Annotated in this window: 48 protein-coding genes and 1 tRNA gene (1 of these 49 only partly in view); 27 read left to right on the top strand and 22 right to left on the bottom strand. The window is 69.6% G+C overall.

What is annotated here, in order from left to right; translation table 11 throughout:
- From ACFWQC_RS14710 to ACFWQC_RS14690, 5 genes are all read left to right on the top strand, one after another.
- A protein-coding gene (locus ACFWQC_RS14710) for an SGNH/GDSL hydrolase family protein (RefSeq protein ID WP_378678991.1) crosses the window boundary here: on the top strand, positions 1 to 758 show its 3' portion. 25 nt of this gene lie to the left of the window's left edge; 758 of the gene's 783 nt are visible here — the last part of the coding sequence; its start codon lies beyond the left edge, outside the window; its stop codon occupies positions 756 to 758.
- A gap of 50 nt (positions 759 to 808) precedes the next feature.
- A tRNA-Gly gene (locus ACFWQC_RS14705) sits at positions 809 to 884 on the top strand.
- A gap of 158 nt (positions 885 to 1,042) precedes the next feature.
- The gene (locus ACFWQC_RS14700; protein WP_378678988.1) at positions 1,043 to 2,419 is read left to right on the top strand and encodes an adenylosuccinate lyase family protein; all 1,377 of its coding nucleotides are present in this window, start codon (positions 1,043 to 1,045) and stop codon (positions 2,417 to 2,419) included.
- A gap of 34 nt (positions 2,420 to 2,453) precedes the next feature.
- Positions 2,454 to 3,086 carry a DUF2461 domain-containing protein gene (locus ACFWQC_RS14695; RefSeq protein ID WP_378678986.1) on the top strand — a complete coding sequence of 211 codons (633 nt, stop codon included), beginning with the start codon at positions 2,454 to 2,456 and terminating at the stop codon, positions 3,084 to 3,086.
- A gap of 159 nt (positions 3,087 to 3,245) precedes the next feature.
- Positions 3,246 to 4,274, top strand: coding sequence for a calcium-binding protein (locus ACFWQC_RS14690; RefSeq protein WP_378678983.1), 1,029 nt, complete (start codon positions 3,246 to 3,248; stop codon positions 4,272 to 4,274).
- A 71-nt stretch (positions 4,275 to 4,345) separates the two neighbouring features.
- Here the strand turns inward: ACFWQC_RS14690 and ACFWQC_RS14685 are convergent, their stop codons facing one another.
- Positions 4,346 to 4,801, bottom strand: coding sequence for a nuclear transport factor 2 family protein (locus ACFWQC_RS14685; protein ID WP_378678980.1), 456 nt, complete (start codon positions 4,799 to 4,801; stop codon positions 4,346 to 4,348).
- 198 nt (positions 4,802 to 4,999) lie between these two features.
- Here ACFWQC_RS14685 and ACFWQC_RS14680 point away from each other — a divergent pair, with 198 nt between their 5' ends.
- The 3 genes from ACFWQC_RS14680 (at position 5,000) to ACFWQC_RS14670 (ending at position 8,626) form a co-directional block, all read left to right on the top strand.
- The gene (locus tag ACFWQC_RS14680) at positions 5,000 to 6,853 is read left to right on the top strand and encodes an acyl-CoA dehydrogenase (RefSeq protein WP_378678977.1); all 1,854 of its coding nucleotides are present in this window, start codon (positions 5,000 to 5,002) and stop codon (positions 6,851 to 6,853) included.
- Positions 6,854 to 6,952: 99 nt separating this feature from the next.
- Positions 6,953 to 8,179, top strand: coding sequence for an MFS transporter (locus ACFWQC_RS14675; RefSeq protein WP_378678974.1), 1,227 nt, complete (start codon positions 6,953 to 6,955; stop codon positions 8,177 to 8,179).
- 90 nt (positions 8,180 to 8,269) lie between these two features.
- Positions 8,270 to 8,626 carry a hypothetical protein gene (locus ACFWQC_RS14670; protein WP_378678971.1) on the top strand — a complete coding sequence of 119 codons (357 nt, stop codon included), beginning with the start codon at positions 8,270 to 8,272 and terminating at the stop codon, positions 8,624 to 8,626.
- A gap of 5 nt (positions 8,627 to 8,631) precedes the next feature.
- Here the strand turns inward: ACFWQC_RS14670 and ACFWQC_RS14665 are convergent, their stop codons facing one another.
- Complete coding sequence (locus tag ACFWQC_RS14665; protein WP_378678968.1) at positions 8,632 to 9,534, bottom strand: LysR family transcriptional regulator ArgP; 903 nt, start codon at positions 9,532 to 9,534, stop codon at positions 8,632 to 8,634.
- 74 nt (positions 9,535 to 9,608) lie between these two features.
- Here ACFWQC_RS14665 and ACFWQC_RS14660 point away from each other — a divergent pair, with 74 nt between their 5' ends.
- The 3 genes from ACFWQC_RS14660 (at position 9,609) to ACFWQC_RS14650 (ending at position 12,146) form a co-directional block, all read left to right on the top strand.
- A complete protein-coding gene (locus tag ACFWQC_RS14660) occupies positions 9,609 to 10,217 on the top strand; it encodes a LysE/ArgO family amino acid transporter (protein WP_378678965.1) in 609 nt (202 codons plus the stop codon).
- A gap of 75 nt (positions 10,218 to 10,292) precedes the next feature.
- Entirely contained in the window at positions 10,293 to 11,234 is a 942-nt protein-coding gene (locus ACFWQC_RS14655) for an oxidoreductase (RefSeq protein WP_378678962.1), read from the top strand.
- A 78-nt stretch (positions 11,235 to 11,312) separates the two neighbouring features.
- A complete protein-coding gene (locus tag ACFWQC_RS14650) occupies positions 11,313 to 12,146 on the top strand; it encodes a hypothetical protein (RefSeq protein ID WP_378678959.1) in 834 nt (277 codons plus the stop codon).
- On the opposite strand, the gene ACFWQC_RS14645 is transcribed toward ACFWQC_RS14650, so the two are convergent.
- Complete coding sequence (locus ACFWQC_RS14645; protein WP_378678956.1) at positions 12,128 to 12,919, bottom strand: crotonase/enoyl-CoA hydratase family protein; 792 nt, start codon at positions 12,917 to 12,919, stop codon at positions 12,128 to 12,130. The two genes, ACFWQC_RS14650 and ACFWQC_RS14645, sit on opposite strands and share 19 nt — an antisense overlap.
- 38 nt (positions 12,920 to 12,957) lie before the next feature.
- Here ACFWQC_RS14645 and pgm point away from each other — a divergent pair, with 38 nt between their 5' ends.
- Positions 12,958 to 14,607, top strand: coding sequence for a phosphoglucomutase (alpha-D-glucose-1,6-bisphosphate-dependent) (gene pgm / locus ACFWQC_RS14640; RefSeq protein WP_378678953.1), 1,650 nt, complete (start codon positions 12,958 to 12,960; stop codon positions 14,605 to 14,607).
- A gap of 58 nt (positions 14,608 to 14,665) precedes the next feature.
- Here the strand turns inward: pgm and ACFWQC_RS14635 are convergent, their stop codons facing one another.
- Complete coding sequence (locus tag ACFWQC_RS14635; protein WP_378678950.1) at positions 14,666 to 15,130, bottom strand: carboxymuconolactone decarboxylase family protein; 465 nt, start codon at positions 15,128 to 15,130, stop codon at positions 14,666 to 14,668.
- Between the two features lie 145 nt (positions 15,131 to 15,275).
- On the opposite strand from ACFWQC_RS14635, the gene ACFWQC_RS14630 reads away from it, so the two are divergent.
- Entirely contained in the window at positions 15,276 to 16,187 is a 912-nt protein-coding gene (locus ACFWQC_RS14630) for a sigma-70 family RNA polymerase sigma factor (protein ID WP_378678948.1), read from the top strand.
- On the opposite strand, the gene ACFWQC_RS14625 is transcribed toward ACFWQC_RS14630, so the two are convergent.
- Positions 16,184 to 16,447, bottom strand: a complete 264-nt coding sequence (locus ACFWQC_RS14625) for a WhiB family transcriptional regulator (protein WP_292649912.1) — start codon at positions 16,445 to 16,447, stop codon at positions 16,184 to 16,186. The genes ACFWQC_RS14630 and ACFWQC_RS14625 overlap by 4 nt on opposite strands.
- A 201-nt stretch (positions 16,448 to 16,648) precedes the next feature.
- Here ACFWQC_RS14625 and ACFWQC_RS14620 point away from each other — a divergent pair, with 201 nt between their 5' ends.
- Positions 16,649 to 19,717: a M4 family metallopeptidase gene (locus tag ACFWQC_RS14620; RefSeq protein ID WP_378678944.1), complete on the top strand. Its 3,069-nt coding sequence runs from the start codon at positions 16,649 to 16,651 to the stop codon at positions 19,715 to 19,717.
- Between the two features lie 71 nt (positions 19,718 to 19,788).
- Positions 19,789 to 20,502 carry a Type 1 glutamine amidotransferase-like domain-containing protein gene (locus ACFWQC_RS14615; protein ID WP_378678941.1) on the top strand — a complete coding sequence of 238 codons (714 nt, stop codon included), beginning with the start codon at positions 19,789 to 19,791 and terminating at the stop codon, positions 20,500 to 20,502.
- Between the two features lie 93 nt (positions 20,503 to 20,595).
- Here the strand turns inward: ACFWQC_RS14615 and ACFWQC_RS14610 are convergent, their stop codons facing one another.
- From ACFWQC_RS14610 to ACFWQC_RS14600, 3 genes are all read right to left on the bottom strand, one after another.
- Positions 20,596 to 21,147, bottom strand: coding sequence for a hypothetical protein (locus ACFWQC_RS14610; RefSeq protein WP_378678938.1), 552 nt, complete (start codon positions 21,145 to 21,147; stop codon positions 20,596 to 20,598).
- Positions 21,148 to 21,343: 196 nt separating this feature from the next.
- The gene (locus tag ACFWQC_RS14605) at positions 21,344 to 22,597 is read right to left on the bottom strand and encodes a fatty acid desaturase family protein (RefSeq protein WP_378678935.1); all 1,254 of its coding nucleotides are present in this window, start codon (positions 22,595 to 22,597) and stop codon (positions 21,344 to 21,346) included.
- Positions 22,598 to 22,643: 46 nt separating this feature from the next.
- Entirely contained in the window at positions 22,644 to 23,804 is a 1,161-nt protein-coding gene (locus ACFWQC_RS14600) for a ferredoxin reductase (RefSeq protein WP_378678932.1), read from the bottom strand.
- 71 nt (positions 23,805 to 23,875) lie between these two features.
- Between ACFWQC_RS14600 and ACFWQC_RS14595 the strand changes: the two genes are divergently transcribed.
- Positions 23,876 to 25,057 carry a PucR family transcriptional regulator gene (locus ACFWQC_RS14595; RefSeq protein WP_378678929.1) on the top strand — a complete coding sequence of 394 codons (1,182 nt, stop codon included), beginning with the start codon at positions 23,876 to 23,878 and terminating at the stop codon, positions 25,055 to 25,057.
- On the opposite strand, the gene ACFWQC_RS14590 is transcribed toward ACFWQC_RS14595, so the two are convergent.
- From ACFWQC_RS14590 to ACFWQC_RS14575, 4 genes are all read right to left on the bottom strand, one after another.
- Positions 25,038 to 25,457 (bottom strand): type II toxin-antitoxin system VapC family toxin, encoded by a 420-nt coding sequence (locus ACFWQC_RS14590; protein WP_378678926.1) that lies wholly within the window; start codon positions 25,455 to 25,457, stop codon positions 25,038 to 25,040. The genes ACFWQC_RS14595 and ACFWQC_RS14590 overlap by 20 nt on opposite strands.
- Positions 25,457 to 25,726 carry a type II toxin-antitoxin system Phd/YefM family antitoxin gene (locus ACFWQC_RS14585; protein ID WP_378678923.1) on the bottom strand — a complete coding sequence of 90 codons (270 nt, stop codon included), beginning with the start codon at positions 25,724 to 25,726 and terminating at the stop codon, positions 25,457 to 25,459. Before ACFWQC_RS14585 ends, ACFWQC_RS14590 begins: the two co-directional genes overlap by 1 nt.
- Positions 25,727 to 25,789: 63 nt before the next feature.
- The gene (locus tag ACFWQC_RS14580) at positions 25,790 to 26,191 is read right to left on the bottom strand and encodes a VOC family protein (protein WP_378678920.1); all 402 of its coding nucleotides are present in this window, start codon (positions 26,189 to 26,191) and stop codon (positions 25,790 to 25,792) included.
- Between the two features lies 1 nt (position 26,192).
- Positions 26,193 to 26,723 carry a DinB family protein gene (locus ACFWQC_RS14575; RefSeq protein ID WP_378678917.1) on the bottom strand — a complete coding sequence of 177 codons (531 nt, stop codon included), beginning with the start codon at positions 26,721 to 26,723 and terminating at the stop codon, positions 26,193 to 26,195.
- A 299-nt stretch (positions 26,724 to 27,022) separates the two neighbouring features.
- On the opposite strand from ACFWQC_RS14575, the gene ACFWQC_RS14570 reads away from it, so the two are divergent.
- Together ACFWQC_RS14570 and ACFWQC_RS14565 are read left to right on the top strand one after the other, a co-directional pair.
- On the top strand, positions 27,023 to 28,441 hold the full coding sequence (locus ACFWQC_RS14570) for an FAD-dependent oxidoreductase (protein ID WP_378678914.1): 1,419 nt from the start codon (positions 27,023 to 27,025) through the stop codon (positions 28,439 to 28,441).
- A gap of 33 nt (positions 28,442 to 28,474) precedes the next feature.
- Complete coding sequence (locus ACFWQC_RS14565; RefSeq protein WP_378678911.1) at positions 28,475 to 28,840, top strand: PPOX class F420-dependent oxidoreductase; 366 nt, start codon at positions 28,475 to 28,477, stop codon at positions 28,838 to 28,840.
- Between the two features lies 1 nt (position 28,841).
- Here the strand turns inward: ACFWQC_RS14565 and ACFWQC_RS14560 are convergent, their stop codons facing one another.
- The 4 genes from ACFWQC_RS14560 to ACFWQC_RS14545 form a co-directional block, all read right to left on the bottom strand.
- On the bottom strand, positions 28,842 to 31,085 hold the full coding sequence (locus tag ACFWQC_RS14560) for a DUF3488 and transglutaminase-like domain-containing protein (protein WP_378678908.1): 2,244 nt from the start codon (positions 31,083 to 31,085) through the stop codon (positions 28,842 to 28,844).
- Positions 31,082 to 32,266 (bottom strand): DUF58 domain-containing protein, encoded by a 1,185-nt coding sequence (locus tag ACFWQC_RS14555; protein ID WP_378678905.1) that lies wholly within the window; start codon positions 32,264 to 32,266, stop codon positions 31,082 to 31,084. The genes ACFWQC_RS14560 and ACFWQC_RS14555 overlap by 4 nt, the downstream gene beginning before the upstream one ends.
- Before the next feature lie 140 nt (positions 32,267 to 32,406).
- Positions 32,407 to 33,375 carry an AAA family ATPase gene (locus ACFWQC_RS14550; protein WP_378678902.1) on the bottom strand — a complete coding sequence of 323 codons (969 nt, stop codon included), beginning with the start codon at positions 33,373 to 33,375 and terminating at the stop codon, positions 32,407 to 32,409.
- Positions 33,376 to 33,385: 10 nt separating this feature from the next.
- Positions 33,386 to 39,571 carry an Ig-like domain-containing protein gene (locus ACFWQC_RS14545; RefSeq protein ID WP_378678899.1) on the bottom strand — a complete coding sequence of 2,062 codons (6,186 nt, stop codon included), beginning with the start codon at positions 39,569 to 39,571 and terminating at the stop codon, positions 33,386 to 33,388.
- A gap of 357 nt (positions 39,572 to 39,928) precedes the next feature.
- Here ACFWQC_RS14545 and ACFWQC_RS14540 point away from each other — a divergent pair, with 357 nt between their 5' ends.
- The 4 genes from ACFWQC_RS14540 (at position 39,929) to galT (ending at position 44,847) form a co-directional block, all read left to right on the top strand.
- Positions 39,929 to 40,756: a PP2C family protein-serine/threonine phosphatase gene (locus ACFWQC_RS14540; RefSeq protein WP_378678896.1), complete on the top strand. Its 828-nt coding sequence runs from the start codon at positions 39,929 to 39,931 to the stop codon at positions 40,754 to 40,756.
- Positions 40,749 to 42,080: an FHA domain-containing protein gene (locus tag ACFWQC_RS14535; RefSeq protein ID WP_378678893.1), complete on the top strand. Its 1,332-nt coding sequence runs from the start codon at positions 40,749 to 40,751 to the stop codon at positions 42,078 to 42,080. Before ACFWQC_RS14540 ends, ACFWQC_RS14535 begins: the two co-directional genes overlap by 8 nt.
- A 79-nt stretch (positions 42,081 to 42,159) precedes the next feature.
- On the top strand, positions 42,160 to 43,728 hold the full coding sequence (locus ACFWQC_RS14530; protein ID WP_378678890.1) for a serine/threonine-protein kinase: 1,569 nt from the start codon (positions 42,160 to 42,162) through the stop codon (positions 43,726 to 43,728).
- Positions 43,729 to 43,752: 24 nt separating this feature from the next.
- Complete coding sequence (galT, locus tag ACFWQC_RS14525; RefSeq protein ID WP_378678887.1) at positions 43,753 to 44,847, top strand: galactose-1-phosphate uridylyltransferase; 1,095 nt, start codon at positions 43,753 to 43,755, stop codon at positions 44,845 to 44,847.
- 9 nt (positions 44,848 to 44,856) lie between these two features.
- Here galT and nagB read toward each other — a convergent pair whose 3' ends face one another.
- The 6 genes from nagB to ACFWQC_RS14495 all read right to left on the bottom strand — a co-directional run bounded on the left by nagB (position 44,857) and on the right by ACFWQC_RS14495 (position 51,153).
- Entirely contained in the window at positions 44,857 to 45,654 is a 798-nt protein-coding gene (nagB, locus tag ACFWQC_RS14520) for a glucosamine-6-phosphate deaminase (RefSeq protein ID WP_378678884.1), read from the bottom strand.
- Position 45,655: 1 nt separating this feature from the next.
- Entirely contained in the window at positions 45,656 to 46,561 is a 906-nt protein-coding gene (locus tag ACFWQC_RS14515) for an ROK family protein (protein ID WP_378678881.1), read from the bottom strand.
- On the bottom strand, positions 46,558 to 48,003 hold the full coding sequence (locus tag ACFWQC_RS14510) for a glycoside hydrolase family 3 N-terminal domain-containing protein (RefSeq protein WP_378678878.1): 1,446 nt from the start codon (positions 48,001 to 48,003) through the stop codon (positions 46,558 to 46,560). The genes ACFWQC_RS14515 and ACFWQC_RS14510 overlap by 4 nt, the downstream gene beginning before the upstream one ends.
- Positions 48,003 to 49,121, bottom strand: a complete 1,119-nt coding sequence (locus ACFWQC_RS14505) for an ROK family protein (RefSeq protein WP_378678875.1) — start codon at positions 49,119 to 49,121, stop codon at positions 48,003 to 48,005. The genes ACFWQC_RS14510 and ACFWQC_RS14505 overlap by 1 nt, the downstream gene beginning before the upstream one ends.
- Before the next feature lie 90 nt (positions 49,122 to 49,211).
- Positions 49,212 to 49,667: an HNH endonuclease gene (locus tag ACFWQC_RS14500; RefSeq protein WP_378678872.1), complete on the bottom strand. Its 456-nt coding sequence runs from the start codon at positions 49,665 to 49,667 to the stop codon at positions 49,212 to 49,214.
- Positions 49,668 to 50,028: 361 nt separating this feature from the next.
- Positions 50,029 to 51,153, bottom strand: coding sequence for an LLM class flavin-dependent oxidoreductase (locus ACFWQC_RS14495; protein ID WP_378678869.1), 1,125 nt, complete (start codon positions 51,151 to 51,153; stop codon positions 50,029 to 50,031).
- 119 nt (positions 51,154 to 51,272) lie between these two features.
- Here ACFWQC_RS14495 and ACFWQC_RS14490 point away from each other — a divergent pair, with 119 nt between their 5' ends.
- The 5 genes from ACFWQC_RS14490 (at position 51,273) to ACFWQC_RS14470 (ending at position 57,192) form a co-directional block, all read left to right on the top strand.
- Entirely contained in the window at positions 51,273 to 52,805 is a 1,533-nt protein-coding gene (locus ACFWQC_RS14490; protein ID WP_378678866.1) for a carboxyl transferase domain-containing protein, read from the top strand.
- 98 nt (positions 52,806 to 52,903) lie between these two features.
- Complete coding sequence (locus ACFWQC_RS14485; RefSeq protein WP_378678863.1) at positions 52,904 to 53,809, top strand: hypothetical protein; 906 nt, start codon at positions 52,904 to 52,906, stop codon at positions 53,807 to 53,809.
- A gap of 47 nt (positions 53,810 to 53,856) precedes the next feature.
- The gene (locus ACFWQC_RS14480) at positions 53,857 to 54,528 is read left to right on the top strand and encodes a TetR family transcriptional regulator (protein WP_378678861.1); all 672 of its coding nucleotides are present in this window, start codon (positions 53,857 to 53,859) and stop codon (positions 54,526 to 54,528) included.
- A 55-nt stretch (positions 54,529 to 54,583) separates the two neighbouring features.
- The gene (locus ACFWQC_RS14475) at positions 54,584 to 55,537 is read left to right on the top strand and encodes an ATP-binding cassette domain-containing protein (RefSeq protein ID WP_378678858.1); all 954 of its coding nucleotides are present in this window, start codon (positions 54,584 to 54,586) and stop codon (positions 55,535 to 55,537) included.
- Entirely contained in the window at positions 55,534 to 57,192 is a 1,659-nt protein-coding gene (locus ACFWQC_RS14470; protein ID WP_378678855.1) for an ABC transporter permease, read from the top strand. The genes ACFWQC_RS14475 and ACFWQC_RS14470 overlap by 4 nt, the downstream gene beginning before the upstream one ends.
- Positions 57,193 to 57,252 lie beyond the last annotated feature (60 nt).

Genomic DNA, 57,252 nt, shown 5'->3' with positions numbered 1-57,252 from the left:
GCGGCTATCGCCGGTACGTCGCGCTCGGCGACTCCTTCACCGAAGGCGTCGGCGACACCGACGCACGTCGCCCGAACGGCGTACGCGGCTGGGCCGATCGGGTCGCCGAGGTGATGGCCGAGCGGACCCCCGAGTTCAGCTACGCCAACCTCGCCGTCCGCGGCCGCGGGATCGACCGGATCGTCAAGGAGCAGGTCGCAGCGGCGATCGCGCTCGAGCCGGACGTGGTGACGATCTACGGCGGATCGGTCGACCTGATGTGGCCGCACGTCGACATCGACGCCCTGCTCGTGACCTACGAGTCGGCGATCGGCGAGCTCGTCGAGACCGGCGCGAAGGTGGTGGTCTTCACCGCCTATGGCGCGCGAGCGTCCACCGTCGGGCGACTCCTCCGCGGACGCTTCGCGGTCTACAACGAGGCCGTGCGCGAGATCGCGCAGCGGCGCGGGGCCACGCTGGTCGACTTCTGGCGGATGAGCGAGTACGACGACGCGGGCTACTGGGACGGCCACGGCTTCCTGGGAGCCCCGGGCCACCAGCTGATGGCGATCAAGGTCCTCGACACCCTCGGCGTACGCCACCACCTGCCCACCCCGAAACCGCTGGTCGTCATCGAGGAAGCGAGCGTGGGTGGCCCGATCCGCGAGGTCCGGCGACTCGCTGCTCGAGCACTCCCCTGGGCCGTACGCCGCATGCTCCGCGGCCCCGCCGGCGACGGGCTGTCGGCCCGCTATCCCCAGATGACACGACTTTCCTGAACCGGTTTCACACCTGGCTGGGTGTGTGGGGTAACATCCTGGTCGCACCTGCGGACGTAGCTCAGTTGGTAGAGCGCAACCTTCCCAAGGTTGATGTCGCGAGTTCGAATCTCGTCGTCCGCTCCAATGATTCCGGCCGTGCCTTTCGGCACGGCCAGTTTCAGTTCACTTGCACGATCCAAGTGACGCAGCACACGATCGCGGGTGTTTGCTACTTGCGTCCATTAAGATTGGGTTTCTGTTTTCCAATCATTGTGTGAACGACACGTAAAGGATCACTCGACATGCCCGCGGGCTCGAGCAGCCGATTCACCGACGGACGAGTCCCCGACCACGGCATCGGAGATCTCTTCACCTACGAGGCACGCCTGCAGGCGCGACTCGACGTCGAGGCGGCCCTCGCCGGCGCCGAAGCGGCCGTGAAGGTGATCCCCGCCGAGGCCGGCGAGGCGATCGCCGAGGCCGCCGATCTGGACAAGCTCGACCTGGACCGGATCGAGAAGGCCACCGCCGAGCACAGCCACCCGCTGACCCCGCTGGTCGAGGAGCTCTGCCGGGTCGTCGGCGCGAAGCACGGCGGCTGGGTCCACTGGGGCGCCACCACGCAGAACATCACCCAGACCGCGGACCTGATCCTGCTGCGCCAGGCACACGACAAGATCCTCGATCTGCTCGGCGACCTGCTGCGCTCGCTGTCGAAGGTCGCCGAGGCCGGCGCCGAGGTGCCGATGCCGGGGCGCACACACTCCCAGCACGCGGTCCCGATCACCTTCGGTTTCAAGGTCGCCATCTGGATCGATGAGATCGCCGCCCACGTCGACCGGCTCCGCTCGGTCGAGGACCGGGTCTTCCGGCTGCTCATGGGCGGCGCCGCCGGCACCATGGCCTCCTTCGGCTCCCACGCCCGCGCCATCGAGACCGAGACGGCCTCCCGGCTCGACATGGGCTCGATGCCGGTCCCCTCGCGCGCGATCAACGACGGCATGGTCGAGTGGGTCTCGATCCTGGGGATGCTCGGTGGCACCGCCGGCAAGATCGGCAAGGACGTCTACTCGATGATGCAGCCCGAGTTCGGGGAGGCCTTCGAGCCGATCCCCGAGGGCACCATCGGCTCCTCGACGATGCCCCACAAGCGCAACCCGCAGCTGACGTTGGACGTGATCACCGCCGCCACCCAGCTGCGCGGGCTCGTCGCCCCGGCGATGGAGTCGATGCTCCACGACCACGAGGCCAACGGCGCGATGACCGGCATCCTCGAGGACGCGGTCGCGCAGGCCTCGCGGCTCGCCGGCGATGTCCTGGCCCGGCTCGTGGTCATCTTCACCGGGCTGACCTTCGACGAAGACCGGATGCGCGCCAACCTGGCCCTCTCCGGCGGGCTGATCGGCTCCGAGTCGCTGATGCTCGAGCTCGGCGAGCGCATCGGCCGCCAGGTCGCCCACGACGTCGTCTTCGAGCTCGCCCAGCGCTCCGCGGTCGACGACATCGACTTCGCCTCGCTCCTCGCCGATTCGCCCGAGGTCTCGGAGCACTTCACCCGCAGCGAGATCGCCGACCTGCTCGACCCGTGCCGCCACCTCGGCGAGTCCGCCAACATCGCCCGCGCCATGGCCGAGCACGCCCGCCGGGTGGCCGACGGCATCCAGATCCCCGCCGTCTGATCCGGCGTCGCGCGGACGTCGATAGGCTGCGTACGTGGCTTTCGAAGGTTTCCCCGTTGCAGCGCTCGACTTCTACGACGACCTCGAGGTCGACAACACCAAGTCGTTCTGGGAAGCCCACAAGCACATCTACAAGGAGTCGGTGCACGCGCCGATGAAGGCGCTCACCGACGAGCTCGCCGAGGAGTTCGGCAGCGCCAAGATCTTCCGGCCCTACCGCGACGTACGTTTCTCAAAGGACAAGCTCCCCTACAAGACCCACCAGGGAGCCTTCGTGGCGGTGGCGCCGCAGACCGGCTACCACGTCGAGGTCTCGCCCCGCGGCATCCGCACCGGTGGCGGCTGCTACTGGTTCGAGCCGCCCCGCCTGGCCGCCTTCCGCGACGCCATCGTCCACGACCACTACGGCGCTGACCTGGAGAAACGCCTCGCAGTCGCAGAGAAGAAGGGCTACGAGGTCACCGGCGACCGCCTCAAGACCGCCCCGCGCGGCTTCGACAAGGACCACCCCAAGATCGAGCTCCTCCGCCACAAGTCGATCCACCTCGGCCGCACCATCGGCTTCGAGCCGATCATCCACACCCCCGACCTCGTCGGCGAGGTGAAGAAGGACTGGCGAGCCGTGCGTCCCCTGGTCGAGTGGATCGCCGAGCACGCGGTGGCGTGAGCGCGGGCCGGGACCTGGAGCGGAGCACCTTCCCGCTATGGCGGGAATGTGGCAGCTGAACAGCGCTCTCGCGGTCACCGAACCCCACCTTGGTGGGAATGTGCACGAACCGGCGAATTGCCCGCGCGCGAATACGCCATACCCACTACGGTGTGCGCCGTGCGTACCTCTATCCCCCTCGTCGGCGCCGCATCGCTCCTGATCATCCCGGCGATTCTTGTGACCGCCGGCCCCGGCACCGCAGCCTCGACCTGCGGCGGCTCCACGGTCACCATCGACATGAACCGGGGCCAGCAGCCCCAGACCTCCTCCTTCGAGGACGTCATCCTCGGCACGCCGGGCAATGACACCATCCACGCCGACTCCAACGACGTCGTCTGCGGCGGCGAGGGCGACGACAAGATCAGGGCGGCGTACTACGTCTTCGGGCAGGGCGGCAACGATGAGATCTGGTCCCGCCAGGCCGACGGCGGATCGGGCAACGACCGGATCCACGGCACGTCCGGAGGAGACGATCTCCGCGGAGGCTCCGGTTCGGACGTCATCTGGGGGCTCGGCAGCAATGACCGAATCCATGGCCATTACGCCCCAGGCATCTCCTCGGCCAGCGGGACCGACGCCGGGGACACGCTTTACGGTGGCGACGGCAACGACCTCATCGAGGGCCAGGGAGGCAACGACCGCGTCTATGGCGAAGGCGGATCCGACAACGTCTTCGGCTCGGCCGGGAGCGATGCCGTGTCCGGAGGTCTCGGCAACGATTACGTCCACGGCGACAGCGGCGACGACCGACTCTACGGCGGCAGCGGCAGCGATGGCGTCTACAGCGGCAGCGGCGCCGACCAGGCGTACGGCGGGACCGGGCCCGACAGCATCAGCGGCCAGTCGGGCAACGACGGTCTCTACGGTGGCAGCGGGCCGGACTGGATCAAGGGTTACGGCGGCAGCGACTACGTGGTCGGCGGCATCGGACGCGACTCGATCGCGGGTGGTGAAGGGCGCGACCGCATCTTCGGCGGGGACGACCGGGATCAGCTTGTCGGCGGCGCCGACGCCGATGTCGTCAGAGGCCAGTCCGGAAAGGACCGTTGCGCGCCCGAGCCCGGGGCCGGCGCCACGTACTCCTGCGTGACCATCGGCGGTCTGCAGTCGTACCCGCCGGTGGGCACCGCCTATCCGACGATCTGATCAATCCTGCGAGTGGGCGAAAGTGGCAGGTTCTGGACTGGATCGGCTACCGCTTTCGCCCACTCGTACGCTCAGCCCGCCGCGGTAAAGCTCGCCATCGTGCGCTCGGGCTCCCAGAAGGCCTTCATGGACTTGATGCGGCCCTCGTCGTTGACGGTGTAGACCATGATCAGGTCGGTGGTGGTGTAGCTGCCGTCGGGGAAGCTCGTCTTGATGCGGCCGATGTTGGCGCAGGTGTTGCCCTCGGGGTTGGCGAAGGAGTCGTTGATCTCGAACTCGAAGGTGTGGACCGAGGCGATGGCCTTCTCCCAGAAGGCCTTGAGCCCCTCGTGACCGTGGTGGCCCTTGCCCTCGGGGTCGAACATCGACGGCCCGACAGGGTCCTCGAGCACGCAGTCCTCGGCGTAGATCGTCAGCCACTCGTCGAGATCGCCCTTGGCGACGGCGGCATAGGAGCGCTGCCCGGCCGTACGTGCGGGGTGTTCGTCGTCAGGGGCGTTCCAGGTGATGGCGTCGGAGGAGATCATGCGGCAGATCGTACGCCGAAACTGAAACGTGTTCTACCGTCCAGTGCTAGCAAATGTGAGCAAGACCCCTACTCATGAGTAGACCCGGGCTTGCCACCCCTTGAGAGCCAGCCTATTCTTAATGTTACCCGCCAGTAGTGCGTGCCGACCGGCGCTCCCGCAACTGGTAAATCCGACAAAGGTTATGAAGGTGGATCAGTGAGCCACTACAAGAGCAATCTCCGCGACATCGAGTTCAACCTGTTCGAGGTCTTCGGCACCGACAAGGTGCTCGGCACCGGTCCCTTCGCGGACCTGGACGTCGACACCGCGAAGGAGATCCTCGCGGAGGTCGAGCGCCTCTCGCGCGAGGATCTCGCCGAGTCGTTCGTCGAGGCCGACCGCAACCCGCCGGTCTTCGACCCCAAGACGAACACCGCGCCGGTCCCGGCCGCGTTCAAGAAGTCGTACGACGCGTGGATGGAGTCGGGCTTCTGGAGCCTGCACACTCCCGAGGAGATCGGCGGCCAGGTGGCCCCGAACTCGCTCGTGTGGGCGACCGCCGAGATGCTGCTCGGTGCCAACCCGGCGATCTGGATGTACGCCGCCGGCCCGTTCTTCTCGAAGGTCGTCTACGAGAACGGCAACGACCGCGACAAGCAGATCGCCAAGATCATGGTCGAGCGCCTCTGGGGCTCCACGATGGTGCTGACCGAGCCCGACGCAGGCTCCGACGTCGGCGCCGGCAAGACCTTCGCCACGCCCAACGAGGACGGCTCCTGGAACATCACCGGCGTCAAGCGCTTCATCACCAGCGCCGAGTCGGACCTGCAGGAGAACATCATGCACCTCGTCCTCGCCCGCCCGAAGGGCGTCGAGGGCGTCGGCGGCCCGGGCACCAAGGGCCTCTCCCTCTTCCTCGTGCCGAAGTACCACTTCGACCACGAGACCGGTGAGCTCACCGGCGAGCGCAACGGTGCGTACGTCACCAACGTCGAGCACAAGATGGGCATCAAGGTGTCCAACACCTGCGAGCTCACCTTCGGTGACCCGCAGGTCGGCGGCGGCGAGGCCGCCAAGGGCTGGCTGCTCGGCGAGGTTCACGACGGCATCCGCCAGATGTTCGACGTCATCGAGAACGCTCGGATGATGGTCGGCACCAAGGCGATCGCGACCCTCTCGACCGGCTACCTGAACGCTCTCGAGTATGCCAAGACCCGCGTCCAGGGCGCCGACCTCGTCGCTGCCGCGAAGACGGACCCGCGCGTCACGATCACCCACCACCCCGACGTACGCCGCTCGCTGCTGGTGCAGAAGTCGTTCGCCGAGGGCATGCGCGCGCTGGTCTACTACACGACCGCGTGGCAGGAGAAGGTCGTCCTCACCGAGGACGGCTCCGACGAGAACAAGCTGGCCGCTGCGGTCAACGACCTGCTGCTGCCGATCGTCAAGGGCTACGGCTCCGAGCGCGCCTGGGTGCTGCTCGGCACCGAGTCGCTCCAGACCTTCGGTGGGTCGGGCTTCCTCCAGGAGTACCCGATCGAGCAGTACGTCCGCGACGCCAAGATCGACTCGATCTACGAGGGCACCACCGCGATCCAGGGCCAGGACTTCTTCTTCCGCAAGATCGTGAAGAACCAGGGCGCCGCGCTCGGCCAGATCGCCGGCGAGATCCAGGCCTTCCTCGACAACGAGGGCTCCGCCGAGCTCAAGGAGTCGCGTGCTCTGCTCGGGACCGCGCTCGAGGATGTCAACGCGATCGTCGGGCACATGTTCAACGACCTGATGGCCTCCCAGGAGGAGATCACCAACATCTACAAGGTCGCCCAGAACACCTCGCGCCTGCTGCTCGCCGTCGGCGACGTCGTGGTCGCGTGGCTGCTGCTGCGCCAGGCCGAGATCGCCCTCGCCGCCCTCGCGGGTGACCCGGGCAAGGACACGGACTTCTACACCGGCAAGGTCGCCGCCGCGAAGTTCTTCGCCTCCTACAACCTGCCGAAGCTCACCGCTGAGCGGGCGATCGCCGAGGCGATCGACAACTCGATCATGGATCTGCCCGAGTCCGCCTTCTGAGGCTGATCCGCTCGTACGCTACGGCCCGCCCGGTCCTCCGGGCGGGCCGCGGTGCGTCTGGCGGAATGAGTCGGGCACGCTCGGTGGTTGATGAGTCACGTGACCTCTGTGACCGAGACCCGGCTGCTGCGTACGAACTCCGCGCATCACACTCGCGGGTTCTGGTCGGTGGCGTTCCTGTTCGCGGTGACGATGGGCTTCGCGGCCGCGCCGGCGCCGCTCTACGTCTTCTACGTCGAGGAGCAGGGCTGGAGCTCGTTCGTGATCACGGTGGTGTTCGCGACGTACGGCGCGGGGGTGGCGATCTCGCTCTTCCTCGCCGGTCACCTCTCGGACCGGTTCGGGCGGCGGCGGGTGGTGGCGCCGGCGGTGCTGCTCAACGTGCTCTCCGCGCTGATCTTCCTCTCGACCCATGAGCTGGGCTGGCTGCTGCTGGCGCGGCTGCTGTCCGGGCTGGGTGTCGGGATGCTGACCGCGACCGCGACGGCCCATCTCGCCGAGCTGCACCGGCGCAGCCGGCCGGAGGCTCCGGCGACCCGGGCCGAGGTGGTCGCGACCGCGGCCAACATCGGCGGGCTGGGGCTGGGCCCGCTGGTCGCGGGCGCGCTTGCCGAGTGGGCGCCGCGACCGCTCTACACGCCGTACGCGGTCTTCGCGTTCCTCATGGTGCTCGGGCTGCTCGCGGTCGTGGCGGCGCCGGAGACGGTCGACACCGACCAGCCGGGGTGGACCTACCGGCCGCAGCGGGTGCGGGTGCCGGCCGACGCGCGCGGCGCCTACTTCGCCGCGGGGATGGCGAGCTTCGTGGCGTTCGCGATGTTCGGCTTCTTCACCTCGCTGGTGCCGTCGTTCCTCGCCGAGGATCTGGGCATGCGCTCGCACGCCGTCGCGGGCATGGTCGGGTTCTCCATCTTCGGGGCCGCGGCGCTCTTCCAGGTGCTGGCCGGGCGCTGGCCTCGCCATCGGCTGTACGCCACGGGGCTGGTCGCGCTGACCGCCGGACTGCTCCTGGTCGTCGGCGCCCTGCTGTCCGGCACGTTCTGGGTGCTGGTCGTCGGGGCCGTCGTCACCGGGGCCGGGTCGGGGATGTCGTTCAAGGCCGCGGTCGCCACCGTGATCTCGGTGGCGCCGGCGAACAGCCGTGGCGAGGCGCTGGCCGGGCTCTTCCTGATGGCCTATCTCGGGATCACGGTGCCGGTGGTGCTGCTGGGGATCCTGGTGCAGTTCGTCGCGACCGAACCCGCCATGCTCGCCTTCGGCGCGCTCCTGCTGGTGTTGCTCGGGGTCGCGGCTCGCGGGGTGGCGGGGGCGCGGCGTACGGCCTGATCTGCGGCAGGCCGTGATGCGGGGGACGGTATGGGGGCCTGAACCGGCTGGGTAGCGTGGCGCGCCACCCCCAACCTCTGGAGTTCTGCCATGACCATCGGCCTAGGGATCATCCTGCTGGTCCTCGGACTCATCCTGCTCACCAGCGCCGTGGATCTGCCCGACGAGCTCGCCAATGCGATCGCCAGCGAGCCGCTGGGCTGGATCTTCGTGATCGCCGGCGGCCTCGCGATCGTGATCGGCGTGCTGCTGTCGGTGAACCGGTCCCAGCACACCACCGCCGTCGAGCACCGCCAGTACGAGCCCGGCCCCTACGGCGGCGGCCCCCAGGGTGCTTACCCTCCTGGCCCTCCGCCGCAGGGCAACTACCCGCCGGCCGGCCAGCCCGTGCACGGCGCCCCTCACGGTCAGCAGTTCGGCTCCGGGCACCCCGGCGGCCGGGGCTGACCCGGTCAGCGACGGCGCGTCGGGCGTAGCTGGTCGCGGGCGGCGCGGCGTACGGCTTCGCTCAGGTCGTCGAGCGCGATCGAGTCGAGGCGCCAGCGCTGCCAGAAGAGCTGGATGTCGATCGGCTTCGCGCCCGGGAGCGGGACCGTCGCGCCTGACTCGAGGTCGGCCTCGGCCTGGGCGTCGAGGAGCATCCCCCAGCCGAGGCCGCGCCTGATGGCCTCGTGGAAGTCGTGGCTGCTCGGGACTCGGTGGACGACCGGCGGCCGGGTCGCGCCGTGTGCGGCCAGCACCTCGTCCTGGAGATGGTCCTTCTCGTTGAAGACGATCATCGGGATCGCGCCCCAGTCGACGCCTCGGCCCTTGCGGTGGCGCTCGATCAGCACCGGGGCCGCACCGGGGGTGTAGCGGAGCCGGCCGAGCGGCTCGACCGTGCAGCCCTGGACCGGCTTGGGCTCGCTGGTGACGGCCGCCAGAACCTCGCCACGCCGCAGCGCGTCGGCCGAGTAGCCCTGGTCCTCCACGGTGATCCGCAGCGCCGTCCGGTCCCAGGTCGCCACCTCGTCGAGCACCGGACGGAACCAGGTCGCGAGGGTGTCCGCGTTGACCACGACCGAGAGGTTGACGACGGTGTCGTCGCTGCTGTCGCCGGCGCTCAGGCTCGCGGCGGCCTCGTCGAGCAGCAGGCGGAGCTGTCGGCCGTGCCTGATCAGCGGCTCGCCGGCCTCGGTGGGAGTGCAGGGAGTCGTACGCCGCACCAGCACCTGCCCGGCCGCGCGCTCGAGCGCCCGGATCCGCTGGCTGACGGCGCTCGGGGTGATGTGGAGGCGTCTCGCCGCGGCGTCGAAGGTGCCTTCCTCGGCGATCACGACGAGGGTCTCGAGCTGGGTCGGGTCGAGGGCGGGCATATCTTAAGTGTGACTCATCTTCGGTTAGATTCTTTCGCTGGTCTGTAGACGCGTGGCGGCTTAGCGTCGCTGGTGTGATCAACGCCAGCCTCGCCGGGCTCCTCACCGGACTCAGCCTCATCATCGCGATCGGGTCCCAGAACGCGTACGTCCTGCGGCAGGGCATCCTGCGCTCGCACGTGCTCGCCGTGGTGGCGGTGTGTGCGGTCTCCGACCTGGTTCTCATCTGTGCCGGTGTAGCCGGGATGGGGGCTGTCGTCGAGAGCGCCGGGTGGGCGGTGGAGGTGCTGCGCTGGTTCGGGGTCGTGTTCCTCGGTTGGTACGGCATCGGGTCGTTCCGGCGGGCGCTGCGGCCCTCGGGGATGGATGCTGCGGATGCGCCCCGCGAGACGCTCCCCCGCGTGATCGCCAAGGCGGCCGCCTTCACCTGGCTCAACCCGCATGTTTACATCGACACACTTGTGCTCCACGGGTCGATCGCGGCGACGTACGGCTCGGCGCGATGGGGGTTCGCCATCGGCGGCTGCCTGGCCAGCATCATCTGGTTCGCCGGTCTCGGCTACGGCGCTCGGCTCCTCGCGCCGCTGCTCGCCAGCCGACGTGCCTGGCAGGTGCTCGACAGTCTCATCGGGTGCATGATGCTCGCGATCGCCGGCGGGCTCGCACTGGGCGGACTGGGCTGATGGGGCGGGCCGCCCTTCAAATCCGGCCATAGTCAAATCCCTCCAATGTGTTGACCAGCCGCCTAGTGTGGCCGCATGCCGTGGACGATCTCCGATATTCCTGACCTGACCGGCAAGAACGCCGTGGTGACCGGACCTACGCTGGGCGGGATCGGCTACTTCGTCGCGCGCGGCCTCGCGGCTGCCGGGGCACGGGTGATCCTGGCGGGGCGGTCCTGGGAGAAGCTCGACGCGGCGGCGGAGGCACTGACCGAAGAGGTTCCGGGCGCCAGCCTCGACCGGGTCGCGCTCGATCTCTCCTCGCTCCAGGCGGTGCGGGCGGGGGCCGAGGCGATCGCGGCGGCGACCTTCGACGGCGGCGGACCGCTGCACCTGCTGGTCAACAACGCCGGTGTGATGGCGACGCCACAGTCGCGGACCGCGGACGACCTCGACCTGCAGATGGCGACCAACCACTTCGGGCCGTTCCTGCTGACCGGGCTGCTGCTCGAGCCGCTGGCCGAGAGCGGCGAGGGGCGCATCGTGACCATGGCGAGCGTGGCGCACAAGGCGGCCCGCAAGGCGCCGCTCGGGTTCCCGACGGTGCAGGTCGGGCGCTATTCGCCGTGGGGCGTCTACTCCCAGTCGAAGCTCGCGAACCTGCTCTTCACCTTCGAGCTCCAGCGGCGCTTGGAGAAGGCGGGACTGCCGGTCGGTGCGTACGCCGCCCACCCGGGGCTCGCCTCGACCCACCTCATGGCCAACGGCGCTTCCCGGACCATGTTCGCGCCGATCGCGAGCATCGGCGAGGCCGCCGTTCGGGCGATGGCGCAGACCCCGGAGGCGGGCGCCTGGCCGGCCCTGATGGCGGCGACCTTCCCCGGGCTGGAGCCCGGGACGTACATCGGGCCGAGCGACGCCTTCGAGGGTCGCGGCGTGCCGAAGCCGGTCAACGCCTCGCGCCTCGCGCGCGACCCCGAGGCGGCGCGGGCCCTGTGGGAGCTCTCCGAGCAGACCACCGGCATCGCCTATCCCTGAGGCACAGACCAAAGTCTGACCCCGGTCGCTACCTCCGGCCGATGTCCTCGAGGTGTCTCGGATCCTAGATTCACCAGGGTGAGCAAGAAGGTCCAGATCTGGTCGCGGACGATCTCCGGGCACACCCACCACCTCGAGGTGACCGGAGAGATCGTCCGTAGGTTCGTGTGGACCGTCGACGGCGAGGAGGTCCTCACCCGGAAGACCTCCGACGACCGGGCCCGGTTGGAGAGCAAGGAGCACGGGAGCCTGCTCGTGATCCACTCCGGGCTCGGTACGCCGCGTCGCGCGACCTACTTCGAGCCTGGCGAGGACCTCGCCGGGATGGCCGGCATCGGCGGCACCGACCTCACCCCGGAGCCGGAGTCGAGGGCTGCTGCGTACGAACGCCGGGTGATCGACCATCCCAAGCGGTATGCGCTCATCGAGACCCTCGGCGGCGCCGCGGGCGTGGTCGGCGGCATCGTCGCCGCGATGGTCGTCGCGTGGATCATCGCCCGGATCTCGCTGCCAGACATCGACCTCCCGCTCCCGAACCTGCCGGATCTCCCCGACCTGCCGCTCCCCGACCTCCCCAGCATCCCGTGGCCGTCGATCCCCTGGCCGGACCTGCCGAACGTACAGGTTCCCGAATGGGTCAAGTGGGTCGCCAACCACCTGAAGTACGTCTGGCCCGTGGTCCTCGCCTTCGTCCTGGCCCAGGGCGAGATCAAGCGCCGCCGCAAGCACGCCGAGGCGTCGGCCGCGCAGGCCGAGGCGTCAGGTACGTCGGCCGAGACGTCACGCCCGCTGGCCGAGAAGGCAGCCGATGACGCCTCGGCCGACGCCAGTGACGCCTCGGCCGACGCCAGTGACGCCTCGACCGACGGGGGTGACGCCTCGGCTGAACCGGGTCAGCGGCGGGGCTTGTAGGTCGGCTTCTCGCGCTTGAAGGCGGCCTCGCGGGCGATCTTGGTGTTCTCGCCGAAGAGGAGGCGGAGCTGCTCGATGCGCTCGCGAGAGAAGGTGCGCTTGATGGGGGCGTACCAGGTGTCGTTGAAGAGGCGCTTGGCGGCGGCGAGCTGGTCGGGGGAACGCTCGGAGAGCTTGCGGGCGAAGGCGGTCGCGGTGGCGACCGGGTCGGCGGAGAGCTCGGTGACCAGGCCCAGCTCGTAGGCGCGTTCGCCGGAGAACTGCTCGGCGGTCATGGTGAGCTTCTTGGCGGTGTCGATGCCGACGACCTCGGAGAGCGACCGGATGCCGGTCATGTCGGGGATGATGCCCCACTTGCCCTCGAGGATCGACCACTGCGAGTCGGGCTCGGCGATGCGGAAGTCGGCGCCGAGCGCGATCTGTACGCCGCCGCCGAGGCAGTGACCGTGGACGGCCGCGATCACCGGGACCGGCAGCCGGCGCCAGGCCCACACCGACTCCTGGAAGAGGTTGGTGCCACGGAAGGGCACGGGCATGAACGCGCCGACGATCTTCTTCGGGTCGCGCAGGACCGAGGCGAAGTCGAGACCGGCGGTGAACGCGTCCCCCTCACCGGCGATGACCACCGCGCGCAGGTCGTGGTTCTTGCCGAGCTCCTTGGCGGTGTCGACCAGCTCCCGGAGCAGCTCGAGGGTCAGCGCGTTGAGCTTGTCCGGGCGGTTGAGACGCACCTGGGCGATGCCGTCGTTGATTTCGGTGGTGACGAGGGGCATGGGGAGAACATTACGGGGCAGTAGGCATGATGGGGCACATGGCTGACCCACGCGCTGGAACGCTCGCTACGCCCGCCGACCTGGTCGACGTACCTCACCTGGTCGCCTCCTACTACAACCTGCAGCCGGACCCGGACGATCCGGCGCAGCAGGTCGTCTTCGGCACCTCGGGGCATCGCGGGTCCTCGCTCAAGTCAGCCTTCAACGAGACGCACATCCTGGCCACGACCCAGGCGATCGTCGACTACCGGACCTCGCAGGGAATCGATGGGCCGCTGTTCATCGGACGCGACACCCACGGCCTCTCCGAGCCCGCGTGGGCGAGCGCGCTGGAGGTGCTGGTCGCCAATGACGTACGCGTCCTGGTGGACGACCGCGACGGCTACACGCCGACGCCGGCGATCTCACACGCGATCCTTCGGGCGAACGCCGGCCGCCTGTCGGGCTCTGGCCTGGCCGACGGGATCGTCGTGACCCCGTCCCACAACCCGCCGTCCGACGGCGGCTTCAAGTACAACCCGCCCCACGGCGGTCCCGCCGACTCCGATGCCACCAAGGTCATCGCCGCCCGTGCCAACGAGCTGATCCGCGCCGGGCTCTCCGGCGTCAAGCGGGTGCCGTTCGCCGCTGCGAAGCGACGAGCCGAGGCGTACGACTTCCTGGGCTCCTACATCGACGACCTGCCCAACGTGGTCGACCTGGCCGCCATCCGCAATGCCGGGGTGAAGATCGCCGCCGATCCGCTGGGCGGGGCCTCGGTCGCCTACTGGGGCGAGATCGCCGAGCGGCACAAGATCGACCTCAACGTGGTCAACGAGCTGGTCGACCCGACCTGGCGCTTCATGCCGCTGGACTGGGACGGCAAGATCCGGATGGACTGCTCCTCCCCCAGCGCGATGGCCGAGCTGGTGCGCTTCGTGGAGAGCACCCCGGAGTTCGACATCGCCACCGGCAACGACGCCGACTCCGACCGGCACGGGATCGTCACCCGCGACGCCGGGCTGATGAACCCCAACCACTTTCTCGCGGTCGCGATCGACCACCTCTTCGGCGGCGCGCGTCCCGACTGGCCGGCGACCGCGCGCATCGGCAAGACCCTGGTCTCCTCCTCGATGATCGACCGGGTCGCCGGTGCGCTCGACAAGCCGCTGGTCGAGGTGCCGGTCGGGTTCAAGTGGTTCGTGCCGGGGCTGATCGACGGCTCGTTCGGCTTCGGCGGCGAGGAGTCCGCGGGCGCCTCGTTCCTGCGTTTCGACGGCACCGTGTGGACCACCGACAAGGACGGCATCATCCTCGCTCTGCTCGCCTCCGAGATCCTGGCGCGCACCGGGAAGACGCCTTCCCAGCGCTACGCCGAGCTGGTCGGCGAGCACGGCGAGCCGGCGTACGCCCGGATCGACGCCCCCGCCTCGCGCGAGGAGAAGGCGAAGCTCGCCGGCCTCTCCCCCGAAGCCGTGACCGCGACGAGCCTGGCCGGTGAGGAGATCACCGCCAAGCTCACCGAGGCGCCGGGCAACGGTGCGGCCATCGGCGGCCTGAAGGTGACCACCGAGTCTGCCTGGTTCGCCGCCCGCCCGAGCGGGACGGAAGACGTCTACAAGATCTACGCCGAGTCCTTCCAAGGCCCCGCCCACCTGGCAAAGGTCCAGGATGAGGCCAAAGCGGTCGTCTCCGCCGCCCTGGCCTGACCCACCCGCCGAGACGTCGATTTCTGACACCGAAGAGTCGAACTGACTTCTCGGGGGGTCAGCGGGTCCAGAACGGGCGCTCCGCGTCTTCTCTCACTGTCACGTTGATTCGGTTGAAGAGGTTGTGGGTGGCGATGCATACGATCAGCGCGGCGGTCTGCTTCTCGTCGTAGTGCTTGGTGACCTCACGCCAGAGCTCGTCGGGGACAGCGTCCTCGGAGTCGGCGAGGCGGGTGAGGGCATCGGCCAGGGCGAGGGCCGCCTTCTCGGCCTCGTCGAAGAAGGGCGACTCGCGGAAGGCCGCCAGGCCGACGACCTTCTCGATCGGCAGGCCGACGTCGGCGAGACGTACGGCATGACCTTGGAGGCAGGCGGCGCAGCCGTTGAGCTGGCTCACCCGGATCGCGACGAGCTCGGTCGTCGTCTCGGGAAGGCCACCCTCGGCCACGGCGGCCAGGAGGTTGCCGATGCCCTTGAATGCCTGGGGGATGACTTCTGCGGGGTTCTTCATTCGGTTGCTCATGCCATCCCTGACCCGGTGGGGCGGACGGATGTGACGGGTCCGAGAAAGAAAAATTCTTTCACCGGATCGGTCACATCTGGTCTGCTTCACGTGTCGAGTCTAGGGGCGAGAAGACCCCACAGGCCTCGAGAACCAGGAGAGAACGATGCAGCAGGAGTGGCTGGCCGAGCGTTTCGAGGAGGAGCGGCGGCACCTGTTCGGAGTGGCCTACCGGATGCTCGGATCGACCTCCGAGGCCGAGGACGCCGTCCAGGACGCCTGGCTCCGGCTGAGCCGGAGCGACGCCGACGAGATCGACAACATCGGCGGCTGGCTGACGACCGTGGTGGCACGGGTCTCGCTCAACATGCTCCGCTCACGCAAGACCCGCAGCGAGCTGTCCCTCGATGCCGAGCCGCTCGGGAGCCGGCTGCCGGACCCCACGGTCGTCCTCGACGACACTGGCAACCTGCACATGGGCACCCAGGACCCGGCCGAGCGCGCGATGCTCGCCGACTCGGTCAGCATCGCCCTCCTCGTCGTGCTCGACCAGCTCTCCCCGGACGAGCGGCTTGCCTTCGTACTCCATGATCTCTTCGCCGTGCCGTTCGACGAGATCGCGACGATGCTCGACCGGTCTTCGGACTCGACCCGTCAGCTCGCGAGCCGCGCGCGGCGCAGGGTGCGCGGCCGGACGCCGCAAGCCGATGTCAGCGCGCAGCGCGAGGTCGTCGACGCGTTCTTCGCAGCCGCCCAGGACGGCGACCTGGACCGGCTGATCGGTGCGCTCCACCCCGACGTCGTCCTGCACGCCGATCTCGGCTCCGGGATCACGACATACCGCGGCGCGCAGAAGGTCGCGGGCAACGCCGTCATGTACGCCCACGCCGACCGCGTCACCCACTCCGCCCTCGTCAACGGCGCTGCCGGCGTCGCGGTCACCTTCCACGGGAAGCTCTACAGCGTCATGGCGTTCACCGTGGTCGACGGGCGGATCACCGAGATCGAGGCGTACGCCGCCCCCGCCCAGGTCGCGAAGCTCGCCGACAGCCTGGGCCTGGAGTCAGCGCACGCCTAGGCGGCCTGGCGTCGGGGTCGGCCGCGGCCACGCTTGTGGGTGACCACCTGGCCGCGTTCGACGATCTCTCCGCCCCAGACGCCCCAGGGTTCGGAGCGGGCCAGAGCACCGGAGAGACACTCACGCATCACCGGGCAGTCGAGGCAGCGATCTTTCGCCACCTCGAGGGCGGCGGGGGACTCTGAGAACCACAACGCAGAGTCGTCTCCGTGGCACGGCAGGCCGGCGGCGTACAAAGGCGGGATGATCTCCAAGGGCACCCCTCGAGAATCTGCGCCTGAGGTAGGCCCGCACATCGGGAAACTACCTTAGATCTCCCCTGAGGACCTCCCACTGAGAATCTCCCGAGGGCGAATCGTTTCGGACTCGTGTTTCGCGTTTGCACCCTTCTTCATCGCAAATCTCTCTACGATGCGAAATCGCCGCGACTCGACGCGGCGGAACCCCGAGAGGAGCAACCCGTGAAGCTCGGAAAGCAAGGAATCAGCCTTGCGCTCGTCGCGGCAGGCCTGGTGGCCACACCGATCGCCGCCTTCGCCGCGGAACCGGATCCCAGCGGCATCGACCAGCTGAAGGCCGCGGCCGATCAGACCGTCACGCTCAAGAAGGAGGGCGCCACCGGCCTGATCGGCTACGCGTCCACCAAGGGCGACCTGCTGCCCGGCGTCACCGCTGACAGCAAGTCGGAGGCGGCCGCGAAGGCACGCGAATATCTCGACAAGTACGCGCCGGTCTTCGGCGCCGAGGCCGACCAGCTCGACCAGTCGACGGTCAGCACCACCCCGGCCGGCTGGACGGTCGAGTTCGAGCAGGCCTACAACGACGTGCCGGTCTTCGGCGGCGTCCTGAAGGCCCACGTCGACAAGGCCGGCGACCTGACCTCGGTCAACGGTTTCGCCGCCCCGAACCTCGACCTCGGCACGACCCCGAAGTGGTCGAAGGAGAAAGCCAGCGCCAAGGCGCTCGAGCTGGTTGAGTCGAAGCCGGCCGAGTCCCACGCCGACAGCAAGGTCGACACCGCCGGCGTCAAGGTCGTCAAGGCCGACCTCAACATCTACCGCATGGGCGCCGCCCAGGGCGTGAGCGGCAAGAGCCTGCTCGCCTGGGTCGTCGAGGTGTCCAACCGGTCCACCGTGCGCGAGACCGTCGTGATCGACGCCGCCAGCGGCAAGCCGGTCAACCGCTACTCGATGATCCACTCGGCGAACGAGCGAGAGCTGGTCGAGAAGCACAACACGCCCGACACCAGCGACGACGCGACCGTCTGGGTCGAGAACGACGCTTTCCCGGGCACCCTCGACCAGGACCAGCAGAACGAGGTCGCCACCACCGGCGAGTCCTACTGGCTCTTCAAGAACACCTTCGGCCGCGACTCCTACGACGGCTCCGGCGCGAAGATGGTCACGGTCAACAACGACCCGGCGATCTCGTGCCCGAACGCCAACTGGAACGGCGCGACCACCAACTACTGCTCCGGGGTCACCTCCGACGACGTGGTGGCGCACGAGTGGGGCCACGCCTACACCGAGCACACCTCCGGCCTGATCTACCAGTGGCAGCCGGGTGCGCTCAACGAGGCGTACTCCGACATGTGGGGCAACACGCTCGACTTCCTCAACACTCGTGAGAACACCACCGACGACGTGGCCCGTACGGATGGGCACTGCTCCTCCTCCACCCGCGGCGCCATCACGCTGACGATCAACTCGCCGGCCGACGTGGCCGGAGACTGTCCGGCCGCGGCTGCCAGCTTCGGTCCGGTGTTCCCGACCGCCGGAGTGACCAGCGACATCGTGGTCGGTCTCGACGCCGCCGACGCCGGTGGCCCGACGACCACCGACGGTTGCTCGCCGCTGGATAACGCCGCTGCGGTCAACGGGAAGTTCGTGCTCGTCGACCGGGGCACCTGCCCGTTCACCCAGAAGGTCGCGAACGCCAAGAACGCCGGCGCCAAGGGCGTCGTGATCGCGTTCCTGGAGGGCCAGCCGCTCGGCAGCATCGCCGGCAACTCCGACATCTACGGTGCCACCACCGACTACGCCACCGGTCAGAAGATCAAGAACGCCACCGGCGCGGTCAACATCACCATCAAGGACGCCTCGGCCGAGTCCAAGGACGAGTCCGTACGCTGGCTGATGGGTGAGGACTCCACCGCCTTCGGCGGCGCGATCCGCGACATGTGGAACCCGACCTGCTACGGCGACCCGGGCAAGGTCTCCGACGAGGAGTACCACTGCACCACCGACGACTCCGGCGGCGTGCACTCCAACTCGGGTGTCATCAACCACCACTACGCCCTGCTCGTGGACGGCGGCGCCTACAACGACGTCACCGTGGCCGGCATCGGCCTGGACAAGGCGGCCAACCTGATCTGGCACGCCCAGACCAACTACCTGACGCCGACCTCGGGCTTCCCCGAGTACGCCCAGGCGATGGTCTCCTCGTGCGCCGACCTGACCGGCGCGACCTCGCTCAAGAAGCTCACCCTGGGGACCTCGACGCCGCAGACCGGCGGCGGCGAGACTCCGGGTGGCGAGGCGGCGGCTCCGGCTCTGGAGCCGATCACGGCCGCTGACTGTGCGGCGGTCGCGGCGGCCAACACGGCCACCGAGCTCGCCGACGAGCCGGTCCAGTGCAACTTCGGCCCGATGCTCGACCCGAACACCCCCGCCCTGTGTGGCGAGGGCACCAACGAGGTCACCACCTACACCGAGGACTTCGAGGACGGTCTGATCGGTTGGACCCAGGACGCCGAGTCCCTGGTCCCCGGCAACGACTACCCCTGGGAGACCCTGAGCGGCGTCGAGGGCAACGAGACCAAGGCGGCGTGGGGTCCCGACCCCGTCGATGGCCAGTGCGGCGACGCGACTGGTGACATCACCAGCCGCAACGGCCTGATCTCCCCGGAGATCACCGTGCCCGCGGGCCAGACGCCTCGTCTCACGTTCGATCACTCGGTGCGCACCGAGTCGAGCTGGGACGGCGGCAACGTCAAGGTTTCGGTCAACGGCGGCGACTTCACGCTCGTCGACCAGGCTGCGTACCTCTTCAACGCGCCGGGCGCGACGATGGACCCGCAGAGCGGCTACCTCGCCGGCGAGCCCGCCTGGACGGGCACCGACGGTGGCAAGTTCACCGGTCAGTGGGGCACGACGATCGTCGACCTCGATGCGATCGCCGACGCCGGTGACACCGTGAAGTTCCGCTTCGACCTCGGTCGAGACGGCTGCAACGGCGTCGAGGGCTGGGCCGTCGACAACGTCTCGGTGAGCTACTGCACCGAGAAGGCGGTCCCGGAGATCTCCGCCACCTCGCCCAAGAAGGGCAAGGTCGAGATCACCGTCGACGGCGAGCGCGCCTCCGGCGAGATCGTCGTCAGTGAGAAGGGCATCCGTGTCGGCCGCTTCCGGCTGAAGAAGGAGGAAGCGACCTTCCGGGCGTTCCGAGGCACCCACACCTACAAGGTGGTCTACTCGGGTGACCGGAACAACGAGGCGATCACCGAGACGGTGACCGTCAGGGTCAAGTAGCCGTCACACCTTCAAGGGCCCCGCCGAACAATCCAGTTCGGCGGGGCCCTCTGTGTCCCTACACTCACGCCATGCGCGGAACGATCCTGACCATGGGCGGTGGCGGCTTCTCGATGCCGGAGGTGCACGGGCGGGACTTCTCGCCGCTCGACGCGGAGCTGAACCAGCTGAGCGGCAACGAGCGACCCAAGGTCTGCTTCATCGGGACCGCCAGCGGAGACGCCGATAGCTATCACGACAAGTTCCTCACCGCGTACGCCGACCGTTCCGAGGCGAAGGTGCTGTCGCTGTTCAACAAGGCGCCTGAGGGGCACGAGCTCCCGATCAACGACCTCGAGCAGCTGCTCGACCAGGACATCGTCTACGTCGGGGGCGGGTCCACCGCCAACCTGCTGGCGGTGTGGCGGCTGCACGGACTGCCCGCCCTGCTGGAGAAGGCCGCCGGCGGCGGGACGATCCTGGCCGGGATCTCGGCCGGGGCCAACTGCTGGTACGAGGCCTCCTCGACCGACTCCTTCGGCCCCACCGCGCCGCTCCCCGACGGACTGGGGTTCCTCCCCGGTTCGTTCTGCCCGCACTACCTCGGCGAGGCAGACCGGCGCGAGACGTACGTCCGGTTCGTCGGGTCCGGGGCGCTCCCGGCCGGCTACGCGGCCGACGACGGCGTAGCCCTGCTGTGGCGCGACGGCGAGCTGGTCGAGGTGCTCAGCGAGCGGCCCGACGGAGTCGCCTACGCCGTCGGGCCGGACGGAGAGACCCCGCTGAAGGTTCGTACGCTCGCATGATGTGTTGGTTTCGACACGCCTCCGCCTAGCGGCTCCGGCGGCTCAACCAGCGGAGCTGCTCCGAGGTCTGAACGAAGTGGCCTTCAACCAGCGTCAGGGCAGGTAGAGCAGGGCGTACGTCGCGAGGTGGCAGAAGCCGAAGAGCGCGGGCGCCCACACCTCGACGTTGCTCATCGGCAGGTAGCGCGAGCTGTCGCGACCGAGGCCGACGGCCGACCACTCGGCAACGCCGGGCGCCGCGGGGAGCTGCTTCTCGAGGTGGGAGATGACCGAGTACTTCCCGCTCGCCATCTGCCGGTAGGAGCGGATGATCCAGAACCAGCCGAGGCACGAGCCGAGGGCGGCGATCAGGGCGACCGTGAAGATCCAGGGCCGTTCGGGCGCGCTGGCCACGAGAGCCGTGCCCGCGACCAGGAGCCCGACGTTGAGGACCAGCAGGAACGCGCTGGTGAGCGTGCGCCGCACGCTGAGCCGCTCGGCCTCGGCGACATAGAGCTTGTACTGGTCGAAGAGGACCGCGCGGTCACCGCTGGAGAGCACGTCGGGAGGAAGCACCCACAGACCCTCGGCGAGCGCCGACGGGTTCGGCTTGTTGGCGGTCACATAGCTGCGCACCGCGGTCGGCGACCCGGTTCCGGGAATCAACTCGTTCTCCATAGTGGCTAGTTGTCTACCGGTCCTGGCGGGTGATGTCCATACGACATTCGTCACCGTGGGCCAGGTGTGACCGAGGTGTTCACCGGCGGCGCTCGGGCGCCTACGACGCCCGACAGATAGGACGGGACGTTCTCGTCGGTCTACCCGTAGGTGGCCGACGAGAACGTCCCGTCGTATCAGCTGGTCAGAGCGCCTTGCCGATGGAGGCAGCGCCGGCCGCCTCGAACTCCTTGAGCAGGCGGCGACGGGTGCGGGTGTCGCCGCGGACCGCCTTGACGAGCTTCACGACCTGCTTGGGGGCGTTGCGCACGTTGGTGGACTCGAGGAAGCCGTTGGGCAGCGAGAGGCGCACGACCTTGTGCCACGCTGAAGCGACCTGCTGCGGCATCGGCGCGGTGTGGTAGTTGAGGTCGTACTTCTCGAAGAGCGCACGGACCTTGGGCGCGATCTCGGCGTAGCGGTTCGAGGGCAGGTCCGGGAAGATGTGGTGCTCGATCTGGTGGGACAGGTTGCCAGACATGACGTGCAGGAACTTCGAGCCGGAGATGTTGGCAGAGCCGAGCATCTGCCGGACGTACCACTCACCGCGGGTCTCGTCCTCCGGGATGTCCTTGAGCTCGAAGGTCTCGACGCCCTCGGGGAAGTGACCGCACATGATCACCGAGTGGGTCCAGACGTTGCGGGTGAAGTTTGCGATCACGTTGGCCAGCAGCGTCGTCGGGCCCGACAGGGTGACCATCGAGACGAGCGGGTGAGCGACGTAGTCCTTGAACGCCTGGCGGCGGATCTTGGCGAGCGTACGCTTCGCCGCCATCTGCCACTCGGCGGACGGGCGGCGACCCTTCTTCTTCTGCCGGATCACCCGGCCGAGCTCGAGGTCGTACATCGCGATGCCATACTCGAAGATGCACATGTTGATGAAGTTCATCGCGGGCTGGAACAGGCTCGACGGGGTCCAGCGCTGCTCCTCGTCGACGCGCATGATGCCCCAGCCGAGGTCGTTGTCCTTGCCGACGATGTTCGTGTAGGTGTGATGCAGCTCGTTGTGGGAGTGCTTCCACCCCTCGCTCGTCGAGGCGTTGTCCCACTCCCACACGGTGGAGTGGATCTTCGGGTCACGCATCCAGTCCCACTGGCCGTGCATGATGTTGTGGCCGATCTCCATGTTGTCCAGGATCTTGGCGATCGAGAGACCGACGGTGCCGACGACGAACGCCGGCGGGAAGATGCTCACGAGCAGGACGGCACGGGAGCCGAGCTCGAGCGAGCGCTGGATCTTGATGACCTTGTGGATGTAGGCAGCGTCGCGCTCACCGCGGGTGTCGATGACCTCTTGGCGGATGGCGTCGAGCTCGCGGCCGAGCTGCTCGATGTCGTCGCGGGTCAGGTGGGCGATCGGGCCGGTGTAGGCCGGGGGGGCATCAGGTGCGATGGTCATGGCTGTCTCGCTCTCGTCTTGTGGGGGCTGGTCGTTCGAGCTTGGTTCAGGAGGCAGGGTGGTCGATGACGCACTCGCCGGCGGCGGCGGAGATGCAGGTCTGGATCGGTACCCCTTCGGGGCCGGTCTCACCCGGGCGGGCGACGGTGAGCTCACCGTTGCGGAGGTCGCGGACGGCGCCCTCCTTCATCGGAAGCACACAGCCGAAGCAGATGCCCATACGGCAACCGCTCGGCATGAGGACGCCGGCTTCTTCGGCGGCGTCGAGGATCGGCCTGTCTCCAGGTGCGTCGACGGTCTTGCCGGTGAAGGCGACGGTGCCGCCCTCGCTGGTCACGACGGTGGCCAGTCGGAACTGCTCGGTCTGGAGCGGCAGGCCCGCCTCGTCGTACCAGGCCTGGAGGTTGTCGAGGAGGCCCGCGGGACCACAGGCGTACGCCTTGCGCTCCCTCAGGTCGGGGACGAGCTCGGTGAGGGTGTCGATGTCGATGCGGCCCTCGGAGCCGGTGTAGCGGGTGAGGAGGCGGATCGCGCCGGCCTCGGCGAGGGACTCGAGGTTGCGGATGAAGATGGAGTCGGGGCGGCTGGGCGCGACGTGGACGACGGTGACGTCGAGCCGCTGGTGCTCGACGACGCCCTCGTCGGTGACCGGGAAGAGGTTGCGCAGCATCCCGATGACCGGGGTCACGCCGGAGCCGGCGGTGACCATCAGGAACTTGTGGCCGCGCAGGTCGCTGGGCAGGACGAAGTCGCCGGCTGCCTGTTCGAGGTGGACGATCTTGCCGGGGCTCAGGCGGCGCACCAGGTGGCTGGAGACCTTGCCGTCGGGCACGGCCTTGACGGTGATCGAGATGAGGCCGTCCTTGCGGGGGCCGTGGGTCAGTGAGTAGGCGCGCCAGTGGCGTACGCCGTTGACGTCGACGCCCACGCGGACGTACTGACCCGGGGTGTGGCCGTTCCAGTCGGCGCCCGGCTTGATCTCGATGGTGGCCGCGTCGGCGGTCTCCGGGGTGACCTTGACGACGCGTCCTCGCAGGTCAGCGCCGGGTCGGAGGGGGTTGAACATGTCCAGGTAGTCGGCCGGCGCCAGGGGCGTGGCGATCTTCTCGGCGACCTCCCACACCTTGCGGGAGAGCCTCTCCCGCAGCGCGGGTCGCCCGACCTCGCCCGGGGCGAACAGGGCGGGGGATGTAGAGATCTCAGCCATGTATCCATGGTGCTACTTATGCGAGGTAAACTCCTGTGTTAGCGACGTGAATCTGATAGGCGGATTTATACGTGACGAACAAAAGTTCCCGAGATGTGCCGGCTCTTTCGTCCTATGACGTCCGTCTGACGCCCGAGGTCGTCGACTCGATCCGTGCCGTGCTCCCCCAGGTCGGCGACGACGTGGTCGCCGCGATCATCGCCGAGGTGCCTCCCTACCAGGACGCGCTCTCGGGGCACATGGGCGAGACGATCCGGACCGCGGTCGGCGTGGCGCTGGGCGGATTCTTGTCGCTCGCCTCCGGGGCGGGCCTGGCCTCCGATGTGTCGGCCGCGACGCCGCCTGCTGTCCAGGGTGCCTACGACCTGGGCCGCGGCGAGGCTCGGAGCGGGCGGACGATGGAGGCCCTGCTGGCCGCCTACCGCATCGGTGCCCGAGTGGCCTGGCGAGAGCTCGCGAGCAAAGCCGTCGAGGGCGGCATGGCACCGGCGATGCTGGTGGAGTTCTCGGCGCTGGTCTTCGCCTGGATCGACGAGATCTCGGAGGCCTCGGCGGCCGGGCATGCCGACGAGCGAGCCACGACCGGCCGCGTACGCCGACAGCTTCGCGAGCGGCTGGCCCGCAAGCTGCTGGCCGAGGCGACCCCGGAGGAGCTCGATGACGCCGCTGTGCGGGCCGAGTGGACCCCGCCGAGCACGCTGACTGCCGTACTCGTCCCGAACTCCCAGGTCGGCACCATCCTCGCCAAGGTCAACCAGGGAACCCTGGAGCACGACGACCTGCGCGATCTCGACGACCACACCCTGCTGCTGGTCCCCGACGCCCACGGTCGCCGGCGCCGGGCGCTGATGAAGGCGCTGGAGGGTCGTCGGTCGATCGCCGGTCCGGCCAAGCCCTGGCGCGAGGCCCGGATCTCGTACGAGCGTGCCCGCCGCGCCCACGAGGCGGGCCTCGGCTCCGACACCGAGCAGCACCTGGTCGAGCTGGTCCTCTCCGCCGACACCGACGCCCGTGAGGACCTGCGTGCCCAGGTCCTCGCCCCCTTGGCCGACATGCGTCCCGCCACTGCCGAGAAGCTCACCGAGACCCTCCGCTCCTGGCTCCTCCACCAGGGCCGGCGCGACGAGGTCGCCGCCGACCTCTTCATCCACCCTCAGACCGTCCGCTATCGGATGGGACAGCTGCGCGACGTGTACGGGGACCGGTTGGACGACCCCGCCATGCTCCTCGCCCTCACGGTCGCCCTGGGCTGACAACCTCGAAGCCAAGCTCTTCGGCTATCCGGGCCATCTGGTCGTCGTACGTGATGACCTGCTCGACCGCCTCGTCTCCCTCGGCCTCCTCGGCGAGGAGCAGGGCTGTGCCGAGATGGATGGCATCGAGCGACTTGACCGCCTGCTTGATCTCCTTCGCTTCCTCGATCACCTCCGGCAGAATCCCCATTCGAGACACGCTCGCCACGATCCGGCCCGCCAACGCCTGATCGATGCCTAGCCGGACGCAGATGCGCGCCAACTCGACATCAAGAAGGTCCGACGAGATCAGTCGGTCGCCGCGATCCTTCATCTCCTGCAGGTGGTCGCGTAGAGATGAGCGCTCCGGCTCGTCGAGAAGAAGTTTCGCCGCCGCCGACGTGTCGATGTACGCGAGCATCAGATCGTGTCCGCTCGAAGCTCAGCCAGAACGTCGTTCAAGTCCTCCGACCGAGTGACCGGCTCGATGTCCAGTAGACCCCAATCGTTCTTGCTCGGCAGTCGAATCTGCCCCAGAGCGACCATCCGATCGAACTTGCTGGCCGGCGCAGGAACAAGCATCGCCACCGGACGGCCGTGGTCGGTGACGATCAGAGACTCGCCATTCTGGACTCGCCTCAGCACCCGCCCGGTCTGCTGGTTCAACTCACCCACGCGTACTTCGCTCATGCATCCAGGATAACTCGGACCGTAGAACTTTTCTATCGGATCGAGCTGTGGCCACGCTGGCACTCAAGCCTGATCGAGATAGAGACAGAAAGGGTGGCCGTCGGGGTCGAACATGACGCGTACGTCGTCCTGGGGTTGGAAGTCCGCGAGCTGCGCACCCAAGTCGGCGGCGTCGTTGACTGCCGCGGCCAGGTCGGTGACTCCGATGTCCAGGTGGACCATCTGCTGCTGGGCTTCGGCTTCGCTCGGCCAGACCGGCCGGCGGTAGTGGCGGTCGAACTCGAAGGCGAGGTTGCTGTGGGTTGCGTTGCCTGACGGATCCCGGATGAGGACGGTGGCGTACGTCGGTTCGGAGCTGCTGACCTCCCAGCCGAACAGGTCGGCATAGAACTTGGCGAGTGCGGGCGGGTCGGTGCAGGCGAGGTTGACACCGATCCATCCTGTCGCGCCCCTGATCCCGGCCATCTCATTCACCGTCCCTGGGGTCCTCGCCGACGAGACCGTCGATGGACTCGCGGATGAGGTCGGCGTGACCGGTGTGGCGGGCGTACTCATCGATCATGTCGGCGACGTAGCGGCGGGCGTTGGCTTCGACCTGCCACTCGGGGTTGGTCGCCGGCGTGTCCATCCCGTTCCTGCCGAGGGCCTCGGCCATCGACCGGCGGGACCTGGCGACCGCACCCTCCCACAGCTCCATCAACCCATCGAGGGTGTCCTCGGCCTCGGTCTTCCAGTCCCAGCCCTCCTCATCCGGCGCGTAGGGCGCCCAGACGTCCGGGTATCCGTTGCCGGCGAGGATCGCGGTGAAGTAGTGGTCCTCGCAGAACGCGAGGTGCTTGAGGAGCCAGCCGAGGGTGATCCTGGACGGCTCCAGCCGCTGACGCAGCTGCTCATCGCTCAGCCCTCCGCACTTCCAGGCGAACGTACGCCGGATCCGGTCGAGCGTGCTGAGCAGCGTCCCGGCCTCGTCCATGACCGGGGTCATCTCGATCGTCATGCCGCTCACGCTAGGCCGGGTTCCGGACGTAAACCTTCCGATTAGCGGAGCTGCGTAGCCATGCGTGTGGCATGCGAGCGCGCCGAGCTGGGTACCAGACCAGGCATGACTGACGCCACCGCCTATCGGTCCATGACAGCGTCGGATCTACGGCCTGGCCATCGACCACCGGAGCACCGTACGTGATGGAGCACGCGAGCGTATGGCTGGCCACGGCCGAAAGGCCGCGGCTAGCCACTCTGATGACGGGTCCGCAGCCTGATCTCGCGGTCGATGTGGCCGTGGTGGGTGGAGGCATCGTGGGGTTGACGACCGCACTCCTCGCCCAGCGCCGCGGCCTTCGGGTCGCCGTGTTTGAGGCGGGGACCGTGGGCGGAGGCACCACGGGGTACAGCACCGGAAAGGTGACTGCCCAGCACGGGCTGATCTACGCCGATCTGGTCCAGCGACACGGAGAGGCCAAAGCGCGGCAGTACGCCCAGGCTATGCGGGCCGGGGTGGAGCAGGTCGCCGACCTCGTGTCGGAGCTGAAGATCAGTTGTGACCTGACTCGAGCGCCGGCGCTGGCCTATACGCAGCTGCCGGTGCAGCGGTCCCGGATCGAGGACGAAGGCCGGGCCGCTGCTCGGCTCGGCCTCCCCGCACGAGTGACCGATAGCACCGACCTGCCCTTCGACATCGAGGCCGCGGTCGCGTTCGACGACCAGATCCACTTCCACCCCAGCCGATACCTGGCAGGCCTCGCCGACGCGTTCATTGCGGCCGGAGGGGAGATATTCGAGGGTACGCGGGTCACCGCCATCGACGAGCAGCGCGACCGAACCGTCGAGCTCACCACACCCACAGGGACCGTGGTGGCCAACCAGGTGGTCGTCGCCTCGCTGCTCCCGCCCGGTCTGCTCGGCGGATACTTCGCGCGAACCAGACCGTCCCGCTCCTACGGCTTGGCGGTCCGACTGCGTGGCCCAGCCCCGACCAGCATGGCGATCCGCATCGACTCCCCCGGCCGCTCGACCCGGCCGTGGCTGGACCCGGGCCCGAACGGGCTGATCGTGGTCGGCAACAGCCACGAGACCGGCGCCGAGCTCGAGACCGAGGCGATGTACGCCGACCTCGAGAGCTGGGCCCGCACCACCTTCGACGTCGAGGCGATCGACTACCGCTGGTCGTCGCAGGACTATCTCACCCCGGACCGGTTGCCATACATCGGCTACCCGCCGACGAGCGATGTGGTGCTGGTGGCCACCGGCCTCCAGAAGTGGGGCCTGAACATCGGGACCGTGGCCGCGATGGTGCTGGCCGACCTTCTCGTCGGCAAGGACAACCCCTGGCTACCGGTGTTCGACGCTTCCCGGATCGGCGACGTACGGTCCGTCGGCAAGCTCATCAAGGACAACCTGAAGGTCGGCCAGGAGCTCATCGCCGGCCGTCGCCACGACCCCGACGCCCGCCCCGCCTCCGAGCTGCGTCCGGGAGAAGGCGGCCTGGTCGACATCGACGGCCACACCGTCGGCGGCTACCGCGATCCGGCCGGCGCCTTGCACACCGTGAGCGCCAGGTGCAGCCATCTCGGCTGCCCCCTGCACTGGAACCAGGCCGAGACCAGCTGGGACTGCACCTGCCACGGCTCCCGCTTCTCCGCCGACGGCTCCGTCCTGGACGGGCCCGCAGTCGGACCGCTCGCGCGACCCGACGTCGACGAACCCGATCTGGGTTGACCTCAACTCAACTTGAGCATCGACGCTGGGGTCATGAAGTTCACCGACACACAGCTCCGTTACCTCCGCACCCAGCCGCTGGGACGGCTCGCGACCCTCGCCCCCGACGGCGGCCTGCAGAACAACCCCGTCGGGTTCAAGATCGACGACGAGCACCGGATCGTCATCGGCGGCCACCAGATGGGCAGGTCACGGAAGTTCCGGAACGCCCAGAAGCACGACCAGGTGGCCTTCGTGGTCGACGATCTCGAGTCCACCAACCCCTGGAAGCCGCGGATGATCGAGATCCGCGGCACGGCCGAGACGCTCACGGACGTGGACCCGCCGATGCCGGGGACCTCACGGGAGGTCCTCCGGATCACGGCGGAATCGATCAGGGACTACGGCCTCGGCGACTGAGTCAGCGCTTGCGGAACAGCCGGGCCGGCACCAGCGAGAGCGGGTTGATCGCTGCCCGGATGCGCTGCCACCTCGTGCGTGAGTCGGAGATCGACGAGCGCATCGTCCCGACCTGCTCCCAGAAGGCGGCGACCTCGTCGTCCTGCGGCCCGGCCTCGCCGAACATGGTGTTGTCGGTGAGCAGCGCCAGCCCCGTCGCACCGTCCATGCCCGCGGACCCGGACAGCGCGGAGGCCTGCTCGCGACGGGTGGCGCCCACAGGCACCCCGACCCCGAAGTCACGGGCGTGGTCGAGGGTCTCGCGCCAGCCACCGGAGAGACGGGCGACCGGGGTGCCGCGCGTGCGCCGGCGATGTCGCCGCCAGATCTTGGCGCCGATGATCGCCCCGCACACGGCGGCGATGAGCAGCAGCGGGATGCCGACGTACGTGAAGACGGCGATCAGCCAGCCGGGCAGTGTGAACCCTTCGGGCCGCGAGTTGGCCTTCTGGTTGACCGACTCGTCCAGCGGGTCGCCGGAGGTCGCGGGCGGGCGTACCGGTGCTGGCGGCGGGACGACCTTGCCGGTGACGAGCTCCTCGGGCTGGGGGGCGTTCTGCTCGGGCGGCTTCTCGGTGTTCATGAACTCGGACCAGTCCAGGGTGGCCCAGGACCCGTCCGACATCCGCAGCTCGACCCAGGCGTGCATGTCCTTGCCCTCGACGACACCGTCGGAGCCGACGACAGCACCCAGGACCACCCGCGCCGGAACGCCGACCTGGTTGGCCAGGACCGCCATCAGCGCGGCGTACTGCTCGTCGTTGCCGGCGAGCTGGCCGCCCTTGGCGGTGAAGTCGGCGAGGCGACGCAGGGAGTGACCGGCCGGGTACTGCTGGTTGGGCGGCTCCCCGTCGGTGTAGGTGCCCTCCTCCTTGAGCTTCTCCGCCACCGCCAGCGCGTTGGTGATCGGTGAGTCACCGCCGCCGGCGTACTCGGCGGCGAGCGCCTGGAACTGGGCGGCCTCGTCGCCGATCGGCGACCCGCCCGACCAGTTCTCGCTCTTCTCCCCGACCTTCTCGTCGGCGACCGAGGCGGTGAAGGAGTAGGAGTCGCCCGGCTTCAGCGCCGACGGCAGGACACCGGTGGACGTCGCCAGGTTGTAGCGGAACGAGTCGGAGTCGGGGCCGTCGAACGAGATGTGCGTGAGCGCGGTCGGAAGCGGCACCCAGACGCCGCCGAAGTCCTCCCCGATCGTGATCGTCCCGCGCACCTGCTTGCCGTCGGCGAGCGGGTTGCGCAGCGTCGAGCTGATCTTCTGGAAGGTGTCGTCGGGACCTTCGGTCTCGCCGGAGTCGTTGGCCGCACGCCAGACGGTGCCGTCGTACGAATCCATCGCGGCCACCCGGACCCGGGTGCCCTCGGGCAGGCCCGAGACGGTGAACAGGTCCTTCTCGTAGAGCCGGCGGTCATCCTCCGGCGTCTGGTAGCCCTTGGTGTAGACGCGGTAGCCGGCCAGGGGCGACGGGTACTGCCCGACGTTGAAGGGCGGCTCGATCTCGCCGCGCAGCACGGTGCGCTCGGGCGCGAGACCCGGGAGCAGCGGCCCACCGAGGAACGCCAGCCCGGCCGCACCCAGGCACAGGCCCGCTCCGATGGCGGTCCGCGAGAGACGGCGGCCACCGGCGGCGAGGGAACGGGCCCGCATGCCACGGATGCACAGCCAGGTGATCGCGATCGCTCCGAAGAGCGCGCCGAGCAGCGCGGTCTTGGACGGGTCCTGCACACCGAGCAGGATCACCCCGGCCATCAGCGCGAACGCGACGAGCACCGGCGGCAGCGCCGCCTTCGTCCGCACCGCCAGCGCGAAGCCGATACAGCCGGCAACCAGGCCGAGGATGTAGGGGATCGTCAGCAGCGCCCCGCCGTCGACCGGCGGCAGCGTGGTCAGCAGTCGCTTCCAGCCGTGCACGGAGTTGTCGGCGAGGGTGCCGATCGTGTCGGGGACCGGGAGGAACGAGAGGTCGCCGATCCCGTGCAGCGCGACCGCGCCGCCGAGCACGAAGAAGGCGGCCAGGAGCCCGACGGCCAGCACGACCACCGGCTGTCCGCGGCCGACGAAGGCGATGAGGATCCCGAGCAGCAGCCCGGCGACGCCGGCGACCAGGTAGGTCCAGCCGGCGTAGGTGTCGTCGAAGCCGAGGAAGGCGATGGCGCCGAGGAGGAACAGGAGGAGGGCGTCGACGGCATGGTGCTTCGTCATCTTCATCCGGACAGGCCCTTCGACAGCACGATCGGCAGCTGGTCCAGATCGGGCAGGGTGAGCATCGGCAGGTCGGCGACGGCCTTGAAGCCGGCACGCTGCGAGGTGTCGACCCGGACGGCGACGGTGGTCGCATCGACCGAGAACTGGCCGGCCGCGCGCTGCAGCGCGACGAACTCCGGGTAGCGCCCGGTCACCAGCATCACCAGGGACGCATCCGGCGCCTGCCGGGCGGCCTCGGCGGTGATCTCTATCAGGTTGGTCTGCTGCGGTTTCGCCCGGGAGCAGGCGTCCAGGGCCGTACGCCCTCCCCCGCTCGCCGCGGTGGCGCGGACCATCAGCACGTCGCCGGTCGCGAACGAGACGTCGAACTCGTCCAGGATCCCGCGACGCAGCAGGGAGCCCGCGATCGACATCGCGGTCTCGTACTCCTCCTCGGAGTCGTAGGACATCGGCGAGGAGTCGACGATGACGACGATGTGGGAGCGGCGGGTGTCGAGGAACTGGCGGACCAGCAGCTGCCCATGACGTGCCGAGGAGCGCCAGTGGATGTGGCGCAGGTCGTCGCCGGGGACGTACTCGCGCAGCGCGTGGAAGGCGAGGTCGCTCATCGAGGTGTTCTGAGCCGTGGACCCCTCGAGGTCACGGACCAGGCCGACGCCGAAGGGCTCCAGGTGGGTGGTGCGCGGGTGGACGAACACCTCGGTGCGGTCGGTCCACTCCTGCACCCGCCGGAAGAGGCCGAGCGGGTCGCCGCGTACGGTCCGGACGGGCCCGACGTCGATCACGCCGCGGCGCTGGGTCGGCACCACGAACAGCTCGGTGTGCTCGGCGCCGGGAAGCAGCATCGGCAGGTCGTACGTCACCCCACCCGCTCCGATGGGGAACTCCAGGCTCGTCGAGACGAGCGGACCGCGCGCCTCGTTGCGGGCCCGCAGCTCGCCGGTCAGGGCCTGACCGACCGCGACGCGCGGCGGCTCGACCACGGTCGCCACCGCGAGCCGGGTGCGCCCGATCATGAAGAAGGCCGCGCCGATCACGAGGAACAGCGCCGCCATCGCCACCACGGACGCCTCGATCCAGCCGAGCGCGGTCGCGGCGACCCAGGCCAGCGCGCCGAGGAGCAGCACGCCCCAGCCGATCGAGGTCACCGTGCCGAACCACTTCACCACCGTCGGTCGAGCCACTCCCACAACCGCTGATCGAGCCGCGAGCGCAAGCGAGCGTGTCGAGATCAACACGGTCCTGATCGAGCGCCGAGGGGACCGTGTTGGTTTCGACACGGATTCGCTCGTACCTCGCGGATCCGGCTCAACCAGCGGCGAACTCACGCCACGCGCTCCTGCGGCGCCGGGACCGAGGTGAGCAGGTCGCCGATGACGTCCTCGACCGTGACGCCGTTGAACATCGCCTCCGGGTCGAGGATCAGGCGGTGGCAGAGCACCGGCTCGGCGAGCGACTTGATGTCGTCGGGCAGCACCTGGGAGCGGCCCTCGGCGAGCGCCCAGACCTTGGCGGTACGCACCAGGGCGAGGCAGCCACGCATGGATGCGCCGAGGCGTACGTGCTTGTGGCGACGCGACTCGTCGACCAGCGCGGAGACGTAGGCGACGATCGCCTGGTCGATGTAGACCTGGTCGGCCATCTCGGCCATCTGGGTGACCGTCGGGGCGGTGATGATCGGGGTGACCAGCGTGGCCCGGTCGCGGACCGAGGAGTTCATCAGCAGCTCGACGGTGGCGTTCTGGTCGGGGTAGCCGACCGACGTCTTCATCAGGAAGCGGTCCAACTGCGCCTCGGGCAGCCGGTAGGTCCCGGCCTGCTCGATCGGGTTCTGGGTCGCGATCACCATGAACGGGCGGCCGACGTCGCGGGTCGCACCGTCGACGGTGACCCGGCCCTCCTCCATGACCTCCAGGAGCGCCGACTGGGTCTTCGGGGAGGCACGGTTGATCTCGTCGGCGAGCACGATCGAGTGGAAGATCGGGCCCGGGTGGAACTCGAAGGCGCCCTTGCCCTGGTCGTAGACGGTCACACCGGTGACGTCGGACGGGAGCAGGTCCGGCGTGAACTGGATGCGGGCGTGCGACCCCTGGACCGTGTTGGCCAGCGCGCGGGCGAGCTGGGTCTTGCCCGTGCCGGGGTAGTCCTCGAGGAGCAGGTGGCCCTCGGAGAGCAGCGCGGTCAGCACCAGGCGGATCACGTTGCGCTTGCCCAGCACCGCCTTCTCGACGTTGTCGGCAAGCTTCTCGAAGGTCTCGTGGAACCAACGAGCCTGCTCGGTCGTGACGGTCATTTCTTCTCTCCTACCACGTAACGTTCTTCGAAAGATTGGGTCGACCGGAGGTCGTGCAGGTCACTCGGAACGGGGTGTTGGCGCCGACCCAGCCGCGACCGCTGCCCGTGCCCTTGCCGTTGCTCCCGATGTTCACATTCCAACGCGAGGTGGTGGAGTTGGTGCTGCACTCCCAGGTCTTACCCGGGAATGCGAGGTCGGTGATGGTCGAGCCGACGTACCAACAGGTGCCGCCACACGCCACGTCCGGCTCGGGGCAGGATGCGCCCGAGCACTCGCCGGCCTTGTTCACCTCGAGGATCGGGTCCGGAGGAGGCGCGGTCCTGATCGAATCCTCAGCCGACTTACTTGCCCGGCCAGAGTCGCTGACGGTGACAGTGAACGTGTAGCTCGTGTCCCATTCGAGGTTGCTGACAGTGTTGCGGGCGGAACCGGCGCCAGCAGTCACGGTGCCGTTCCCCACCGTCCCCAGGCCGTTGGAACCGGTCACTCGGTAGGTGCCGGTCTTGCCGTTACCGTTGAAATTGATCGTCCACGTGATCTTGTTGCCGTCACGGGTCAGCGAAATGCTCGGCTGGCCCAACGGACCATAGGTGGTCACGGACTTCGTCGACCATGCCCCGCAGGCCGTCCCGGCACCGGTGCCCCCTCCAGAGCCGTTGCACGAGCGGAGTTGGACATTGGTGGCCGCCCCGTTGGTGAAGCCCGAGATCGTCTTGGTCTGCTGACCGGCGCCCTCCGGCGAATACGTCCACGACCCGCACGACGAGCCGTTCCGTACGCACTCGACGATGTTGGTCTTTCCGTGGGACGCGCGCGGCGTGAAGACGATCTCGGCCTGGCCGTTGGTCCCGGTGGCCGTCGCCGACGCGAAGGAGACCGCGTCGGGCGTCGCCGCCGCCTCGACCTTGCCGCCCGCGGAGTAGCTGGAGATGTGCGCCTCCGGCGAACCGCCGGACCCGGTCTCGCGGGGCGAGGTCGCCTCCGCGTTGCGGGCTCTGACCGCGTACGTGTAGATCGTGCCGTCGTTGGCGACGTCGTCGCGGCAGCTGGTCTCGGCAACCCAGGAGCAGACGATCTTCTCGCCGGTGCCGCCGGTGCGGCGCACCTCATAGGTGACCGGCGCCGGGCCGTTGGCCGCGACCGGGCTCCACGAGACGGTCACCGCCTTGCCGGAGTTGTTCGCCGTGTTGGCCCACTCGAAGGTCGGCGTCGCCGGGGTGTCGGGCTTGCCGGCCCCCATCCCCTCGACCGTCGCGGAGGGGCCCTTGTTGGTCTTGACGCCCTTGTCGTTGAGCGGCACGACGGTGAACTGCACCGGGTCGCCGTTGGAGCTGACCGCCGCCGGATAGCTCGTCTGACCTGCGGAGATGTCCTTGATGCCGCCGCCTGGCCAGCTGATCCGGTATTTCTGCACGTCCGAGCAGTCGCACGCGGCCGGCTTGCTCCAGCTCAGCTCGACCTTGTGGTCGCGCTGGCGGGTGACGCGGAGGTTCTGCACCGGACCGGTGTAGGCGTCAGGCTCGCCCTCGGCTGAGTTGCTCCACTCGCGGCTCGGGCCCACGGAGTTCACCGCACGCACCCGGAAGTCATAGACGACGCCGTTCTTCAGCCCGGTGATCCGGCACGAGGTCGACGGACAGTCCTGGACGTGGTCGCCGTTGGCCTCCACCTCGTAGCGCTGGATCGGGTCGTCGCCGTTGTCCTTCGGCGCGTTCCACGACAGTGCGACCACGTTGGAGAGGAAGTCGGAGGTCGTACGCAGCGCCGTCGGCGCGCCGGGGACGTCGATGACGTCCACCTCGATGACGCCGGTGGCCTTGACCCGCTTGGAGTCCTTGCCGGAGTCGCTGACCTCGATCGCGTAGCGATAGTGGCCGTGACCCTCCTCGGGCGTGTTGAAGGTGATCTTCGAGCCGCTGGCCTTGCCCATGTCGGGCGAGTCGCCGTCGACCGGGTCGAGCTTGGTGATCACCACCTCCTGAGACTCCGACGGCACCGGTGTCTGCAGATAGTCGGCGATGTCGATAGCGACCGTCTTCCCAGCCTCGGTCTGCAGCGGCTTGATCGGAGAGAGGGACGGCGCGGGCAGCGCGATGACGGTGACCAGGAGCTGTCCGGTCGCGTCCGTGCCCTCGACGCCGATCTCCAGGGCACCCTGAGCACCGGCGTCGGCGCGGTCGGCGGTGAGCCGCAGGCCACCGTCCTCGGGTTTGACCTCGACCCCGTCGAGCCCGTCGCCGACCTCGGCGGTGAAGTCGAGGTCGTCGGCGTCACCCGGGTCGGCGGTCCACACGTGGCAGATGGCGGCGATGTCGACCAGCGCGCCGTTGCCGCTCTCCGGGACCTCGACCGGGGTGCTCGGACAGTTGATCTCCGGCTCCTCCTTGCCGATCTGGACCGGCAGCGAGATCACCGAGAGGTGTGCGTCGGCAGAGGTGATCTTCTCGCGGTCGGCGACCTCGAACGTCAGGGTCGCCGGACCCTTGGTCTCGCCGGCGGTGACCTTGACGGTTGTCGCGGTGGTGTCGCCGGTGTTGAGCATGCCCTCGGGAGCGGCCACGATCTTGTCGGTCGTGGTCAGCACCACCGGGTCGCCCTCGGGGTCCTCGACGTAGTCGGTGATGTCGACGTTCTTCGTCTCGCCAGGATTGAGCTGGAGCTCGGAACCCGGCTTCAGGTAGGGGGCGTCCTTCGGACGCGCGGGAACGTAGATCGAGCCGACCGCCTGGGCGCCGTCGGGGTCGGTGACCCGGTAGGTCCACACCCGGGTGTTGTCGCCGACCGGCAGGGTGACCTTGCCGTCGTCGATCTTCGGCTTGGACTCGTCCTCGCCGACCGAGGGACCCTTGACCGCGTCGACGGTGAGGTCCTCGAGCGAGTCGTCGATGTCGGTCACCTTGGTCATCACGTCCACGGTGGTGGTCGACGAGTCGCCCTCGGGATGGGCGACCACGATCCCCGCCATCGGCGGGTTGTCGTAGCCCTCCTGATAGCGGATCGCAAGCTCGCCGGTGTCCTCGTGGAGACCTGTGGTGGCGCGGTAGGGCACGTGCTGGAACGGCTCGCCGGAGCCGCCCTGGACGGTGACGATGCCGTCGGAGCGCTGCTTCACGTTGGAGCCCTCGGTCGCGTCGGTCGAGGCCAGGTGCAGCTCGGTCCCCGGCGTACGCAGGTCGTTGGCCAGTACGTCGTAGGTCAGCTTCTTGGTGGGGTCGAGCGTGACCAGGTCGTCGACGGCGACCGGACGCTGGGGAGCGCCGGGCGCGACGACGGCGATCCGCACCGTGCCGGTCGCGACGGCACCGAACGGGTCGCTGACCTCGTAGGTGAACTCGTCGGTGCCGGCGGCGTTGGGGAAGGCCTGGTAGGTGATCGTGTTGGCGCCGTGGGCCAGGACGCGGCCGTAGGCGGGCGCGCTGTTGATCCTGGTCACCGAGACCGAGTCGCCGTCGGGGTCGGTGCCGACCGTGGGCAGCCGCAGCGTGACCTCGTCGCCCTGGACCACCCGCGACTCCAGCGCCTTCGGCGCAGGCGCGGAGTTGTCGGCCTTCTTCTTCGGCAGCGGCTTGACGTGGATGCGGATGTTGCCTGAGGAATGCTCGGCGGAGGGGTCGCCGGTGTTCTGCACGACGTAGCGGACGTCTACGTCGACCGGACCCTTCACGTCGTCGGGGGCGACGTAGCGGACCCGGTTGCCGTCGATGTAGGCCTCCCCGACCGTCGGCTGACCCAGCACCTGCAGCTGGCCCTTGGTCTCGATGGTCTGGTCGACGACCAGACCGACCGGGTCGCCCGAGGGCGTCGAGTCGTTGTCGAGGACCGGGATCGAGACGGAGTCGGCGGCCCGGACCGTGGCCTCGTCGTCGACCGCCTCGGGGGCGTTCTCGGCTCCGCGCAGCGCCGGGCGCTGGCTCACCGTCACCGACCCCTCGGCCTCGGCCGCGCCGTTGCTGATCGTGTAGCGGATCGCCTGGGTGGACGGGTCCATGTCGGGCTTGGACGCCTGGATCCGCAGCCAGCGACCGTCGAGCACGGCAACCGTCAGGTCGCTGTCGCCGACCGGCTCGGCATGGGTCACGGCGAGCAGCCGGCCACGGGAGTCGTAGTCGTTGGCGAGGACGTCGAGGGTGCGGGTCGAGGTGCCGAGGACGGCAGTCGTGTCCGGAGTCGCGATCGGCTCGTCCGCCGCTTGGGAGGCGGGTTTGACGTCGACGCGGATCTTCGCCGCGGCGGGCTTCGCGGCCCCGAACCCGGCGTTGTAGCTGAGCTGGTAGGTGCCCGGCGAGCTCCCTCGGGCGCGCACGACGCCGGTCTCCCGGTCGGTGCTCACCTCGAGACCGCCCTTGGGAGGGACGTCGCCGGCGAGGGTGAGGCTCGCGTCGAGGTTGGACGGGTCGGCGCCGGGGATGTCGTTGTCGAGCGGGCGGATCGTCACCCAGGAGCCCTGGGTGCCCTCGGCGACGTCGTCCTTCGGCTCCGGGGAGGCGGTGGTGGCTCCGGCGACGATGTTGATCCGCACCTTGTCCTTCGACGGCTTGCCGCCGGTGCTGACCTGATAGCCGAGGTTCTCGCTGCCGGAGGCGTCCGTGGCGGCGGTGTAGCGCAGCAGCCCGTCGGGGGTCACGCTCGCCTTGCCCTTGGACGCGGTCGGGGACTGAGCGGTGACCGGGTCGCCGTAGCGCTCGTCGCGCCAGTCGCCGACCACCGGGATCTCCACGGTGCCGCCGGCCGCGACGGTGTAGTCGGTCGGCGTGTAGTGCTCACGCAGCGACGGCTTGCCGGTGCCTCCCGAGCCCTCGATGCTGAGCTCGACGCTGGCGTCGTCCTGGCCGGCCTTGCCCTTCATCCCGTCGTCGACGGTGTATTTGAAGCTGGTCTTCTTCCCCTGCGCCGACTCGGGGGCGGTCACCAGGACCGACTGCCGGTCGGGGGCGATAGTCGCCTCGACGCCCTTGACGGAGGCCTCGCCGACCGAGACCACGCTCAGGATCGAGTCCTTGGCCGAGGAGTCGTTGTCGAGGACGTGCAGGACCGTGGTGCGTCCGGCGCGGGCACCGAGCTGGTCGTCCTTGGCCTTCGGCGCCTGGGCGGCCTTCGTCTGCTGCTGCTGCTTGTCCTTCTTCTGGTTCTGCTTCTGGGTCTGCGGCTGGAACGCCTCCCAGTTGGAGATCTTCTTGATGTCGGCGCCGTCGATCTCCCAGACATCACCGTTGCGCAGGTCGTTGAGCACCAGCTGGCCACGGTTGATCCGGAACTCCAGCTCGGCGGCCGGGCCCAGGGTCGGGATCTCGCCCAGGATCGGCTCGCCCTCGCCGCACTGGGTCGCCACCGAGCCGGTCGAGCCGTTGGCCCAGGCACCGAAGACGCAGTCACCGAGCCGGACCGGGGCGGCCGGGTCGCCGGCGGACTCGGCGACGTGGCGGATCTCGCCGTTGCTCAGGGCGACGGCCTTGAGGCCCGTCGCGTCGCCGACGAGCACCTCCTTGGCCTTGACGGAGGGCTGCTGGAGGACCGCGCTCTCCGCGGTGTCACCGAAGTCCACGGCGATGTCGGAGCCCTTGGCGGCGCCGAGCAGCCAGCCGGCCTGGTCGAGGGTGATGACGTCGCCGCCGACGACGGTCGCCGAGGTCGGGGTCTCCGCGTACTCCGGAGCCTTCGGGAGCTTGGTCTCCTCGGGATCGGCGAACCGCTCACCGTCCGGGGCGAAGGTGGTCAGCGTCCGCTTGGCGGCGGAGACGGCGTACGCGGTCCCGTCGGTGCCGATGGCGAGCACCGCGTCGGCGCCGACCGTCTCGGTGGGCTTCGTGGAGCCGGAGAGGTCCGAGAGGTCGCCGACGCCGGCGGTCGGGTCGACGGAGGTGAGCCAGACCTTGCCGGTCTTCTGCTCGGCGACGCCGATGGTGTTGCCACCCATCACGACGCGGCTGTCCTTCACGGTCACCGCGTCGTCGTCGATCCCCTCGGCGAGCTTGGTGTTGACCGGTGTGATGGTGCGGGCGTCGCGGTCGACGGAGGCCACCGCGATGCCGTTCTGCACCACGTCGAGGCCGGCGCGCTCGGACCTGGACCCGGCCTCGTTGCCCGCCCAGACGACACCGTCGAGCTGGGCGACGGGGCGGTTCTGGCGGCCCAGGGTGCCCCAGGACTGGTTGGTCACCCAGATGCCGCCGTCGTCGAGATCGGCCTTGTGCACGGGGTAACCCGTCGACTGGATCGCGTAGACGGTCAAACCGCTCGCAACGACGGCAAGAGCGGCCCAGGACGCGATGGAGGTCCGATGACGCCGCATCCACCCGGACGCCATCCCGAAACGTGCCACCAAGACTCTACCCAAGTCCTTCCATGCCAAATGGCCAGCCGACACAAAAAGTCTGGCTTACTCTAGGCGCGCCTCAGGGTAGAAGCCACACGAACTAGCCAAACGTGGCACACGGCTCAGTGAACACGCTCACCGTTACCGTACGGGATGTTCTAAAGTGTCCGCTTCCAGCACCACTATTTCGCATCCTGCCCGGGATGCCCCAGATACTTGGCACCGCAAAGGAACAGCATGACCGCTTACCCAGCCCTGCGTGCCGCGGGGGCGACTGATGTCGGCCGGGTCCGCGAGGTGAACGAGGACTCGTTCGTCATGCTGCCCGCCGTGGCCGTCGTCGCCGACGGGATGGGCGGCCATGCCAGCGGCGATGTCGCCAGTGCCCTCGCGGTCGAGACCTTCCAGAGCCGCTTCGCGACCATCTGCCCGGTCCCCGAGGACATCCAGGACGCTGTCCACGCCGCCAACTCCGCGATCACCTCGGAGGCGGCTCGCAACTCCGAGAAGCAGGGCATGGGCACAACCCTGACCGGCGTGGCGCTCGTCGAGTTCGAGGGCGCTCCCCACTGGTTGGTGTTCAACGTCGGCGACTCGCGCGTCTATCGGCTCTCGCCGGCCGGGGTCACGCAGGTGACCATCGACCATTCCGAGGTCGCCGTCATGGTCGAGGCGGGGATGATCACCGCCGCGGAGGCCCGCGTCCACCCGCTGCGAAACGTCATCACCCGGTCGCTCGGCACCTACCCTTCTCCCGAGGCCGACACCTGGCTGATGGCCGTGGCGCCCGACGACATCTTCCTGCTCTGCTCCGACGGCCTCACCGGCGAGCTCGAGGACCACGAGATCCATGAGATCGCCTCCCGGACCCTCGGGGTGGGCGGAAGCATCGACAACCTCGCCCAGAGGCTGGTGGACGCTGCGGTTGCATCGGGCGGGCGCGACAATGTCACTGTGGTACTCGTGACACCCCCTCCCTCGCTCTTCGCCGCCCCTGCGGAGACTGACGTCTCGACATCAGGCTCCGCACGATCCGCAGGGGACGTCTCGTCGTCCCATGAGTGATACCGCTACCTACTGTGCTGGGCACTGGCTCGCGTTGAAGGGCGACCGATGCTGGGCATTGGTGCAGCTCGGGCCCGGTGACCCGCGGGTCGGCGGCGTCCAGGCCGCGCTGGCCGACCCCCATCCGGTCGACGCGATCGCCGGGCTGCTCTCCGTGGACGGACCTCGAGCCCCCGGCTTCGCGCTGATCGGGCGCGAGGGCCCGCGGGTGCGGTACGCCGTGCGTTCGCCTGCCAAGGTGACCGCCGTCGTCAACGAGGTGCCGGTCTTCATCGACGGCATCGACGTCTCCGGCAAGTGGGCCGACGGCCACTTCGCCGCCGTCCCCGAGCGCGCCGAGCTCGCCAACGGGGCCTGGGGCGGGATGGAGGAGGACCAGCCGCTGGTCGACACCGCCCACGCACGCTCGCTGGACGTCGTCTTCGACCCCGACTACTACGCTCAGGTCCAGGCGCAGCCCGACGCGACCATGACGCCGCTGGACCACACCATCCGGCGCTCGGACCTGGCGGCCTCGCCGCCGCCCCCGCCCGCGATGCCGGGCGTCTCGTCGTTCCAGAGCCCTCCGCCGGCTCAGGTGCCGCCGGCACCGGTGGCACCGTCCCAGCCCGCGCCCGAGCCCAAGAAGGGCATCATCGACGGGCTTCCGTGGCGCAAGAAGGGTGCCAAGAAGCCCGACCCGAACGCGTGGGGCCCGCCGGACCGGCAGCCGTCGCCCCCGCCCGTCGCGCCGCCCGCGGCTCGACCCTCCGTGCCACCTCCCCCGATGCCCGCGCCGGCGCCTACGCCGCCCAACGACATGGCGACCCGGGTCCGCGACATCGCGACGCCGACCCCGGTGCCACCGGCGGGCGGGCCGACCGTGTGGGCGGTCTACTGCCCGCAGGGCCACGCCTCACCGCCCTACTCCCCGACCTGCCGCATCTGCCGGATGGCGCTGCCGCCGCACCAGCAGCCGGTCTCGGTCCCGCGCCCCGCGCTGGGCCAGCTCAAGCTGGGCGACGGCCGGGTCGTCATCCTGGACCGGGGTGCCGTCTTCGGGCGGTCGCCGCGCGCTGATGCCAACGGCAACACGGGGGCTGGTGGCGTACCTCCGCATCTGGTGAAGGTGATGCTGCCCGACATCAGCCGGCTGCACACCGAGGTGCGCCTGGAGGAGTGGCAGGTGCTCGTCCGCGACCTCGGATCCGCCAACGGGTCCTACCTGACCCTGCCCGGCGGGCGTCCGCAGCAGATGCGGCCGATGGAGGAGTACGCCCTGGAGCCCGGCGCCGTGGTGAGCCTCGCCGGCTCGATCAACCTGAACTACGAGGTTCTCGGGTGAACGAGCGCCGGCGAGTGAGCCATCGAATCATCACGCGGCCATGTCCGTATCCTGGCGCTTGCGCTACGGATGTGGCCGCGTGACGCAGACACCACACCCCGAGCTCGGCCCCGAGCTGCCGGGGATGAACTGCCTGGGCCGGCTCGGCTCGGGCGGCTTCGCCGACGTCTACCTCTACGAGCGCCACCACCCGAAGGTCCGGGTCGCGGTGAAGCTGATGCGGTCCTCCGACCTCGCCGAGGCGCAGCGCGCGCAGTTCGCCGCGGAGGCAGCGGTGATGGCCGAGCTGGCCGAGCACCCGTTCATCGTGCCCGTGCACAGCGCCGGCGAGACGCCGGACGGCCGCCCCTACCTGGTGATGGGCTACTACCCCAACGCAGACCTGGGTGCCCGCGTACGCAACAACCCGATGAAGGTGCAGGACGCGCTGCGCTTCGGGATCCAGATGGCGTCGGCGGTCGAGACCGCGCACCGCGCCGGGATCATCCACCGCGACATCAAGCCGTCCAACATCCTGCTCTCCCGCTACGACGTGCCCGGTCTGGCCGACTTCGGCATCGCCGGCCGCCCGCGCGACGACGAGGGCGACATCGGGGTCTCACTGCCGTGGTCGCCGCCCGAGGTCCTCACCTCGGCGTCCAACGGTTCGGTCGCCTCCGACGTCTACTCGCTGGCCGCGACCGTCTGGCACCTGCTCGTGGGCCGCTCGCCCTTCGCGGAGCGGGGCAACAACTCCGACCGCGCGGTCTTCTCCCGCATCCTGCACACGGCTCCCCCTGCCACGGGCCGGGCCGACGTACCTCCGTCGCTGGACCGGGTGCTGCAACAGGCGATGGCGAAGGACCCGACCTACCGGCCCAGGACCGTCCTCGACCTGGCCCGCCACTTCCAGCGGATCGAGCAGGAGCTGCGGCTGGGCCGCACCGAGGTGCAGGTCCTCGACCGCGATGCCGGTGGCAGCGGGTCGATCCCGGTCGTTCCCGACATTCCGGCAGCGCGGGGTGAGGGTCCGACCACGGGCTCGGGCCGTTCACGTCTCCCCTCTCCACCCTCCGACCCGGAGATGGAGAAGGCCACCGAGCTCAAGCCGCCGTCCCAGGTGATCGCGCAGGCGCCGATCACCCAGCCGCCGGCCTCGCTCGCGTCGGCGCCGGTGGCGGATGCCGGCTCGGCCTCGGCCGACCGCACCCGGTTCAGCTACCCGCGGACGGAGGAGGGCCCCTCGGTCCTCACCGGCGCGCGCCCGGCGGAGAGCCGCAGCAAGACGCCGGCGATCATCGGCGTCGTCGTCCTCTTCCTCCTCGCCGCCGCCATCGGCATCGTGCTCTCCCGCGGCGGTGAGGACGAGAAGCCCGACGAGGTCCCGCCCCCGCCCGTCGAGACCGACCTCCCCGGTGTCACCGGCCCAGCCGCGCCGGGCAAGGTCAAGGGCGCCCTCAAGGGCAACCGCGCCGTCTTCACCTGGTCCGGTGTGCCCGGAGCGACCGGCTACAAGTGGGTCGGCGACAACTCCACCAGCGGCAACGTGGACCGTCCCAAGGCGGTCGTACGCCTCGAGGGAGCCACCAAGGTCTGCATCCAGGTCCGCTCCCTCGGCGAGAACGGCAACGTCTCCCAGGGCGCAGCCCAGGCCTGCGTCAGCAAGTAGCCCGGCGCAGGCGATACTGGGCGCATGCCGAACACCCCAGCGCCGACCACCCCGGTGGCCACGTCAGCGAAGCTGGCGGACGGACGCGAGATCTGGTTCTTCGACGAGCAGCCGACGCTGCGCTCGGTGCACGATGAGCGGCCGCTGGAGCCGCGGGCGGGCGGGTCGCAGCTGCGCTGGGACCGGCTGACCGCGACCTGGACGGCGGTGGCGGGGCACCGGCAGACGCGGACGTTCAAGCCGCCCTCGGACGAGTGCCCGCTGTGCCCGTCGGTCGACGGGCGGCTCACCGAGATCCCGGCCGAGAGCTACGACGTGGTTGCCTTCGAGAACCGGTTCCCGGCGCTCTCGACGGTCGCGGTCGGCGAGGCGACCGGGGAGCCGTTCGTCTCCCAGCCGGGGCGCGGCCGGTGCGAGGTCGTCTGCTTCACCAGCGACCACGAACAGAGCTTCGTCGACCTTCCTCCCGAGCGGGTGCGGACGGTCCTCGCGGCGCTCGCCCACCGCACCGAGCAGCTGACGGCGATGCCGGAGGTGGCGTACGTCTTCTGCTTCGAGAACCGCGGCGAGGAGATCGGGGTGACGCTGCAGCACCCGCACGGGCAGATCTACGCCATGCCGGTGCTGCCGCCGCGGATCGAGTCCCTCGTGAACGCCGCCGACGCCCATCGCGAGGCGACCGGCGAGTGCCTGCAGTGTGCGGTGCTCGCCGACGAGATCGCCGACGGGTCGCGGGTGGTGGCCGAGAACGGGACGTTCGTGGCGTACGTGCCCTATGCCGGTCGCTGGCCCTACGAGATCCGCGTCGTGCCGCGGCGCCACGTCGGCTCGCTCCCGGGTCTGACCGCCGACGAGATGGACGACCTCGCGTCGCTCTACCAGGAGTGCCTGCGGCGGATGGACGGGCTCGACGACGCCGGCCCCGTGCCCTACATCGCCGGCTGGCAGCAGGCCCCGACCGGCCGCGAGGACACCTGGCACCTGGCTGCCGAGATCTTCACCATCCGCCGGGCGCCGGGTCGGCTGAAGTACCTGGCCGGCATCGAGTCCGGCGTCGCACTCTGGGTCAACGACATCCCGCCCGAGACCGCCGCCGAGCGGCTCCGCACTGCGTTCTGAGGCCGGACTCTAGAGCCCTTGCCAGTCCGGCTTCCCCGAGTAGACCTCGCGGTAGTAGTCACGTCGTACGAGGCGTGAGGCGGCGGCCTCGTCCAGGAGAACCGAGACGTGGCCGTGGAGCTGGAGGACCGAGGCCGGACAGGTCGCCGAGACCGGGCCCTCGACCGCGGCGGCGACCGCCTCGGCCTTGCCCTCCCCGGTGGCGAGGAGAAGCAGGTGGCCGGCTCGGGTGATGGTGCCGAGCCCCTGGGTGAGCACGTGGTGCGGCACCGCTTCGGGTGAGCCGAAGAAGCGCGCGTTGTCCTTGCGCGTCGTGGCCGTGAGCGTCTTGATCCGGGTCAGCGAGGCCAGCGACGAGCCGGGCTCGTTGAAGGCCAGGTGGCCGTCGGAGCCGATGCCGAGGATCTGCACCTCGATCCCGCCCGCAGCCACGATCGCCGCCTCGTAGCGCTCGCCGGCGGCCGGCAGGGTCTCCTCGGTCGGGTCAGGTCCGTGGACCCGCTCCGGCTGGATGCCGATCGCGTCGGTGAACTCGCGCCGGATGGTCGCCAGATAGGACTGCTCGTGCCCGTCGGGGAGGCCGACGTACTCGTCCAGGTTGAACGTCTCCACACCCTCATAGGACGGCCCGCGACCGTCCCGGGCGCGCCGGATGAGCTCCTCGTACGTCGCCAGCGGCGTCGAGCCGGTGGCCAGCCCGAGCACCGCGGGGGTGCCGGTGGCCTCCCGGCGGCGTACGACGTCTTCGATCGTGTCCGCGGCGAGGGATGCCACCTCGGCGGGGGTCTCGAGGACAACTACTTCCATGTCAGTCCTTCGTCGGGGTGATCAGAGCGGCGCCGATGGCGGCGACCGGGGCGGCCGAGACCACCCGCAGGCGCGAGGCGAGCTCGAGAGAGGCGAGGAACGGCGAGGTCTCGGTCTGTCGGGCCAGCGCGTGTGCGATGGCCTCCCGCAGCGGCTCACCGACCGTCGCGACACCCCCGCCGATGACGACACGTTCGGGATCGACGGCGAGAGCCAGGGCGCGTACGGCGGCGGCGACGCCGTCGGCGAATCGGTCCCGCACGATCACGGCCGCCGGGTCGCCCGAGGCGGCTGCGGCGAAGAGCGCCGCGGCGGGGTGGCCGGTGGCGGTCGGCCAAGCCGCTGCGAGCGCGGCACCGGAGGCGACCAGCTCGAGGCAGCCGCGCTGGCCACACCCGCACACCGGGCCCTCCGGGTCGACCGGGAGGTGCCCGACCTCCCCGGCGGCGCCGTGGAAGCCTCGGCGGAGCGCGCCGCTGAGGTAGAGACCGGCCGCCAGGCCGGTTCCGAGCGAGAGGTAGACCAGGTCGTCGACATCCTCGACGGCGTGCGCGCCGAGCGTTGCCGCGTTGGTGTCGTTCTCGAGGGTGACGACAGCTCCGGTGCGGGCGCCGAGCAGCTCCGCGAGCGGGAAGGCGTCGCCGTCCAGGCCCAGGTTGACCGCATGCTTCACGGTGCCGGCGCGGGTGTCGACGATGCCGGGGATGCCGACACCGATCGAGCGGATCTCGCCGCCGTCGAGCGCGTCACGCAGGCTCGCGACCACCGCGGCCGCGCTCTTGACGACGCCCTCGCCGCCGGGGGTGGTGGCGGCACGGTCCTCGGCCAGCACCGCCCCGTCGGCGCCGATCGCGATGCCGTGGATCTTGGTGCCCCCGATGTCGAGGCCTACCCGTGCCCCGTTCACCGGTTCCAGCCCGATCGTCGCAGCACCTCGGTGACAGCGGCCATGCCCGGCAGCGAGAACCCCTGCGGGCACAGTCGCGGCACCCGCGGTTCGTCGTACGCCCCGGGCCACCCCCACTCCACCAGCACCGCGGCGCCCGGGAGCTCGGCGACGGTCCGGCCGACCTCGGGACGGCGGTGCGCGTCACGCACCTGCACGATGAGGGGTGCGTCGGGGAGATCCGGGAGCGGGTCGCCAGGGCGGATTACGATGTCCGGCGGCAGCCCCCAGGGCACGTCACCCACGGCGATGTTCGCCTCGGTGTCGACGGTCACGACTTGGGCCCCGGCGAGGTCGGGGATCGCGGTGAGGTCGTCGCTGGCCGTTGCGAGCGCCCGGCGAGCGCCCTCGACCGAGCGTTCCTCGAACCGCGCGTCGAGCGCGCCGTCCGGTCGCTGCGCCTCGGTGAGGTCGGCGAGCAGCCGGTCGATGCGCGCGACCGCGTCCTGGAGCCGCTCCAGCGGCAGCTCACCGGAATCGACCGCGGCCACGATCGCGGCGGTCGTCTCGTGGACCAGCGAGGTGGGCTTGTCGGGGCCGAGCAGGAGCAGATCGGCGCCTGCCTCGAGCGAGAGTACTGCCGCGGCGGGGATCCCCCGGCTCGCCGACGCACCGGCCATGTCGAGGGCGTCGGAGACGATCGGCCCGTCGTAGCCCAGCTCGCGCAGCAGTCCCAGCACCGGCGCGGAGAGCGTGCCGGGCAGCTCGGGGTCCAGCGCCGGCACCACGATGTGGGAGGTCATCACCGAGGCGGCACCTGCCTCGGCGGCGGCCAGGAACGGGACCAGCTCACGGTCGCGCAGCGTGTCCAGGGAGGCGTCGAGGACGGGGACGGCGACGTGGCTGTCCTGGCCGGTGTCGCCGTGCCCCGGGAAGTGCTTGACGCAGGCGGCGACGCCGGTCGACTCCAGGCCCTTCACCCAGGCGGCCACGTGCTTGGCGGCCACGCCGGCGTCGTGGGAGAACGACCGGGTCGCGATCACCGGGTTGTCGGGGTTGGAGTTCACGTCGGCGACAGGAGCCAGGTTGAGGTTGATGCCGGCTCGCGCCAGCCGCAACCCGACCGCCCGCCCGGTCTCCTCGGTCAGCGCCAGGTCGTCGGCCGCGCCGAGGGCGGCGGCGCCGAGCACCGAGGAACCGGTGAGCGCCTCCAGGCGGGTGACGTCCCCGCCCTCCTCGTCGACGGTGATCACCGGCGCCCAGCCGCCCTCGGCGGATGCGGCCCGGATCTCGGCCGCCAGGCTGCGTACGGAATCCTCACCGGCCTCGGTGTTGGGGCCGAAGAGGCAGATCCCGCCCAGGCCCTCGCGGAGCAGCTCGGCGTAGCCGGGCGGCAGGGTGGGGCCGGCGAAGGCGGAGACCTGGACGCGCAGCGCCAGGGTCTCGACGGTCGTGCCAGGCATCAGGACACCCCCAGCTCACCGGCGAGGACGAGCACCGCGGCGCCGACGATGACGACGTCCTCGCCGAGCGTCGACGTACGGAACTCCAGCGGCTCGCCGCTGACCGGCATCGTCCGCTCGCGGATGATCCGGTCGGCGGTCTCGCGCAGCGGTCCGTCCAGGAGATCGGCCGGCCCGGAGAGGACCAGCTCGTGAAGATTCAGGGTTCCGACCACAGGGGCCAATGCCTTTCCAAGATGTTCGCCGGCTTCCACGAGCGCATCGTCGTGGGCTGTCTCGAGGCGCTCCCGCAGGCGCGGTACCGCGAGGAAGGTCTCCAGGCAGCCCTGGCGGCCGCACGCGCACAGCGGACCCTCGGGGTCGACGGTCACGTGCCCGACCTCACCGGCGGCGTCGACGAACCCGTGGAGCAGCGCCCCTTCGAGCACCAGCCCCGCACCGACACCGGTGCCGACCCGCACGAGCATCAGCCCGCCGTCGCCGGACTGGCCGAAGGTGTACTCCCCCAGCACCGCGGTGTTGGCGTCGTTGGCGACGTACGTCGGTCGGCCGGTCTCACGGCGAACCTGATCGGCCAGGCCGACGTCGGTCCAGCCCAGGTTGGGCGCAGCGACCACGGTGCCGTCGGCCGCGACGACACCGGGGCTACCGATCCCGATACCGAGGATCGGCCGGTCGGTGCTCGCGATCAGCTCGGTGACCAGCTCCTTCACGAGGCGCACGGCCTCGCTCCCGGTGCGGCCCTTCCGGCACCTGGTGGTGCGATGGATGACATCGCCGGTCAGGTTGAGCACGGCTCCGGCGACCTGGTCATCACCGGAGACGTCGATGGTCACGATGTGCGTGGCGTCTGCGGCGAGACCGACCAGCATCGGCGGCTTCCCGACCCGGCTCTCCACCGGCGCGCCGAGCTCCTCGACGAGCCCGTCCTCGAGCAGGCTGCCGACCAGATCGGAGACCGTCGCCCGGGTCAGCCCCGAGGCTCGGGCCAGGTCGGCGCGGCTCGCCGGACCCACCGCGAAGAGGTGCTGGAGCACCAGGGACCGGTGATGCCGCCGCGCATCTTCCTGCAGCAGCTTCCCGATCGGCCGCAACGTACGACGTCTCGCCTTGGACATGTTTGTTAGTCCATCGTACTTATTAATGCTGCGTCAAGTCGACACGGCGATTTAGCCCACCTCGCGGGCAGAAAACGGCACATCGGCGAATCAGACGATGGCCGCGAGCTGGGCCCGGGTCGGAACGTACGGCTCGATCCGAAGAACCATGTGGGCCTCCTCCGGGGTGCGGTTGCCCTTGCGGCCGTTGCACCTGCCGCACGCCGCCACGGTGTTCATCCATGTCCATCTGCCGCCGCGTGACTGTGGCAGCAGGTGGTCGATGGTGCGGGCCTGGCCGCCACAGTAGGCACAACGATGCTGGTCGCGCTTGAGCACTCCCTCGCGGGAGTAGCCGGCCGGGCGGTACATCCAATGCATGGCGATATAGCGGACCAGCCGCACCGCCTTTGGCCATGGATGTGGCCCGATCATCTTGTCGCCCTGTTGCTCGTGAACCACCGCCACCTCGCGGAACAGCATCCGCACGGCGTGCTTGAACGAGACCCTCCCGAGCGGCTCGAAGGAGGCGTTATACAGGGTCACGGCGCCCATGGTCGTGGTCATACTCGGTTACCTCCCAGGAGAGTCGGATAGAGATCGTGCAGATCGGGTGGAAACACTGGGCTGAAACAAAAAGGGGCCGCCCCGACGAGACAGACATGTCTCGCAGGAGCGGCCCGGAGTGATCCGGTGCAGCTATGCACCCAGGTCACTGTCGGCTCCCGCGGGCATGAGGGTCGCGCTCGTGCGCAGCGGTCAGCGACCACGCCGCGGGGGCGGTGGCCGAGTGCTGCGTGCTCATGGTGGGCCCTTCAAAAGGTCAAGTGTTGGCACCCGGCGGCGAAACCGGGTGCTACCAGAATAGAGCGAACACCCCCCACCTACCAACGGTTTTCGCAGGTCAGGACCGTGTCTTTCCGGTTAACTACGCCCGACGTACGCCGTTTGGGCCCGTTAGCGCGACCCGACCCGACCCTCGGAGCCTCGGGATCAGCGCCTCGCCGACCCGGGCGACCTCGGTCCGGTAGGGCGTATCCGAGAGGACGAAGTGGGTCACGCCGAGCTCCTGATAGCGGCTCAGCGCGGCGGCGACGTCGTCCGCGGAGCCGACCAGCCAGGTGGTTCCGGCGCCACCGCCGCCGTACTTCCCGGGAGCTGTGTAGAGGCACTCGTCGAGCACGTCGCCACGGTCGGCGAGGTCGAGGAGGCGGCTCTGCCCCACCGCTGACCGACCGCGGCGGAACTCGCGATCTCCCACGGAGTCAGCCATCCGGCGCACCTTCTCCTCGGCATCGCGCCAGGCCTCCTCGCGGGTGTCGCGGATCAGCGTGGTGATCCGCAGGCCGAACTCGAGCGGCGCGAGGTCACGGCCCAGCGACTGCTCGAGGCTCTGCAGGCGCTCGACCCGCTCCGCGATGCCGTCGAGCGGCTCGCCCCAGAAGAGCTGCACGTCGGCCTCGGTCGCGGCCACCGCCTCGGCCTCCGGGGACGCGCCGCCGAAGTAGAGCCTGGGGTGCGGGCGGCCCTCGGCGGCGTACGGGCGTGGGGTGATCGAGGAGTCGGCGACCTGGAAGTGGTCGCCGTCGAAGGTGACGTTCTCCTCCGTCCACAGCCGCCGCACCAGCCGCATGAACTCCTTGGTCCGCGCGTAGCGGGCCGCACGTGAGTCCTCGCGGTCGCCGTAGGCGGCCAGGTCGTCCTGGCCGGAGACGATGTTGACCCGCACCCGGCCGCGGCTGAGCTGGTCGAGCGTGGCGGCCGAGGTGGCGAAGTTGGCCGGGCGCCAGTAGCCCGGGCGGATCGCGACGAGCGGCTCGAAGGTCGTGGTGCGCGCGGCCAGCGCGGTCGCGACCGTGAAGGTGTCGGGCCTCCCCCAGCTGGTGCCGAGCAGGGCGCCGGTCCAGCCGGCGTTCTCAACCGCCTCGGCGAGGCCGACCTGGTAGTCGAGGGTGCCGTGGCCGTCCTCCGGCGACACGGTGTCGCCACGATGGCCGGTCTCGACGAAGTTGGGGAGGTACCAGAGGAACTCGGGGGCATGGGGGACGGTCATTCCGGACTCCTTCATGAGGTCTACTCATGAATGTTAATCATCTTTATCGACTATTGACCGATGTGTCCACAGATGAACAGAGGCTCAGCCAATGAGCCAACTCGGGGTATGGTCCCGACATGGGCCTGACCTCTGCCGAGCTGATCGATCTCGTCCTCGACGCCGGGACGTGGACGTCCTGGGACACCCCGCCGTCATACGGTGAACTTCCCAAGGCGTACGCCGCCGATCTGGCGAAGGCGCGGGAGCGAGCCGGAACGGATGAGTCGGTGGTCACCGGAGAGGCCCGGATCGCCGGACGCCGGGTGGCCGTGGTGCTCTCCGAGTTCCGGTTCCTGGCCGGGTCGATCGGGCGCGCGTCGGCCGAGCGGCTGATCGCGGCCGTGGAGCGGGCCACGCGCGAGGGGCTGCCGCTGCTGGCAGGCCCGGCCTCGGGCGGGACCCGGATGCAGGAGGGTACGCCGGCGTTCGTGCAGATGGTGCGTATCGCCGAGGCGGTCACCCGCCACAAGGCCGCCGGGCTCCCCTACCTCGTCTACCTGCGCCACCCCACCACCGGCGGCGTCATGGCCTCCTGGGGGTCACTGGGTCACGTCACCGTCGCCGAGCCCGCGGCACTCCTCGGGTTCCTCGGTCCGAAGGTCTACGAAGTGCTCAACGGCCGCCCCTTCCCCGCCGGCGTCCAGGTCTCCGAGAACCTCTTCGCACACGGCCTCGTCGACGGCGTCGTACCTCCCGACGAGCTCGCCGGGCTGGTCGACCGAGTCCTGGGGATCCTGGCCCTGCGTCCCGAGAAGTCAGGCACGCAGGCCGAAGCGTCACGTACGTCGGCCGAAGCGTCAGAGGGTGACGCCTCGAGCGACGCGAGTGACGCTTCGGCCGACGGGGGCGACTTCTCGGCGGTCGACACCTGGGACGCGATCACGCGATCCCGGCGCGCGGACCGGCCAGGAGCGCGGGCGCTGCTCCGGATCGCGGCCTCGGACGTCGTGCCCCTCAACGGCACCGGGCAGGGCGAGCGGGACCCGGGCCTGATCATCGCGCTGGCGCGGTTCGGTTCGGCGCCGTGTCTGGTGCTGGCCCAGGACCGGCGCGAGCAGGCTCACCAGCCCCTCGGCCCGGAGGGGCTGCGCGAGGCGCAGCGCGGGATGAAGCTCGCCGCCGGGCTCGGGCTCCCCGTCGTGACCGTCATCGACACCCCTGGCGCCGCGCTGTCGGCCGAGGCGGAGAACGGCGGCATCGCCGGCGAGATCGCGCGTACATTGGGGGCTCTCGTCAACCTCGAGACCGCGACGCTCAGCCTGATGCTGGGCGAGGGCAACGGTGGCGGCGCGCTCGCGTTCCTCCCCGCCGACCGGGTGGTCGCCGCCCAGCACGCCTGGCTCTCCCCTCTGCCGCCGGAGGGCGCGAGCGCGATCGTGTACGGCGACTCCGACCATGCCGCGGAGATGGCCGAGGCGCAGCGGGTCCTCGCCGTCGACCTCCAGCAGATCGGCGTGGTCGACCGGATCGTCGCTGAGTCCCCCGACGCCGCCGACGAGCCGGAGACGTTCTGCCGACGGGTCGGAGAGGTCCTCGAGGACGAGCTGCTCGCGCTGCTCGCCTCCGGGCCGGGCGAGCCGACGGCTCGGGCCGCTCGCTACGCGGGCTGAGGACGTACGCAGGAGATCTGCGGACACGCACCACGAACTCCGCCACGATGGGTGGGCTCATCACGAGCCGACAACCCCACACTCGATCGGAGTTTCTCGTGCCTCAGATCAAGCGTCTCCTCGCCCTCGCCGCCACGACCTCACTCGCCGCGGCCCTGCCGCTCCTCGGCCCCGCCCCGGCCCAAGCCGCCGAAGGCAGCTTCAGCGCCCTGACGTACAACATCGCCGGCCTCCCCGAGGCCATCTCCAGCGCCCCGACACCCCGCAAGAGCGCCACCAACGAGATCGGCCGCCGCATCGACGAGTTCGACATCGTCAACGTCCAGGAGGACTTCAACTACCACGCCTACCTCTACGAGACCGACGTGCACGCCCACCGCACCCCGACCTCGGGCGGAGTGCCGTTCGGGAGCGGGCTGAACAGCCTGCACCACCAGCCGTACGAGGCGCTCGACCGCGTCACCTGGGACGACTGCTGGATCAACCAGGCCGACTGCCTGACCCCGAAGGGCTTCACCTTCCACCGCGCGCAGATCGCGCCGGACACCTGGATCGACGTCTACAACCTGCACGCCGACGCCGGCGACGACAGCCTGGACGAGGCCGCTCGCCGCGGCAACCTCGAGCAGCTCACGGCGTACATCTCCCAGCGCTCCGCCGGCAACGCCGTCCTGGTCATGGGCGACACCAACACCCGCTACACCCGCGAGGGCGACCGGATCGCCGACTTCGCCGCGACCAACGGCCTCACCGACGCCTGGGTGGAGCTCGTACGCAGCGGCGACGAGCCCGACCGCGGCAGCCCGGCCCTCGGGTGCCCCGAGACCAACCCGGGCGTGGAGTGCGAGGTCGTCGACAAGGTGCTCTACCGCGACGGCGGCGGGGTCGACCTGAGCGCGACCTCCTACCGCAACCTGGACACCGACTTCCGCGAAGACGACACCGGTCTGATGCTCTCCGACCACTTCCCGATCGCGGTGGACTTCAGCTGGACCAGCAACTGATCGGTTAACCCCTTGCGCAGGGGCTGAACACGTGTTTAGCATTGAACATGCGTTCAGCCCCTTCCGATCCAACCACCCGCGAGCGAATCCGTGACGCGGCGGTGCTGCGGTTCGCGCGGGACGGTTTCGGCGCCTCGGTCCGCTCGATCGCCACCGACGCCGGGGTCAGCCCCGCACTGGTGATCCACCACTTCGGCTCCAAGGACGAGCTCCACGCCGAGTGTGATGAGCGGGTGCTCGCCGAGATCCGGGCGGCGAAGAACGAGACGATCGACGAGCTCGCCTCGGGCCAGGGCATCCTGCACAGGTTCGCCGCCGCGGACGAGTACGCGCCAATGCTCGGCTACGTCCTCCGCTCCCTGCAGGACGGCGGACCGGTCGGCCGCACCTTCATCGAGCAGATGATTGAGGACGCGATCGGCTACACCAAGCACGGCATCGAGGCCGGGCTGATCAAGCCCAGCCGCGACGAGACGGCTAGGGCCCGCTATCTGGTCCTCTCCGCCCTCGGCACGCTCATGCTCGAGCTCACCCTCAACCCGCCCAACGACCCCAGCGACATCAGCGGCATGGTGCGTGGCTTCCTGTCCACGAGCTACCTGCCGATGATCGAGCTCTACACGCAGGGCGTGTTCACCACCCGCCGGATGCTCGACGAATACCTGCTCTACGTCCCGGACCCGCCGCAGGACACCGCGACAGAGCCCGCATCCGAGTGATGCCCAGCCCGTCGGCGTACGTCCTCCTACCCTCCCAACGCGGAAGCGAGTTTTCATGTCCGACAACATCCCTGCGGTCGAGATCGCGGGCCTGCACAAGTCATTCGGTTCCTTCAAGGCCCTCGACGGCCTCGACCTGACCGTCCAGCACGGCCAGGTGGCCGGCTTCCTCGGCCCCAACGGAGCCGGCAAGTCCACCACCATCAAGGTCCTGCTCGGGCTGCTGCGCGCCGACGCCGGCGCCGCCCGCCTCTTCGGCGGTGACGTCTGGCGTGACGCGGTCGAGCTGCACAAGCGGATCTCGTACGTCCCCGGCGACGTCAACCTGTGGCCGAACCTCTCCGGCGGCGAGTGCATCGACTACCTCACCCGGCTCAAGCCGGGCGGCGACAAGGCGAAGCGCAAGGCGCGGAAGGCCGAGCTGCTGGGGCGGTTCGACCTCGACCCGACCAAGAAGGCGCGCACCTACTCCAAGGGCAACCGGCAGAAGGTCGCCCTGGTCGCGGCGTTCCTCGACCAGTCCGACCTCTACATCTTCGACGAGCCGACTTCCGGCCTCGACCCGTTGATGGAGGCCGTCTTCACCGAGTACGCCCGGGAGGCCAAGGCCGCGGGCTCATCGGTGCTGCTCTCAAGCCACATCCTCAGCGAGGTCGAGAAGGTCTGTGACACCGTCACGATCATCCGTGCCGGGGTCGCCGTCGAGTCCGGCACGCTCGAGGAGCTGCGCCACCTGACCCGCTCCTCGGTCGTCGCCACCGTCGGCGGGGACGCTTCGAGGCTGCGTACGATCTCGGCGGTCAACGACCTGGTCATCAACCCCAACGGTGCCGGGACCCGGGTCGCCTTCGACGTCGACAACGCCGCTGTCGGCGAGGTGCTCAAGACGCTCACGACGCTCGACGTACACGGCCTCACGATCACGCCTCCCTCGCTGGAGGAGCTGTTCATGCGGCACTACGGTGACGTGATCGCCGAGACCGAGATCGAGTCCGAGGACGCGAAATGAGCGCGGCTACTGCGGTCGAAGTCCCGAAGGCGGGACTCCTGGACCCCTTCACCGGGACCGGGCACCTGATCGGCTTCATGCTCCGCCGCGACCGGGTCCGGATCGCCCTGTGGACCCTGATCGTCGCGGTCCTCTACCTGGTCTCGCTGGCGCCCGGTGGCGAGTACGCGGTGCTCAACGACGATCCCGAAGCACGAGCCGCACGCGCATTGACCCTGAGCAGCCCCGCGATGATCGCGATGGGCGGTCCCGGCTACGGCCTCGACGACTACACCATGGGTGCCGCGGTCGCCAACGAGCTCATCCTCTGGATGGTCGTCGCGCTGGCCGTCATGACGATCCTGCAGGTCGTCCGCCACACCCGCTCCGAGGAGGAGTCGGGCCGCTCGGAGCTGATGCGCGCCGGCGTACTCGGTCGGCACGCGCCCTCCCTCGCGGTCATCGTCGAGGTCGCGCTGACCAACCTCATCGTCGCCACCGCCGGCATGCTGGCCCTGGTCGTGATGGGCCTGGAACCGGCCGACTCGGCGGTGATGTCCTTCGGGATCGCCCTGGCGGCGCTGGTCTACGGAGCCGTCGCGCTGGTCACCTCCCAGCTCTCCGAGAGCAGCGGTGGCGCGATGGGCATGGCCTTCGCCGTCGTCGGCGCGACCTACGTCGCACGTGTCGTCGGCGACATCCAGGAGCCCCTGGGCAGCCCGCTGTCCTGGCTCTCCCCCATCGCCTGGGTTCACCAGACGAGGGTGTTCGTCGACACGCGGGTCTGGCCCCTGGGGATCGCCGCGGTCGTCGCGCTGGCCCTCCTCGCGGTCGCCGCCTTCCTCGGCTCCCACCGTGACTTCGGTGCCGGCATGGTGAAGGTACGCCGCGGGCGGGCCGACGCGTCGCCGCTGCTCAACGGGCCGATCGCGCTGGCGTGGGTGCGGCAGCGTACCGGCCTGTTCTGGACCGCCGCCGGGCTCGGTCTGATGTGGTTCGCGACCGGCTCGATCCTGAGCGAGGTCCCGAACATGCTGAAGGCCGTCGGCGACAACCCGATCTACGCCGAGCTGGTCAAGGGCGGCGCGGAGGACATGATCAAGACCTTCGCCGCGTTCATCGGCGGCTACTCCGCCTTCGGAGCCGCCGCGTACGCGATCATCATGACTCTGCGGGTCAAGGCGGAGGAGGACGCCACCCGGGCGGCCCTGGTGCTGGCCAAGCCTCTCGGAAGGTTCCGCTGGCTCCTCTCGAACGCCCTCGTCGCCGCACTCGGCTCACTGGTCGTGCTGGTCTCCGGGATCTGGGCGATGGGGCTGGGTGCTGCTGCCACCGGCGTCGACGAGGTCGGTTTCGGTGACTTCACCGTGCTCGCCCTCGCCTACGTCCCCGCGGTCCTGGTGATCGTCGCGCTGGCGCTGGCCCTCTACGCCTGGGTGCCGCAGGCGGCCAGTGCGGTGTGCTGGGCGGTCTTCGGCTGGATGTTCCTGGTGCTCATCCTGGCCGACGTGCTCGATCTCCCGGACTGGGTCCGCGGCCTGTCCCCGTTCTGGTGGATCGAGAACACCATGCTCGAGTCGCAGCCCCTCAGCCACACCCTCGGCCTCTGCGCCGTGGCTCTCGCGCTGCTCCTGGTGTCGATGGTCGGCTTCCGCCGCCGCGACATCCACGGCTGAGGCCCTCCCGAGGCGTCACGTACGTCGGCCGGGAGGGGGCACGGGTGGGAACGACGGCCC

It is taken from the genome of Nocardioides sp. NPDC058538 (genome assembly GCF_042719275.1).
In the GTDB taxonomy this organism is placed as follows: domain Bacteria; phylum Actinomycetota; class Actinomycetes; order Propionibacteriales; family Nocardioidaceae; genus Nocardioides.
The sequence above is the reverse complement of the archived record's forward strand: the minus strand, read 5'-3'. Positions and strand labels throughout refer to the sequence as shown.

Bases quoted from the DNA above. Each gene is read 5' to 3' on its own strand.
- ACFWQC_RS14590 (WP_378678926.1), bottom strand. From the start codon at position 25,457: ATGCTCGCGTACATCGACACGTCGGCGGCGGCGAAACTTCTTCTCGAC.
- ACFWQC_RS14635 (WP_378678950.1), bottom strand. From the start codon at position 15,130: ATGAGCAACCGAATGAAGAACCCCGCAGAAGTCATCCCCCAGGCATTC.
- ACFWQC_RS14560 (WP_378678908.1), bottom strand. From the start codon at position 31,085: ATGAAGATGACGAAGCACCATGCCGTCGACGCCCTCCTCCTGTTCCTC.
- ACFWQC_RS14615 (WP_378678941.1), top strand. From the start codon at position 19,789: ATGCGCGGAACGATCCTGACCATGGGCGGTGGCGGCTTCTCGATGCCG.
- ACFWQC_RS14600 (WP_378678932.1), bottom strand. From the start codon at position 23,804: ATGGCTGAGATCTCTACATCCCCCGCCCTGTTCGCCCCGGGCGAGGTC.
- ACFWQC_RS14480 (WP_378678861.1), top strand. From the start codon at position 53,857: ATGCGTTCAGCCCCTTCCGATCCAACCACCCGCGAGCGAATCCGTGAC.
- galT (WP_378678887.1), top strand. From the start codon at position 43,753: ATGCCGAACACCCCAGCGCCGACCACCCCGGTGGCCACGTCAGCGAAG.
- ACFWQC_RS14510 (WP_378678878.1), bottom strand. From the start codon at position 48,003: ATGCCTGGCACGACCGTCGAGACCCTGGCGCTGCGCGTCCAGGTCTCC.
- ACFWQC_RS14535 (WP_378678893.1), top strand. From the start codon at position 40,749: ATGAGTGATACCGCTACCTACTGTGCTGGGCACTGGCTCGCGTTGAAG.
- ACFWQC_RS14585 (WP_378678923.1), bottom strand. From the start codon at position 25,726: ATGAGCGAAGTACGCGTGGGTGAGTTGAACCAGCAGACCGGGCGGGTG.
- ACFWQC_RS14490 (WP_378678866.1), top strand. From the start codon at position 51,273: ATGGGCCTGACCTCTGCCGAGCTGATCGATCTCGTCCTCGACGCCGGG.
- ACFWQC_RS14500 (WP_378678872.1), bottom strand. From the start codon at position 49,667: ATGACCACGACCATGGGCGCCGTGACCCTGTATAACGCCTCCTTCGAG.
- ACFWQC_RS14700 (WP_378678988.1), top strand. From the start codon at position 1,043: ATGCCCGCGGGCTCGAGCAGCCGATTCACCGACGGACGAGTCCCCGAC.
- ACFWQC_RS14470 (WP_378678855.1), top strand. From the start codon at position 55,534: ATGAGCGCGGCTACTGCGGTCGAAGTCCCGAAGGCGGGACTCCTGGAC.
- ACFWQC_RS14565 (WP_378678911.1), top strand. From the start codon at position 28,475: ATGAAGTTCACCGACACACAGCTCCGTTACCTCCGCACCCAGCCGCTG.
- ACFWQC_RS14505 (WP_378678875.1), bottom strand. From the start codon at position 49,121: ATGTCCAAGGCGAGACGTCGTACGTTGCGGCCGATCGGGAAGCTGCTG.
- ACFWQC_RS14540 (WP_378678896.1), top strand. From the start codon at position 39,929: ATGACCGCTTACCCAGCCCTGCGTGCCGCGGGGGCGACTGATGTCGGC.
- ACFWQC_RS14630 (WP_378678948.1), top strand. From the start codon at position 15,276: ATGCAGCAGGAGTGGCTGGCCGAGCGTTTCGAGGAGGAGCGGCGGCAC.
- ACFWQC_RS14575 (WP_378678917.1), bottom strand. From the start codon at position 26,723: ATGACGATCGAGATGACCCCGGTCATGGACGAGGCCGGGACGCTGCTC.
- ACFWQC_RS14685 (WP_378678980.1), bottom strand. From the start codon at position 4,801: ATGATCTCCTCCGACGCCATCACCTGGAACGCCCCTGACGACGAACAC.
- ACFWQC_RS14645 (WP_378678956.1), bottom strand. From the start codon at position 12,919: ATGCCCCTCGTCACCACCGAAATCAACGACGGCATCGCCCAGGTGCGT.
- ACFWQC_RS14580 (WP_378678920.1), bottom strand. From the start codon at position 26,191: ATGGCCGGGATCAGGGGCGCGACAGGATGGATCGGTGTCAACCTCGCC.
- ACFWQC_RS14475 (WP_378678858.1), top strand. From the start codon at position 54,584: ATGTCCGACAACATCCCTGCGGTCGAGATCGCGGGCCTGCACAAGTCA.
- ACFWQC_RS14605 (WP_378678935.1), bottom strand. From the start codon at position 22,597: ATGACCATCGCACCTGATGCCCCCCCGGCCTACACCGGCCCGATCGCC.
- nagB (WP_378678884.1), bottom strand. From the start codon at position 45,654: ATGGAAGTAGTTGTCCTCGAGACCCCCGCCGAGGTGGCATCCCTCGCC.
- ACFWQC_RS14670 (WP_378678971.1), top strand. From the start codon at position 8,270: ATGACCATCGGCCTAGGGATCATCCTGCTGGTCCTCGGACTCATCCTG.
- ACFWQC_RS14665 (WP_378678968.1), bottom strand. From the start codon at position 9,534: ATGCCCGCCCTCGACCCGACCCAGCTCGAGACCCTCGTCGTGATCGCC.
- ACFWQC_RS14655 (WP_378678962.1), top strand. From the start codon at position 10,293: ATGCCGTGGACGATCTCCGATATTCCTGACCTGACCGGCAAGAACGCC.
- pgm (WP_378678953.1), top strand. From the start codon at position 12,958: ATGGCTGACCCACGCGCTGGAACGCTCGCTACGCCCGCCGACCTGGTC.
- ACFWQC_RS14495 (WP_378678869.1), bottom strand. From the start codon at position 51,153: ATGACCGTCCCCCATGCCCCCGAGTTCCTCTGGTACCTCCCCAACTTC.
- ACFWQC_RS14550 (WP_378678902.1), bottom strand. From the start codon at position 33,375: ATGACCGTCACGACCGAGCAGGCTCGTTGGTTCCACGAGACCTTCGAG.